The sequence below is a fragment of the Sphingobium algorifonticola genome (assembly GCF_004005485.1).
GTDB lineage: Bacteria > Pseudomonadota > Alphaproteobacteria > Sphingomonadales > Sphingomonadaceae > Sphingobium > Sphingobium algorifonticola.
In genome coordinates, this window is record NZ_RZUL01000007.1 from 57,672 (window position 1) to 115,342 (window position 57,671).

Sequence of the window (57,671 nt, forward strand, 5' to 3'; positions counted from 1 at the left end):
AAGTGCATGACGCCGCGCTTTGCCGTCCATGCGGCAAGGCTGTGCCATTGGGACAGGTCCCGTCCACTGAACAGAATGATCGCGTCGGCCGGGGCGTCGGCGGGTGTGGCCCCCGGCGTCACTGCCAAAGGCCGTGGCCGGTCCCTGTCATGGACGCGCCATGACTGGCCAGGGAGTAAAGGGGTGTCGCGATAGCCCAGTTGGTCGGCGGATGCTTCTGGCGATACGAGCAGCGGCACGAGACCGGCCGCCGCGATCATGGCGGAGCGGATCACGGATGGTCGCCGCCGATCTGGATACAGATGCCTCATCGGTCCAGCTTTGCTTTTAGGGCCTTGAGCTGTTCGAACTGACCCGGCGCGATGCTTCCGTCCCGATAGATCGCGATGTCGAATGTCACCGCGCCGCCTCCGGCATTGGCGCGCGCGACATAGTCGGCCAGATAGTCGTCCCGATATTTGACGTCGTCATCCCCCCAATAGCTGCCTAGATAGGACAGCACATGCCAGCGCGATTGCTTGACGAACGGAGGCATCGGCATGGGACGCAGGCGGATTGCCGGTTTGGACCGATTCATAACCGTGATCTCGCCTGACGTGTAATCCTCCGCATGAGTCGGCGTTTCCGGCCCCCAGGTAACGATGCCCGCGGTATTGAAGGCGACGACGGCATCGGGATTGCCGGTTTGCAGCGCGCGGGCCAGCGTATTGTAATTATGGGGCCGGGACATGTCGGAATAGCATGCGCGACAATACATGCCGTCGATCCACCACCCCGACACCTTGTCGCCATAGCGCGCGGACCATTCGGCCAGTATGGCTTCCCAATGCGCCTGGAAGGTTTGCGAGGCGGACTGGTTGTCCTTCCAGTCCAGCGCGGCCGTTGCCTTGGGATCGCGTAAAGGCGCGCCGCCGCTGGAATAAAGCATCAGCCGGATGCCTTCCTTCTCCAGCGCCGCCGACAGGTCCATCGGCAAGTCGCGCAGCGCATTGCGTTCACCGGGGGCATAGCCAGTGATCCGGTCGTAGGTCGCGTTCGGCGCAATGTAATAGCCTGAGTTCTGACCCATGGTAATCACGACGTAGCCAACGCCGGCTTCGCGCATTTGTGTTGCGAAACGCTTGACGTCGAATGCGGCGACTGTCTTGTTCCAGTCGCCTTTCAGGTCGGCGCGATCCTTCAGATAATGCAGAAAAACGCCATATCGTGCCTTGGGCATCCAGGCGGTCCGCAACGGGCGGGCATCGGGACGCGATGAAGCTATCTCCACCTCTTTTATTGCTACCATGCCGTCTGCGACGACGCGAACATAGCGATATGCCGCACCCTGCGGCGGAGCGAATGACAGCCAGCCGTCTTTTCCCGCTGCCGGTGCTGCCTTGACCGGCCGGGTGAAGGCCAGATCGTCGGCGACCATCACCTGCAGGCCTTTGGCACCGCTGCCGACACTGACGCGAACGGCATCCAGTGGATATGCCTCCATCAGGTCAATGGTCAGTGTCGGCCGGGCGTCCGATGCCGACGGCATCCAGGCCGTGTCGGGATTTCCGTCATTGGCGAACTCCGCTTCGGTCTTGTCTTCGTCCTGAGAGGAAACATAAACCGGCTTGCGCGTGCCGACGACAAACGGCCCCTTGATCGATGCTGTTGACTGAATGCGCAGGTCGTTGATGGCAAGTGGCTGCATTTCGACCAGCTTGCGGACGGTCACATAGCGATAGCGTCCCTCGACCGGCCAGTCGCATTGGAGCAGGGCGCCAAGGGCCAGAGCCGTTCCTCCCTGCATACAGACGACCACGCCATCCTCAAAGTCCGACCGGTTGGACAGGATGACCTCAAAATTGGCGCGTGACAGGGGATTGTCCGCAACGGCGCTACCCAGGAACAGGTCGATTCTTCCGACAGTCTGCGCTGTTTTCATGTCAATCTGAAGGGTCGGCCGATTGTCGCCTGGCGCGCTGTGCCATCCGGTTGCGGTGCCCGCTCCGTCGAGCACCTTGCCGGCCATCTCGGCAGGCGACCGTTCAGACGACGCCGTAATCGAAGCCGACGCACGCAGATCTGCGCCAGGCTGCGCGATGGCCGGCAAAGCGCAGGCGAGAGACGAAAGGGTGGCGGTCGTCAGCCAATAACACGCAGCATTGCGTATTCTGCCGATACGGTCGTCGATCTGCAACATAGTCACACTCTTACCTTTCTGAAGCCTGGCCTGTTCGCTCGGATGCGAATCAGATGGGCCAATCGCTCAATGCAAAACGTTCGGCTGCCGCTGCCCGGCACTTATCGCTATGGCCTGGCAACGTCCTTGCTCTCACCCGGACGCAGAGCCACGGTGACGGTGCCACCGCCACGCCAGGCGACTTTGGCCTGTGCGGGAAACGGTGTCGGATTGCCGATCAATGCGCGACCATTGGACGTGAGGCGCGCATCCAGGTGATCGAGCGTCCAACAGCGTTCGGCGTCGATGTAGACGCTCGGTAACTCAACCTGGCACAGCAGCATGGCATTGACGGGCCAATGTGCGCCGGTTCCGATATAGGGTTCGCCAAATTCGGTAGGCACGTCGTTGAACGAGGCGCATTCCGTCATCTGGCCGGGCTTGAGTTCGCCCCATTCCTTGTCGCGCAGAACCACCATCTGCATCGCGACACGGCTGATGTCGGACAGCAGATCCATCAACCGCGGTTCCCCGGTCGCTTCGTACAGTTCGAGAAGGAAATTGCCGCTGTTCGTGCAAAGGCCCGGCGTCCCCCAGCAATTCTGCGTAGAGGCATTCAGTGCACCGACCAGATGGAGATTCTTTTTCCCCATCAGGGTATCGGGCGGGAAAACGACATGTTCGTTCAAAGCCCAGGTCGCCAGCAGGTCGGCAGCGTGGAGCGCCGCTTGACGATAGGCCGGTGCCTTCGTCACGCGGTGCAGAAGCACGAGGCCTTCGGTAAAGGCGGTCAGACTTTCCTGATCGGTGGTCCCTTGCAAAACATCGCTCGGTCCGCCCCAGGTTTCTCCTCTGGACAGACCGGCCGCGATATAGCGATCGGCAATTTCGCGGGCGACCGCCAGATAGACCGGGTTGCGCCAGCGGTCCGCGGCCCGCGCCAGGCAGCCGATCGCCCGTGCCCCGCCGAACCCACCGCGCCAGAGCGCCTTTTCGCTTTTCGGTTCGAGCAGGAACGGGATTTCCCCTTCCTTGCGCCACACCCGGACCAGCGCATCGCACGCCTTGCGAAGGGCCGCATCCAAGCGATCCGCCAGAGCCTTTTCGTCACGGCTTCCGCCGGCGCGCAGCGTATCGGCCAAGTCCAACCCGCCAAACACGGTATCGGTGGTGCGGCGTGGAGTGAGCGCGTTGACCGCCCATATATAGTCGAAATTCTCGTCCGCGCCGGTCCATCGGCCAGACATTCTGGCGCCGTAGAACAGGCCACCGGGCGCCTGCCCCTCGTCAAGGATCAGCGCCATCGTCCGGCGAACCCGTTCGCGCGTCTTGGCGGAGCCGAGCCGGTACATCGCCATCAATTCCATCGTACCCGAGGCCCACCCCAGGATAAGTTCGCGCGGATCGGTCGACTGCCTGTCCACGGTGCGATAAAAGCCCCGCTCGTCCCACAGCGCCTCGCTGTTATAGGCCAGGGTGATCGCGCTGGCATGGCTGCGTGGAACGACAAGTGGCATAGGCGGAATCGGACCTGTCTGGCCGGGCGCGCGACCGGCGCGCCGCAGGTCCCGCATGGCCGTCCAGCTCGTCACGAAAGATGGCACATCGGGTGTGCGGACGACGCTCACCATGAGTTCGACCGTCGCCTGGTCTCCATGGGCGAACAGCCGTGGCTTGTCTTCCGAAGCGGTCCACTTGCAGAGGCGATACCGTCTTTCACGGACACAGGGATTTTCGATCGTCGCGGAATAGCGCCCCTCTGCTGGATCACCGGTCAGGATCACGCCGATAACAGCATCGCCCTGGGTACGCGGATAGGCCAGATGCGCGCCGGCCTTGCGGACGGGATCGAAGATGGAGATTTCGGCCGAAGCGGCCTGATGGCCCCACAGATGCACCGTCCAGTCGGTCGATGCGTCCATCCGGGGGATGTCGGCCGTCACCCGATCCTTCTGAAAGGACGCTGGCCTCGCCTTGAACTCGCCATAGGTCGGCATCGGCATATAAGGACGCGGGAAAATGCGGTCCGCCTTGTTGCCGTTGTAAACCGAACCGGGCAACATGGTGAAAGCGCCGGCCGGATCGATCGCGAAGTCGACATGCATCCGCACCGATGCGGCACGGGGATCGCCTTGGCGTGTGAAGCGCGTGACCAGCCGAAAGCCTTCCGCTTCGGAACGAACCGTCGTTCTGGCCAGCCAGCTGCCCTGTCGGGCATCTGCGATCACCGCCTCCAATTCGAAAAGGTCGCCGCTGCTGCCAATGCTGCGGGCGCTGGTCCAGGCCTGGCGGCGTTCGCCATCCGGCAACTGTCCATCCTTGCGATACCAGCGCACGCCAACGGCCTTTTCAAGGACGCAGACCGGTTCATTGCCCGAACCGAATTGCAGCGCATATCCACCATCGGCCATACGGGCGAGGCGAACCCATCGATTGCCGGACGACACCCGGTCGATCTCTTCTCCCGTCAGTGAAGATAGAATGCCAGGCGCAGAATTTGTCGCGACTGCGCCGGTCGTGGCCATACCGCCTGCGACACCTGCCAGTACGCCCCTGCGTGAAACCCGCATCTTAGTCTCCCCTGTGCCGCTAAGTGCCCGTGCGCCATATCAAAGGTCGAACAGGGCCTGCAATATGTTGAAATCTCTATTATCAGATTTGATATCTCATGCTTCTAATCGTTACAAGGGGAGACGTTGGTCGCGTCCTTTTAGAAACAGCCGTCCGTCGATCGCGTCGATTGTATTCACGCCGGCCAGCGCCATGTCGCGCCTCAATTCGCTGGCCAATATTGTGCCTGCCCGGCGAACCCCGGCCGTGCCGCCTGCGGCGAGGCCGAAGAGATAGGGACGGGCGAAGCTGACGGCTTTGGCACCCAAGGCAATTGCCTTCATCATATGCGTGCCTCGCCGGATACCGCCATCTACAACGACATCGGCGTCCCCGCTTGTTGCATCCAGAATGGCTGGTAGGGCGGAAATGGGCGAATGCACACCGTCGAGCTGTCGCCCACCATGGTTGGATACCATGATGCCGCGGAAGCCCAAATCGATCGCCCGCCGTGCGTCATCGGGATGCACCACGCCTTTCAGGATGGCCGTTCCATTCCATTCGCCCAACAGCCATTCGGCATCGCGCCAGGTGAAATCCGGGCTGAGCTGTTTGGCCACGAATTCGCTGAGCGACGTGGCGCTGACCGTCGCGTCCAGATTGGCATAGCTGATGGCTGCGCTGGTCAGATAATCCCATGTCCAGGCCGGATGCATGATCGCGCCCAATGCCTGACGCGGCCCGGTTCTGGGCGGAATGGTAAAGCCGGTGCGGATATCGCGTTCGCGATTGCCCGTGATCGGGAAATCGGCGGTCAGGATGAGGGCGGAATAGCCGGATGCGCGCGCCCGCGCGATCATCTCGCGCACAAGACCCCGGTCCTTCCACACATAGAGCTGAAACCAGCGAGGCGACGGACCGATTTTTGCCACATCTTCGATGGACACAGTCGAAAGCGTGGACAGGCAATAGGCAATGCCCAGTTCCCGTGCCACCTGAGCGACCGCGGCTTCCCCTTCGGTATGAAACAGCCGGTTGCCGGCGGACGGGGAGAAGAAGAAAGGCAACGCCATCTCCTCACCGAATACGGTCGTGCGCGTGTCGATCGACGATACGTCCTCCAGCACACGGTGGGTAAGCGTTATAGCGTCGAAATCGCTGCTGTTGCGGCCGAGCGTCACCTCATCGTCCGCGCCGCCGTCTATATATCCGAATACCATCGGATGCGCTCTTCTCGCAGCGAGACGGCGGACATCGGCAATGTTGTTGCAACGATCAATTGCGGCCATCGGCCTGTTCCTTGTGCCAGAGATTACCAAGCAAGCGTCTGTAGCGGTGCGCCGACCGAGGGCATCGATACGGCGATCAGTGTTCCGGCAGGCGCACTCTGGTCGCCGCGCGAAAAGCTGGTCACCGCCACTTCGGTCATATCGGGTCCCGCAAAGGCCAGTTTGCTGGGCTGGGAAACGGGCAGAGCGATATGATGCGCAATCCGGCCGTCGCGGTCGAAGCCGATCAGGGCAGAGCCGCCTAGCGCCGCGATCCAGTAGCCGCCGTCCACGTCCATCGCCGCCCCATCGGGGGCCCCGGCTATGCCCAGTCGTTTGAAGTCCGCGAACAGGGTACGATCGCAGACAGTTGGGCCAGCGCAATCATAGCGGTAGCGCCAGACGCAGTTGTGGTCGGGATGCGAATCCGAGATGTAAAGCCATAGCCCGTCTGGCGAAATGGCGAGACCGTTGACGATACCGATGCCGTCGATCAGCGCCACTGGGGGCTGGCCGCGTTCAATCGCGAACAATTGCCCTTCGAGCGCGCCATTCATTGCCATCGTACCGATCAGCAATCGCCCCGCCGGATCAATCGTCCCATCATTGAGGCGGAGGTGATCGGCGAACCAGGCCGGAACAAGCATTTCAATGCAGCGGCCTGTGGTACGCGACAGGCCTATAATGCCATGGCGGGTTGCAACGGCCAACGTGCCATCGGTCAGCGGCGCGATGAACGCTGGCAAACCCTCCACCGGGAAGATCCGCGCATTGCCATCATCCCAATTCGTTTCCAGGATGCGTTCCCCGCGAATATCGACCGACAGAACGGCGCGTCGGACCGGATCCCAGAAGGGGGATTCCCCGGTCAGAGCTACGGCGTCGCCGAGTTCCCGCCATGTCTGCTTTTTTGCTTTCAGCATCTCCGTCACCGCGCTATAGAAATGTCTAAATCACATTTTGATATGTCAATTTAGGGGATAGCATGAAAATCACGGCAGTAAAGGTTTTCGTCGTTGACGGGTTTCGTGCCAATTTCGTGTTCGCGAAAATCGAGACGGATGCCGGCATACATGGGGTCGGGGAGGGGACCGTCGAATTCAACGAACTCGCGGTGGCTGCTGCGATTGAGCAGATGACGCCGGATCTTCTGGGCAAGGACCCTTTCGCCGTGCTGGGTCTGACTGGATTCATTCACCGGCAAAGCTATTTCCGAACCGGCGTCGTCCTGCGCAGCGCGCTCAGTGCCGTCGAAGCCGCGCTGATGGACATCAAGGGAAAAGCTCTGGGCGTCCCGGTATACGAGTTGCTGGGCGGCAAGGTCCGCGACCGGGTCCGTTGCTATGCCAACGCCTGGTTCACTGGCGCGAAAAGCGCCGGGGATTTTGCCGAAAAGGCTGGCCCGGTCGTCGATGCTGGGTTTGGCGCGTTGAAATGGGACCCGTTCGGGTCGGCCTATATGGAACTCGACCGTGCCGAATTGCGGGCGGCCGAACGCTGCATCGCCGCTGTGCGAAAAGCTGTTGGCGACGATGTCGATCTGCTCATCGAAGGGCATGGGCGGTTCAATGTGGCGACGGCGATCCGCGCCGCCGGGATGATGGCGCAATTCCAGCCGATGTGGTTCGAGGAACCCCTGCCACCAGAATCGGTCAGCGCGGTGGCGGACGTACGTGCGCACAGCCCGGTGCCGATCGCCACGGGCGAGCGATATTACGAACCGGCCCGTTTCCTCGATCTGATCGCGGCGGACGCGGTGGACTATCTGCAACCCGATTCCTGCCATGTCGGCGGGCTTGAGGCGACCAAGGCGATCACGACCATGGCCGAAGCCCGTTTCATTCCGGTCGCACCGCATAATCCGATGGGACCGGTGGCCAATGCCATGAACCTGCATCTGTGCGCTGCACTGGATAATGTCGTCATTCTGGAAACCATGATGTTCGACGTGCCTTGGCGCAACGAAATCTGCCGCGAGACAATCCGCTTCGCCGATGGCTTCATGACGATCGACGACACGCCAGGGCTTGGCGTCGACATCGACGAAGAGGCCTGCCTGCGCCATCCGTTCAAGCGCCAGTCTCTGCGCCATTTCGATGGTCGGTTGACCGATATCCGCCCTGTCGGAGCGGAAAAGACAATCTTCTCGTGAACCTGGGATTCGATCTTGCGGGGCGCACCGCGCTGGTCACCGGGGCCGGGCAGGGTTTGGGACGCGCCATCGCTCTTCGCCTTGCATCTGCCGGCGCCAATGTCGCGGTGAACGATATCGATGCCGCGGCCGCGCAGAACGCGGTGGATGAAATAGTGTCAAAAGCTGGGGCTGGCATCGCAGCGCCCGGCGATGTGTCGGCGGCCCAGGATGTTGCGGCGATGTTCGCTGTGGCGACGCAGGCTATGGGCGGTGTAGATATCCTCGTCATCAATGCCGGCATCGTCCGCGGCCAGACGGTAGACGAAACCAGTCTGGATGACTGGAACCATGTGCTGGCCGTTAATCTGGGCGGTGCATTTCTATGTACAAAGGCGATGCTGGCGCAGTCGGTCCGCCCGGGCTCTGGCGGACGCATCGTGATGATAGGGTCCGTCGTCGCCCATCAGGGCACGATCCACGGATGGGCGCATTATGGTGCATCGAAGAGCGGCCTGCACGGCCTGGCGAAATCCATCGCCCGACCGGCTGCACGCACGGGCATGACCGTCAATGTCGTCGCGCCCGGCGTCATTCGAACGGATATGCTGGCCGATAATCACGGCGAGGACGGGGTCGCGGCGCTCGCGGAAAATGTTCCGCTTGGGCGGCTGGGGGAGCCGGAGGATATCGCCGCTGCCGTCCATTTTCTGGCGAGCGATGCGGCCCGGTACATCACTGGCGCGGTGCTGGATGTGAATGGCGGCTTCTACATCCGCGCCTGAAGAGCCAGTTCTCAAGTCGGCTGGGTCGGTTGAACTGAACGGGGAGGAGAAGAGGATGGCAGGGCGCGCTCCAGCTGTGTTGAACGGCGAAAGACCGGCGGACAATCTGGCACGCTTTGCCTATCGGCAAGTGCTGGGGGCGCTTTTCGACCGTCGCCTCCCGCTCGGCGCGTTCGTTTCGCAGCGCGACTTGGTGCGGCTGCTCAACGTACCGGTACAGCCGCTGCGCGATGCGCTCAAGGTGCTTGAAGCCGAAGGGGTTGTCGAGATCATGCCCCGCGCCGGCATTCAGTTCGTCAAGCCAGACTATGAGATGGTCCACAATATCTATCAATTCCGGGCCATCATCGAACGCACCGCCGCGCGCCGCTTCGCTGAAACGGCGGACGGCGACAGCATAGCGGCGCTGATCGATGACCATCGACGCGTTCAGTCGACGATCGAACAGGCGGGGTTCGATGATACTGCCCTGTCCGACATGTTGCGGCTTGAACGGACGCTACACGACGGGATGACCGCAAGCCTGCGCAATCCATTGGTTGAAAAGGCGGCCCAGCGCCTGAAGAACCACGTCATCCTGATTAGGCTCGACGTCGTCATGACCAGGCCGTTCGCGCTCCGCACGATCGCTGAACATCTGGCCATATTGTCGGCTTGCGCGGAGCGGGACGGCGACCGGGCGGAAGCCGCGCTGGCCGATCATTTCCAGCAGTCGCTGGGGCGCATGGTCGGCACAATCTGAATGCCCGCTTCGCCCGGAGCGGGGCGAAGCGGAGATTTTATGGCTTAGGAGAAACCATGGGTAGACTGACAGGGAAAACCGCCATCGTCACGGCCGCAGGGCAGGGCATCGGCCGGGCGACGGCAGAGCGGTTCATCGCGGAAGGCGCGCGCGTTGTGGCCGTTGACCTCAACGAGGATGCTTTGAGCACATTGGAAGGGTGCGAGACGCAAGTGCTCGACGTCTTGGACAAGGAGGCGATAGAGCGGCTGGTTGAGCGGTTTGGTTCCGTGGACATCCTGTTCAACTGCGTGGGGATAGTCGATGCCGGTACTATTCTGACTACGACCGAGGAGGTGTTCGATCGCGCCTATGCTATCAATGTCAAATCCGCCTATGCCATGATTCGCGCCTTTCTGCCCGGCATGATTGCGAAGGGGCGCGGCTCGATCGTCAATGTCGCGTCCGTGGCGGGATCGATCATCGCCGTTGCTGATCGTTTTGCCTATGGCACGACAAAGGCGGCGCTGATCGGCCTGACGAAATCGGTAGCGTTGGATTTCGTGCAGCAGGGCATCCGCTGCAACGCGATCTGCCCTGGCACGGTGCAGTCGCCGTCACTCGATCAGAGACTTGAAGCGACAGGGGATGCCGAAGCGGCGCGGCGGCAATTCATGGCGCGTCAGCCGATGGGTCGGATCGGGCAACCTGAAGAGATCGCCGAACTTGCAGTGTATCTGGCGAGCGATGCAGCGTCCTTCACGACCGGCACGGTGAATATCATCGACGGTGGCTGGGCCAACGCGTGAGCATCCAACTGTGCCTGGTGATCCCTTGTCCTGCGTCTGCGGACGCGCTGCGTGCCTACCTTGCAGCGCATCAACCAGGTGGTGTGCCTTCGGCTGTATTAGAGGGGATGAAAGCGGCTGGCATCGAAGGATGCCATATCTATCATGCGCAGGACCGGCTGGTGATGGTGATCGATGCGAGCGACGGCTTCAGCATGGCGTCGGCGGCCGCAATCAATCGCGGCAATGCCGTCGTCCAGCAGTGGAATCGGCGAATGGCAGCGTTGCTGTCTGGAGACGATCGGAACGCTCCGCCTTGGAACGAGGCGCACTGCATCTTTGATCTTGAACGGCATCTGAGACCCTGATCATGTCGCCGCGCGCCGTTCTCCTTGCCCGGTTTGCCGCCGCAATTGTCGTATTCTCGGCGCATTCCGCCAGTGCGGCTCCGGGCGGGACGCCCGAGCTTCTTTCCAGCCTGTTTGCCAATCATATGGTACTGCAACGCGATACGCCCATAAGACTCTGGGGCCGCGCCGCGCCGGGCGCCAAGGTCAGGGTTACATTGTCGCGCAGCGCGGCTTCAACCAGAGCGGACAGTCATGGCAACTGGACCACAGCATTGGCACCGCTGTCAGCCGGCGGACCGTACCGACTGGAGGTTGAAAGCGGCGGCATCCATCAAACCGTTGAGGATGTACTGATCGGAGATCTATGGCTGTGCTCAGGTCAATCGAACATGGCAATGCCGGTTTCCGAGACGCTTGGCGGCGCTTCGGCGATCACGGCCTCTCGTGATTCCGGGCTGAGATTGCTGAAAATTGAGCGGCGGGTTGCCGCCATGCCGGAAACACGTCTTGCCCAGCCGGTGCGCTGGCAGGAGGCCGCGCCAGAAACCTCCAGCGATTTCGCCGCCGCATGTTATTTCTTTGGTCGCAAGCTGCGGCAGGCGCGGGATGTTCCGGTCGGTCTGGTGTCGGCAGCATGGGGCGGCACCACCGTCGATGCTTGGCGACCGCAGGATGCCTTGCGCGCGACGCAAGACCGGCTGGACGAGCTGCCGCTGCTCGAACACTATAGCCGCGATCCCGCATCGGCGCAAAAAATGTGGGCAGAGCGATGGCAGAACTGGTGGCGGATTGCTCAGAATGGAACGGGGCCGTCCGATCCATGGGCACCCGGGTCACCGCCCGAGATGCGATGGCAGCGGGCGGACATAGCCATGGACTGGTCGCAATGGCATCCCGGTGTCGATGGAGCCAACCGACTGGTTTTCTTCCGGTCCACTTTTGATCTTCCGCCAGCTGACGCAAAACAGGTGCGAAAACTGACATTTGGGCCTGTCAGATTCGTCGATCTGGCCTGGATCAATGGCCAATTCATAGCATCGACATCGGATGAAACGCGCATCCGGTCGTACAGAGTGCCCGATCAAGCGGTGACTGCGGGTCGCAACAGCGTCGTCATCGCTGTTCGCAGCCTAACCGAGGGCGGCGGTTTCGCATCAAATGCGGTCTTGCCGACGCTGACATTGGCCGACGGACGTTCGCTCCCACTTGGACGATCATGGGAAGTGTTGGCTGCGCCCGCTACGTTGGCGCGCAGTCCGCTACCCCCATGGGATGCCCGTGGCGGCATATCCGGCCCCTATAATGCCATGATCGCGCCTTTGGGCAAAATGAGCATGGCCGGTGTCGTGTGGTATCAGGGTGAAGCCGAAACCCTGCCCGATCGCGCGCCACGTTATCAGGACCGGCTGGCCAGCCTGATCGCGGCATGGCGAAAGCAGTTTGACGATACGGAACTGCCGTTTCTGATCGTCCAGCTCCCCGAATATCGCTTGCCAAGCGCCGTGCCCGGACCAAGCCACTGGGCGACCGTGCGCGAAGCCCAGCGCCGAATCGCCGGATCAATGCGCAACGTGCTGATCGTCCCCGCCATGGGGCTGGGCGAAGCAAACGACATTCATCCGGCAAACAAGGCGGATCTGGGCGTTCGTCTGGCCGCTGCGGTTAACTTGCTTGCGACGCGGAAAGGGGCAGGGCCGATCCATATGCCCATGTCCATCGGGCCGAGCCTGACGCGCATCTGGCACACGCAAGAGGGCGTCAGGATGCGGTTTTCGTCCGACGGTCCCTTGCGCGCACTGTCCGCTGACATGCTGACCGGCTTCGAGACGTGCGACGTTGGCGGTACGCACTGCAGATTTGTCGTTGGCGCGGTGGACGCTGGGGATGTCATACTCAAAGGGGTGCACAGCCCTCGGATACGATATGGCTGGGCTGATCATCCGATCATCAATCTGACCGACGATACGGCCATCCCCGCTATCGGATTTGACGAAGTGATAGCGCAATAGCGTCAGTCAGCCCTCAGGACCGGACCCGTCAATACGCCGCCGCCACGGTCCTTTGGCGCTGTTCGCCAAGCCCCTCAATGCCGAGGCGTATCTCCTGGCCAGGACGCAGGAAAACAGGTGGCTTCTGACCAAGCCCAACCCCGGGCGGCGTACCGGTGCTGATGATGTCCCCCGGCTGCAACGACATGAACTGGCTGATATAACTCACGAGATGGGCGACGCCAAAGATCATCGTGCGGCTGTTGCCGTTCTGATAGCGGTGGCCGTCGACGTCCAGCCACATATCCAACTGTTGCGGATCGGGAATTTCGTCGGCGGTGACCAGCCACGGCCCGACAGGTCCGAAGCTGTCATATCCCTTACCCTTGTCCCAAGTGCCGCCGCGCTCCAGCTGATAGGCGCGCTCGGATACGTCGTTGATGACGCAATAGCCTGCAACATGGTTCATGGCATCTTCGATCGCCACATGGATAGCCGCACGGCCGATAACAACGCCCAATTCGACTTCCCAATCGGTCTTTTCCGATCCGGGCGGAATGATGATGGGATCATTGGGGCCACCTATTGCGCTGGTCGCCTTCATGAACAGAATCGGTTCCTCCGGAATCTCCGCGCCGGTCTCAGCGGCATGGTCCGCATAGTTGAGGCCCACGCAAATGAATTTGCCGGACCGCCCGATACAGGCGCCAATGCGTTCGGCGGGGTCGACGATCGGCAGCGACGCTAGATCGACTGCGCGCACTCTGCCCAGTTCTGCAATCGTCGATGGGTCGATATCGGCTATGACCGAGGAAAGGTCGCGCAATGTGCCGTCTTCTGCGACTGCCGCGGGTCGTTCTTGGCCTCGCGGGCCATAGCGCAATAATTTCACTGGATGATCCTTCGCAGCAGGGGGGTGGCGCACTCGATAGCGACATGCCCGGAATAGCGCCTGAGCCTTAAGTTTCACTCATTGATATGTCAATTCTAACGCCGCAGGTAGTTGCGCAGATCCTCATATCTGTTTTCGTTTAGGGCGAATTTCCGCGGATTCCGAGGATCCTATTACGAAATGCCCCTAAGGCGTGCGCGCACGGCATGTTGAAAGCAACATTTTTTCAATTTTTCTGCACAGGCTGATTGACCGGAAAAACATTCTGATATATCAGTGAAACCCGCTAGATATGTTCATCTTCGCCAAAGCGGCAAGGCTGGGCGCAAGTCACGATAAAGTGACGCACACAAAATTGTAAGGGGAGACACCGTTTTGACACGCCACCGGAACGACGCCACTGGAAAAATCCTCCGACTGCTTGGCGCATGCAGCGTTTTTGCGATCGCCGCGAATGCAGGGCCTGCGTTTGCACAGGCCGCAAGCCCGCAGGTCAATGCCGCTGTTGAGGACAATGCCTCGACTGACCAGGACATTGTCGTCACCGGCATTCGTCAGTCCGTGCAGGCATCCATAGCAGTCAAGCGTCAGTCGAACGCGATTGTCGATGCCATCACGGCTGAAGATATCGGCAAGTTGCCCGATCAGAACATCGCCGAAACGCTGCAGCGCATCAGCGGCGTGCAGGTGGATCGCGGTGGTCTGGGCCAGCAGCAGTTCGTGGGTGAAGGCAGCGGCGTCACCATTCGGGGCATCGGCCAGAACCGTATCGAGTTCAACGGCACCAATATCGTCGGTTCCAGCACCGGCGGCGGTGTCGCGCTGCAAGATTTCAACCCGGAAATCCTGGCCAGCCTGACCGTGACCAAATCGCCGTCGGCGAAGGATATCGAGGGTGCTCTGGGCGGTGTGGTCAACCTGATCTCGCGCAAGCCGCTCGATCTCGATTCCCTTTTCGTGGCGGGCCGGGCCGAGGGCATCTATTATGATCAGGCCGAGAAAATGGGCTATCGGGCATCCGGTGTCGTTTCAACAAAGTTTGCGAACGACACTATCGGCATTTTGATCGGGGCAAGCCGCTATCAATATGATCGCCTGACTGAAGAAGTCGATAATGGCGGCTACACCACGGCGTTTGATTTGGACGGCAATGGTTTGGCCACGAACAATCCGGCAACACCGACGCGCTATGTGAACAACGTTGTCGCCGGCCAAGTCACTCGAATGGGAATTGACGGATCGATCCAGTGGCGTCCGTCGCCCGATTTTGAACTCAACTTCGATGCCCTGTACTCGAAAGCCAATCTCGATCAGGCTGCAAGTCGATATCAGATCCTGCTCGGCAACAGTGTTTCCAATGCAAAGATCGATGCGAACAATACGGTCGTTTCCGGCACGTTCAATAATGCCATTGTCCGCGTAACGGCGTATGACGAACCGATCGAGTCCGAACAGGCGATCTTTGCGCTCTACGGCAAATGGACGCCGGGGCGGTTCACAGTCGAGGGGCGGGCTTCGCGCTCCGACAGCTCCCGCTATACCCGGCTGTTCGTTCCGCTGCTGGTTCCCAAGACCGGAAACACGGCATCTCTTTACTATGATACGACAAGTGGCTCCAATTTGCCGACGGGTGCGCTGACCACCAATTTTAATACGCTTAACCCGAACAACTATCGCCTCGACACGACAGTCGACAATAGTGATATCAATGAAAACACAGGCGACGATTATCGTCTCGACATTGGCTATGATACCGGGTGGAACTGGATCAAGACCTTGAGAGTCGGTGGCCGGTTCGAGGCGCTGTCGCTCAAGACCGATCGTTATGCCCTCAATACGGCGGTCGGAACGCTGCGTACGGCAACGCCTTCGCTGGATCGAAACGGCGACGGCCAGATCGGCTATGAAGAGTTCACCGGTCTCAACATCACCACGATTTCAAATTACTTCAACGGTCGTTCTGGCAACTTGCCGCGCGAGTTTCTGGGCGGATCGGTCGATCCCGACGTCTACGCGGACAGCGTGAACCTGCCTGTTGCGCCGCAGGATGCTTCGGGCGTCCGTGGCGTCGATGAAGACACGAAGGCCATTTATGTCCAGGCTGATCTCGACGGTACTCTGTTCGGTATCGACATGCGCGGCAATGTAGGTGTGCGCTATGTCGATACCAAGCGGGTGTCGACCGGCAACGCTATTGTGGGCACACAGGTATTCCCGCAGAGGTTGAAATCGAACTTTACCAACTGGTTGCCGTCCATCAACCTGACCGCCAATCTGCAAAGCAACCTGCTTTTGCGCTTTGCCGCGGCAAAGGTGGTTGCGCGTCCCTCTCTGAGCGACGTGGCTCCCGGTACACGGCCCAATCTCGTCAACCTTACGGCAACCAGAGGTAATCCCAACCTGCGCCCCTTCACGGCGACACAATATGATGTTTCGCTCGAATGGTATTTCGACAATGCGAGCCTGATTTCGATTTCCGGCTTCTACAAGGATGTCGGATCGTTCACCTCCAATACCTCGTACGAAGAATTTATCGATCTGGGGCCTTTGTCGGGCATATTCCTGATTACTGTGCCGGAAAATGGCGAAAACGGCACGATCAAGGGCTTCGATGCCAATTTCCAGCATGTATTCTCCGGTCTACCTGAGGCATTTGAAGGCCTAGGTGTCGGCGCGACCTACACGTTCGTCGACAGCAAGACGCCACTCAATGATCCGGTTACAGGCAAAAGCGATCCGCTTCAGGGTCTGTCCCGGCATAGCGTCAACCTGACGGCCTTCATCGAACAGAAATGGGGCAATGTCAGGCTGACCTACAACTGGCGCGACAAGTTTCTGGAACTGCGTCAGCCTGACACTGTTGGTGGCAATCGTTATCAGGCTGCCTATGGCCAGTTCGATCTTTCCAGCCAGATCAACCTGACTGAAAAGACCCGGCTGACCTTCTCCGCAGTCAATATCACGAAAAGTGCCGAGAAGTTCTTCCACACCTATGAAGATCGTTTTCGGGCCTATCGCGTGAACGATCGTCGCTTTTACTTCGGGATTGCATCCTCCTTCTGAATACAGGCGTCTGCACACCAGCCTGTTTAGCTGATGCTGCCTCCCTCGGCGTCAGCACGTACTACCGGGGCTTGATCCTTACGGATCAGGCCCCGTTTTTCCATCAGCACGGTAGCGGCAATGTTTTCAGCACGAATGTCGATCCACTCGCAGGCCCGGTCCTCCCGCGCTTGTCAATAGCATCTGAAATATCAAAACGATATTTTGACATTCTATTGGGACAGGCTATGCTGTGGCTATGCTCATGCCTTTGGCAAGGCATCGTGATAATTGCGCAGGGAGGAATGGATGATGCACCGGTGGTCGGTAGCTTTATGTGGGGCTGTATTGCTGGCCTCTCCTGCGCAGGGCGCGGGCAGCGAAATACATGTTTCTCCATCCGGAGATGATCGCGCTACCGGTACAGCGCAACGTCCCTTCCGCACGCTCGAACGTGCGCAGCGCGAAGTGCGTGCCCGCAATCAGGGCGCGGATGTTACGGTACTTCTGCATGACGGCACATATCCTTTGCCCAAGCCGCTCCGCTTTGATCCGAAGGATGGCGGGCAGGGGCGGGCGCATGTGACGTGGCGTGCAGCGGCTGACGCACGTCCGGTAATCTCAGGCGGCCAAGTCGTCACGGGCTGGCGGTTAACCGACAAGGCAGAAAACATCTGGTCGGCCGACATCCCCAAGGACGTCGATACCCGACAGCTCTTCATGGACGGCGTGATGTTGCAAAGGGCAACAGTGAGCATCCATCGGGATGAAATCGCCTTCGACCAGGACGGGTTCACGCTCAAGGGCAAAATTGCCGAAATATTGACCGGGGTGTCCGCCGATCGACTGGAATTGCACGTGATGGCCCTTTGGTCCAGCCGCAACATACCGGCGCGGGAAATCCGTGGGGGCAGGGTGCTGCTGCAACAGCCGGGATGGTACAACAGCTACACAAATAACGACACGGTGAATAAGGGGCATGCCCCCGGCGACGACCGGATCAATCTGGTAGGGCCATGTGCGTTTCTCAAGGTGCGCAGTTGGCTGGGTTCGTCCGACCAGTGGTGCATCGAACCAAAGCAGGGCCGCATCTACATCAAGGCGGGGTACAAGACGGACCCGTCCAAGTCTCAAATCGTGATGCCACGGCTGGGGACGCTGCTGTCCATCAGCGGCGATGCCAGCGGCCCGATCCGCAATCTTTCGTTCACTGGTATAAGGTTTTCGCATACGAGCTGGATGGGGCCATCCTCCGCCGATGGCTATGCGAATATCCAGACCGGTGTTTTCATCAGCGGCGCTCCCGTCGGTGCGCTGGCACCTTACGGCAGCTGCTTCTCCGGCTGCCGTTCGTTCGAAGCCAAGCGTGAGCTTTGGAATAGCATACCGGCGGCCGTCCAGATATCGCGTGCCGAAAACATCTCTCTGAAGAACAATATTTTTTCGCAACTGGGCCAGGTCGCGCTCGGCATAGGCAATGACGGTGACGCCAATCTGAGCGGATTTGACCTGGGAGCAAAGAACATCGCGGTCGAAGGCAACCATTTCGCAATGCTGGCAGGCGGTGCCATCATTGGCGGCGGGTTGCGGGCCGACGCGCACCACCCCTCAAACGACGCATTGCGCAACAGCAATCTGGTCATCCGCAACAACGTCATTACTGATATTGGCCGCGATTATCGCGACAACGCTGGCATATTCATATCCTACTTCGATGGCGTGACGATCCAGCATAACGACATCAGCGACACCCCGTACAGCCCGATTGCCGTCGGCTGGGGCTGGGGCCATAATGACGTGGGCGGCACGCATGGGTTGGCGGAAGAGCGCGGGCGCTACGAATATCAGCCGCGCTATACAGAGCCGACAATCATGCGGAACGTTATCATCGCCAATAATCGGCTGACGGATGTGACCCGTGATTTTCTGGATGGAGGCGGCATTTATACATTGTCGTCCATACCGGGTACGGTCATCCGCGAAAACTACCTTCAGGGTGTTGGCGGCAACGCGCTGTACGTCGATCAGGGCAGCCGCCATATCCGTTTCGAGCGCAATGTTGTCGATACGCAAGGATATTGGCTGCATGGCAATAACGGATCGCCAGTGACTGAAACGACGCCGGGTGCGATTTGGGATCCCAGGGGATCAGGGGAATGGACGTCCCCACGCACCACCGATAATGTCGCCATCGGGAACTGGCACAATGCGATCAGGGTCAGAGGTGATTGGATTCCGGAACTGCGCAATATCGTCAGAGACAATGTTCTGGTCGCCGACAAGATTTGGCCAGCCGAGGCGCAACGGATAATCGCCAAAGCCGGCGCGACGATGTCCACTGACGGCTCGGCCGCACGCTGAGTTTTCGTGTTCCTGTCCCGCCCGATATAGTCAACCGGCAGTCAATTCATACCAGCGGCGCGCATTGCCATTGAACAGGCGCGCCGCCTCCGTCTCGCTACAGCCGGAAATGGCGAAGCGGGTGGCCGACATCCATCGTTTCATGCTGCCGTGCAGATTGCACACGGGCCAGTCGCTGCCCCAGATCACCCGGTCCCATCCGAATATGTCGATCGTGGTTGTAATAAACGGCGCAACCCCGCTTTCGGTCCAATCAGGCCCGGCAATGCTGGTCAGCCCGGAAATCTTCACCGCCACGTTCGGCCGCCGCGCGAGGTCCGTCATTCCTGTCCGCCAGGATGCATCGACACTGGCGGCGATGTCCGGATTGCCGCAATGATCGAGCACGAAGCGGACGGTATCGGGCAGGCTGTCGACCAATTGTATCGCGGCCCCTATCTGATGATGCCTGATGCACAGGTCGAAGCAGCCGCCCGCGCGGAACGCGCCGCGCATGACGGGGTTTCCGGCCATTTCGACTATCGCTGCATCGTCCAGCGGCACGAAAACGCGACGGCAGCCCACTATCAGGGGATGATCCCAGACGGCCTCGTCCGCCGAGGATCGGTAGCCCGCGATAATGCCCAGCAGTTTGGGGAACGAGGGATGGGACCGTGCGCCTGAAACGACCGCCTCCATTTCGGCAACCGCCTGCCCCGCAACGGCGTCTCCTTCCACATGAATGGCGCCCGCAATCGCCAGATCGCGCGCCGACCGTGCATATTCGGCCATGTCTATCGCAACGGGAAACCGCGCCAGCCACGGATAATCGATATGTGCGGGGTCAAGGAAATGGAGATGCGCATCGACAATGGCGGGATACATGTAAGCCTCTCCAAACCTTATTCGCTGCATGCGAATTGACATGGCATCAGCAATATTTGATATATCAATTCATGAAAAAATTGAAAGCGCCTCCTGTCCTTTGCCATCTCCCTGGTCTCGGATGCCTCTACGTTGGACATGCATGGGGATTATGCATTTTCGTAAGGCGACAGTCATGACGGCAAACGGTGCAGGGCGTGTCGAACCAGCCGACGGGCACAGGCAGCAACGCGGCGCCACCGCTGGGTCAACCGACCCTCTCATTTTGAACGGTCCGCGCAAATGGGTGCTGATGGGGTCCATCAGTTTCACGTTGTTCATCCTGTACGTGCTGTATGCGGGCATCATAAAGGTATTTCTGCCGAACCAGGTGGCCGATATCGACCCGGCCAACAAGATCAACAATCTGGCCGGCATATTGGCGCTCATGTCGATCGCCACGACGATCGCCACACCGCTGTCGGGGGCGCTGTCGGATCGGCTCCGTACTCGCTGGGGCCGCCGTGCACCGTTCATCGCAATCGGCTCTCTGGCGGCCGCGCTGCTGACGTTCGGATTGTCATTCGCAACGACGCTGATGGCGATCACTATCCTCTGGGTGATGGCGGCGTTCTGCTACAATATGATGCAGGTTCCCATGACTACATTGATCGCCGATCGCTTTGCACCGGATGATCGCGGTAAAGCGTCAGGCCTGCTGGGCGCCGGACAGAATATCGGTACGTCGGTCGGCGTGATCGTCGCCGGGTATCTGGTTGTCAACTTGCAACTGGGATACGTCCTATATGGCGCCGCTGTACTGAGTTGCTGCATCGCCTTCATCCTGGTGAACAGAGAGCCGTCGTCGCTTCATATGGAGCGGGAGCCTTTGCGGCTTGGCCATTTCATCCGTGGGTTCTGGATCAGTCCACGGGAGCATCCCGATTTTGCCTGGGCTTTCATCTCGCGCTTCGCGCTGTACATGGGGTTCACGCTCATCACGACATATATGCTCTATATCCTCCAGGATTATATCGGGCTCAGCCGTTCAGAGGCCAATGCCGCCATCGGCCGCATCTTTGCGATTCAGTTGGTAGGGCTACTGTTATCCGGCGTTTTCTCCGGCTTCCTCTCGGATCGCTGGGGCCGGCGTAAGCCCTTCGTGATACAGGCGACCATTCTCATCGCGGCGGCCTATGCGATGCCTTTGCTGATGCCAACCATGACGGGCATGTATCTCTATGCGGGCATCGTCGGAATCGGCTATGGTGCCTACACGGCCGTGGACATGGCGCTGATGACGCAGGTGTTGCCGAAAGGTGGCAAATCCGCCGGCAAGGATCTCGGTATCCTCATCATCGCTCTCAACATTCCGCTCATTCTCGGTCCGGTTCTCGCGGCTCTTATCCTGAATATTTCAGGAAACAGCTATGCGACCCTGTTCACCGTTGCCGCGACGCTCGTGGCGTTTTCCGCCCTGTTGGTACTGCCGATACGATCGGTTCGCTGATCCCGGATTATGCCGACCTGAATGCAAGGAGAAACATCATGTTATCGAGGCGCGAAATGTTCGGCATCGGTGCGGCGGCTGCGATCTCGGCTGTCGGCACGCGAGGGCAAGCAGCCCCGGCTCAGGATGGCCCCGAATTTCCGAACCAGGTCGCCAGCCAGGCGAGGTCTGCCAAGCGAAGCGGCAAGGCCCCCTTGCGATCAGGCTTCGACATGCGCGATGGCCTTTCGCCGCGTCGGCTGACGATGGCGATGTGGGATCAGAGCTTCGTCCTGCGTCATGGCCCCGGCGGCAGCTTCGCGGATTTCGACCGGGTGCTGAAGGAAACGGAGGACCGGCGGTACAATGTGGTGCGGATCGATCCGATGCCGCAATATGTCGATCTGAAAAACACCGCGCAGGTGCATGATTGGCCCGATCGCGGATTGCCTTTCGTGCCATGGTCGCCGCCGCCGGGGGCACAAAAGACGCCAACTGCGCGCTGGATAATTGACTTCATGGAGAAGTTGCTGGGTCGTTCGACCTTGCACTATACACTCAGCGCCTGGTGGTTCGGCTGGCGCGGCACGCATCTCAAGGCGACAAGAACCCCTGAAAACACCATGCAGGCTGCGGAAATGTGGGCAGTCATGCTGCGTGACTGGCAGAGGCTGTTCGGGTTCGACCGCTTGCTCTATGTCGATGTCGTCAATGAATTCCCTTTCTTTGCACCCTATGTGCAAAGCCGGTTCGAAAAGGAAACAGGCGGCGGATGGGGCAATGGTGCGTTCACGCCGACACAGGTCGAATGGCTGATACGTGAAATCAATCCTGCGCTGGCGGCGTTGCGCGGCGAATTTCCGCAACTGCGCTTCAACCTGTCGATACATGGCGATGAACGGTGGCTCGACGTCCCGGTGGAGCATGATTGTCTCGACGTGCACTTCTATGCCGATGCCGATCCGCGCTGGGATGCGCGGACTCGCTTCGGGGCCCGCAGCGCCGATTTCTTCAAGTCCGATCGGGCATATAAGGACTTTTCCACGCGGGCGATCCAGGCGTCCAAGGTAATGGCGCCGATGTTTCGCGCACGGCAGCGCGCCAAGCTCTCCAACTTCGCTGCCATGGCCGAACAGCGCGGTATGCCGCTCACCACCACCGAAAGCTGGGCATCCTGGTTCTATATCGATCACCCCGACCTGGACTGGGGCTGGTTGCTGGAATGGGCGTCATGGACCGTCGATGACGCGATCGATTTCGGCATGTGGGGATGGACGCCCCACAATTATGTCCAGCCGCAATTCCCCAATTGGCGCGATGTTCGCTGGCACAGGGCGCTGAATGAACGATTTTTAGCGAGCTAATGGCGTTCGAAATCACTTTTTTGGCTATCTAAAATATTAGATAAATAATAAGAGATATTAATGCGGTTCCGTGGACGGAGCTGTGGAGAGGACGCGTTTGCACACCCATGTTTCGACCTGGACGATCTGAAGCCATCGCAAGACCATCGGCGCTTACCGCTCTTGGTTTTGGCGCGGCTCCGCTCGGCAATCTCTACCGCCAGATCAGCGACAGTGATGCCGATCAAGCGGTCGCGGCGGCCGTGGCCGGCGGAGTCGGCTATTTCGATGTGGCGCCGCAATATGGGCGTGGTCTGGCCGAACAGCGTCTGGGCGACGCTCTTGCGAAACATGATCCGGAACAGCGCGCCATCCTGTCGACCAAGGTCGGAATCCTGTTGCGCCCCGACGTCGATGGCGGCGCATCCTCCGAGAGCATTTTCAAATCCTCGACAGGCCTGATCCCGCATTATGACTACAGCTATGACGCGGTGATGGCTTCGATCGAGGCCAGCAAAAAGCGGCTGGGGGGACGGGCGATCAACATCGTCTACGCCCATGATCTGGGCCGCCGCGCCCATGGCGAGCGACACGAGGAGCGCATGGCCGCCTTTCTGGAGGGCGGCTATCGGGCCCTGGCAGAGTTGCGTTCCGCCGGGCAGATCGACGCGATCGGACTCGGCGTCAACGAATGGGAGGTCTGCGAGGAAGTTCTGGCGCAAGCCGATTTTGACATCATGCTGCTGGCCGGGCGTTATACGTTGCTGGAGCAGAGCGCAGCCGCAACCTTCCTGCCCCTGTGCGAACAGCGCGGCGTCGATGTTGTAATCGGTGGCCCCTATAACTCCGGCATATTGGCCATGGGAACGCGATCGGGCGGCGTCCCTTATTATGATTATCGCCCGGCGGATGAAGCGGTGATCGCCAAGGTCGCGGCGATCGAGGCGATATGCGATCGACATGATGTACCTCTGGCGGCGGCGGCGCTTCAGTTCCCGCTCGCGGCGAAGCCTGTCGTATCAGTGATCCCCGGATTTGCGTCTGCCGCCGAGCTCGAACAGGCGATCGCGCTTGTCGCATGGCGGATACCATACAGTTTCTGGCATGATTTGCAGGACGCCGGACTAATCGCGCCCGGGGTGAGCATCCCGCACGCGCCGTTCGGCGATCCTGCGGCCAAAGATAGTCTGAAGCAGTAATGACGGGGGATGTGATGCGACAAGGGGCGGTCGAAGTCGGCGTGCGCCGGACACCTCCGGAATGGGCGGTGCTGCAACGCAGATTGATCGACATGATGAGCGAAGCCGCACTGGACTTCGCAGACCGCTATACTCGTCCAGATGGTACGTTGATCTGGCGCGACGATTGGCCAGGTATGGATGGCTCTGACGATCCCTATGAGGGCTTCCGCAATATGCCGCTGCTCTATGCGATTGGCGGTGCCGATGCTCTGCTGCCGCGCGCGCGTTTGATTTGGGACGGGATCACCTGGCAATGGACGCAATATGGCCAGATCAGGGACGAGTTTGATCGCTCCTATGACTGGATGCATCATGGCGAGGCCTATCTGTTCAGCTATTTCATGGGACTGGCCGACCCTGAATCGCTCAAGGAACGTCAGCGCGCTGTTCGTTTCGCAGATATCTATGTGCGCAACGCCACGACCGATCCCGTTTTCGATAGGGCAACCGGGCATATGCGGGCACCCATCACGGGCAGCGACGGGCCGCATTTCGTGCATACCGCCGAGGACTGGAGCACCCATGTGCCGATCCTGGCGGAATACCTGCCGCCTTTTGAGGATCTGCCCGGCATCGACGCGCACCAGAAAACCTGTCCGTGGGACGATCCCGATGTGCTCGCTGCGATCCTGGAACGTATCAACGTCCGCCAAGCGCGTGGCGACGTTCCGATCAATCTGCTGGTAACGAGCATGGCGGTGCACGCAGCCAGTTTCACGCAGGACGACGCCTACCGTGATTGGGCGTTGGCCTATCTGGAAAACTGGGAGCGCAGATGTGCCGAGAATGGCGGCATCATCCCTGACAATGTCGGTCCAAGCGGCACGATCGGCGAATTGAACGATGGCAAGTGGTGGGGCGGCTTTTATGGCTGGCGCTGGCCGCACGGCGCCTTTGCCATTTTGGAAGCCCTGTGTGTGTCGGGAGCGAACGCCGCATTGCTGACAGGTGACATGTCAAAGCTCGACCTTGCCCGTTCTCAGATTGACATGCTCTGGCATGCCGGGCGGGATGAGAACGGCCAGTGGGTAACGCCCGTGCGGCGTTATGATGACGGCTGGCGTGATTTCCGGCCGTTCGATCCGATGTACGGTGTGCATTTGTGGAATGTGTCGATGGACCCTGCCGACGCCAAGCGCGCCGAACGCGCCTGGAGCGGGCATTATGACGAAGTGGATACCAGCTACGGGACCTATCGCCGGACCAACGGCGGCCATGTGGGTTTCAATGGCAACAGCGCACAATGGTTCAGATTTATCCGTGGCGGAAATCCCGATTATCCCGAACGGATATTGCGGGCGAACCTTGCCATGATGCAGGATCAGATAGAGCGGTATCGATCAGATGCCTTCGATCCCCACACCATGGACCATCGCACTGATCCGATGGCGATCCATTGCTGGCAGTTCCTGATGCCGGTCATTGTGGAAGGTCTTGCCCAACTGACGATGGGCGGGCCGATGCATATCTATCATGGCGGCCTTCAGCATGTCCGCCTGCGCTATTTCGATCCGGTGCGTCGGCGTCCCGGACTTCCGCCGACCTTGTCGGCCCTTGTGCATGACGCCTCGCCGACATCCGTCACGGTCACGCTTGTCAATCTCGACGACCAGCACGTCAGCGAGGTCGTGATCCAGGGGGGAGGCTTTGGTGAGCATCATATCGTCCGCATGGATGCCGACACGGAAAGTGGAACGATCACGCGCGACGTGGGCGCAAGCCACGCCACATTGACGATAGCGGCGGGTGCCACGGTAACGGTAAAGCTGACTGTGGAGCGTTATGCCGCCCCACCCAGTTACATGGCACCTTGGCAAAGGGAATGGCCGCCGCTGCTTAAAGGACGATCACTCTGAACAGCCCGCAAGTGACGGATGTCATGATGACAACGAACCTGGAAACGCAACACGTTCAGGGGTGGTCCAGGCGCACGCTACTGGCGTCGTTGTTCATGATCTTTTTCGTGTTTGCCGCGAAATATGCGGCCATTGCGCGCGTTTTCCTGCCCAATCAGGTGGCATTGCTCAATCCTGCCGACAAGGTTGCCAACCTGGCGTTGATAACCAGCGTCACCGCTGTCGCGATCGCGATCGTCACGCCGCTCTCGGGGGCATTGTCCGATCGCACCCGGTCACGCTTCGGCAAACGGACGCCCTATATCCTGGGGGGTGCGACGATCGGTTGTGCGCTAGTCGTCATGATGCCGCAAGCGTCCAGCCTGGCGATGCTGCTGGTCCTGTGGGCAACTGGTGCCTTCTTTCTCAACGGCATGAAGGCACCGCTCACGACCATCATTGCCGACCGCTTTCCCATCACCAATCGCGGCCTGGCGTCTGGATGCATGGGCGCGGGCCTCACATCCGGTCTCACCGCCGGCACCATCGCGGCCGCGATACTGGTCGGCAATCTCGCCTTAGGATATACTGCATTTACCGCCGTCCTCCTGGGCGCAACGATCCTGTTCGTGTCACTCAATCGTGAGCCATCGTCCATCGGTGAGCCTCTCGATCCGTTTTCCTGGCGCCGATTTCTGAGCGACTTCTGGGTCAGTCCCCGTCGCCATCCCGATTTCGCATGGGCGTTTTTCGGGCGCTTTTTCATGTTCATGGGCTACACGGGCGTAGTTGGATATACGTTGTATACGTTGCGGGACTATATCCATATGGATGCGGCGGAGTCGAACAGGCAAGTTGCGATCATCTTTACGATCGAACTTGTTACCGCGATTATTGCCGGTCTCGGATCGGGCTGGCTTTCCGACCGGTTGCAAAGACGCAAGCCATTCGTCTTTTTGGCCAGTTTTGCGATAGGGCTATCGTTCATGGTGCCGGTCGTGATGCCCTCGCTGACGGGCATGTATGTGTACGCCGTCATATTGGGTATCGGCTATGGCGCGTTTACCGCTGTGGACATGGCCCTCATGACCCAGGTTCTGCCGAAGACCGCATATGAATCATCGGGCAAAAATCTCGGCATTCTGTCGATTGCCGTCACGCTTCCCCAGATATTTGGACTGAGCATGGCTGCGGCAATCCTTATCGGTTCCGGCAACGACTATCGCATCCTGTTCGGTTCCGGCGCATTTCTCGTCATATTGTCATCTTTTATGGTGCTGCCGATACGTTCTGTCCGGTAGATGGGGAGAATGTGCAGTTGACGTCTGCATTGTTTTGCGAGACGAAAACGATCCATGGTCACGAAAACACAAAAAGCGCCAACACGCTCACGCAACCGACAGAAGGGCCCGCAAGACGAGCCGCCGGTATCCACGCTGGCGACCTTGAGTGATCAGGCCTATCGCAAAGTGCTTGCAGGCCTTTTCGACCGGACCGTTCCGGCAGGCGCCTTCGTATCGCAGAAGACATTGATCGATCTGCTTGATGTGCCCTTACAGCCATTGCGCGACGCGCTTCGCGTGCTGGAAGCCGAAGGGATCGTCACTATTCACCCCCGGTCGGGCATACAATTTCTGCAACCGGACATGCAGTTCGTTCACAATACCTATCAATTCCGATCTCTGATCGAGCGAGCGGCGGCACGGCGCTTTGCGGAAACAGCTGACGATGCCGTGATTGCACAACTGATCGACGCGCATAACGATCTGCTATCGCGGTTGGGCGAAGGTAATGCGAACGACCCCGATATGCTGGCCGAGGTGGGACTGCTCGACCAGGATTTCCATGCCAAGCTGAACGCCAATTTGAACAATCCGCTGTTGCAGACCGCTTCCCGCCGCCTGCAGAATTATGTCCGTCTCATTCAACTGGATCGGCGCATAACTCGCCCATATGCGATGCGCACGCTGCGCGAGCACCTCGATATTCTCGAAGCCTGCGCTGAAAGGAACGCCGATGCTGCCGAACAGGCTCTGGTCGGTCATTTTCAGGCTGCGCTCGGCCGGATGATGGGCGGCTTTTAGGGCGCGTTCCGCCGATGGCGTTGTGTCTTACGCAGACAAGGGGCGCACCGCTATGCGCATCGCCAATCTGCGCTCTTCGCCAGATGCGAGAACTGGCATGCCGCCGGTTCTGTTTATGGCATCGGGCATGTGGCTCACCGGTTCAAGACAGACAAAATGTGCGTCCGGCGGCCGATAGAGATGAAGCCACGTGGCACCTTCTGCGGTAAGAGATACCGATTGCTCGTTGTCGTCATCCAGGGTCGCAATGCCAGACCATCCGGAATAGCAGTTGTCGATCAGCGTCGTGCCTGTCGCTGGCGCGCCATCCGACCAGTTGCCGAGCGCGTCCGCACGGTCGTGGTCGAGCGGAAGCCAATCGGGCGCTGCGGATTGCCAAAGACCGGCAGCCGTAAAGCGGAGTCGCATGGCCTTGCTTGCTGTAAAATAGGGATGAAATCCCAAACCGGCTGGAGCGGGCGTCCCGGCGCAATTCCGGACAGACAGGGTCATAGCCAGACTGTCGGCATAGATGCGGATTATCTGGACTGCGCGATAGGCCCAGGGCCAGTCCGCTGTGCCTGCATGATCGTGCACAAGTGTAGCGCAATTTGCCGTCGCAGCCTCGACCGACCAGTGCGATGTCCAGCCGACACCATGCAGGCTGTGCGGATGCGCGCCGAAATTCCGCGGCAGTCGATAGTTTTGCCCATCAAAACGGAACTGCCCATGCGCGATCCGGTTCGCGTAAGGGACGAGGGGAAAGCACGCCATCTCCAGGGGATCGGTAGCGTGGCATGGCGCGGGGCGCAAAACATCCCGTCCGTCAATTTGCAACCGGAGTAGTGCGCCACCCCTGCCAGGTGCAATCACGGCTTCCGCGCCGCTCGACGCGATGCGGACCAGATTCACCCGGCCATTTCCTCAAGTTCGCGCCCCCGCGTTTCGTGCACCATGCGCCGCACGAAGAAAAAAGATAGAAAAGCAGACAAGGCGTAAAAACCATATGTCACAGGCAATCCTATCCACGCAGCCAGCGCCGGGAAGCTGACCACGATCAGGAAATTGGCGGCCCATTGGGCAAATCCGGCGACAGCAAGACCCGAACCGCGGATCTGGTTGGGATACATTTCGCCAAGCATCACCCACATCACCGGGCCCCACGTCATGTTGAAAGCGATCACGTAAAGGTTGGCGGCCACCAGGGCGATCGTGCCGGCCTGATCGGAAAGCTGAAGGCTGCCCCCTTCGAAAGTACCGGATGAGAAGGCGGCTGCTACAACGCCAAGAGTTGCCGCCATGCCGACCGAGCCGCCAAGAAGGAGAGGCTTCCTGCCGATCCGGTCAATCAGGAATATGGTCGCGATGCAGGCCAATATCGAAAGGGAGCCTGACAGGATGTTGATGAGCAGTGCATCATTTTCACTAAAGCCAACGGACTGCCAAAGCACCGCGCCGTAATAAAACACGATGTTGATGCCAACGAACTGCTGGAACACGGCCAGTCCGATGCCGGACCACACAATAGGGCGCAGCCTGCCGGTTGATGGGTCAACGAGGTCGGAAAAACGGGGACGATGATGATCGAGGGAGAGGCTCGCACTGATTTCCGCGATCTTCCGGTCGGCTTCCGTTGCGCCGAACAGGCGGGCAAGCACGCGATGTGCATCTCTTTCACGCCCCCGGGCCATCAAATAGCGCGGGCTTTCCGGAATGAGCAGCAAAGCCAGGAAATAAATGCCGGCCGGCAGCACCTGCATCCAGAACATCCAGCGCCATGCAGGCAACCCAAACCAGAATGATGCCGTCGACCCGCCCGCGCTGTGCGCCACAGCATAATTGACGACAAAGGCACCCGTCAGACCGGTAATGATCATGATTTGCTGGAGCGTAGACATGCGGCCGCGAATCGATGCGGGCGTGACCTCGCTGATGTAAACAGGCGCCAGAACACTTGCGGCGCCAACACCCAGGCCGCCGATTAGGCGAGCGAAAATGAAGATTGCCGACGATGTCGCTGCGCCAGACGCAAGCGCGCTGACGACGAACATCAGGGCAGCTATCATCATCACCCCCCGTCGACCGATCAGATCTGAAAGGCGACCGGCCAGAAATGCACCGGTGGCACAGCCGATCAGGAGGGCACCGACATTGAGACCGGTCCCAAGCTCTGACAGTCCAAAGGCCTGTTCCAACCCTTCCTGTGTCCCGTTGATGACGCCCGAATCATAGCCGAACATGAAACCGCCGATGGTCGCAACGGCAACAATCGCAGCAATGAAGGTCATGTTGACCTTTTCGCTATCCCCTTGCATCCTCAATTCCTTGTTATGGCTGTATCATGGAAGGACGGCTTCGGCTGTCGGCAATCCACAGACAGCCGCGTCAAACGCAAACACGTCACCCGCGAGGGATTGAGCCTGTAACTCCGCCTCGCTCAGGCCCTTCCGCGCTGTCGTGGCAAAGGCCGTAGAAAGATCGCTTCCGCCAAAGGCAATCTTGGTAATATTGGCTACAGGAAATGCGATCTGGCCGATCATCGCGCCATCAGGGTCATAGCGTCTGACCCCCCAGCCGCCGAATAATCCGACCCACAAGCATCCTTCGGCATCGACGACAGGGCCGTCTGGGAAGCCCGCACCCGTTTCAATTTCCGCAAAGACACGCGTTTCGGAAAGGCAGCCGTTCTGGCCAATACGGCTTCGCCAGATAAGGCCTTTCCAGGTATCGACATGGTAAAGAAGCGTCCCATCAGGAGAGATGGCCGGGCCATTCAGAACGCAGACAGGCGACACACCCATATCGACGGCATGGCCAAGTTCCATCCGGTAGATGCGTCCGCTATCCTGGTTTTCGGCGTCATCCATCGAGCCGAACCATATCCGGCCGTCGCGATCGACTGTCGCATCGTTCAACCGGTTGCCGGGAAGGTGAGGCTCTGGATCGTGCACAAGTTCGAAGGTGGATGTGGCAGGATCGAAACGGTGGATACCGCTTTGCAGGCCGACGGCAAACGCCCCATCCTTGGCGGGAAGTATCCACCCGATCTGCTCAGGCGTTGGCCAACTTCGCACGGCAGACGTCGCCGGATCGAAGCAGTATATGCGCCACGCCTTTATATCTACGAACCACAAAGACTGATCCCGCTTTACCCATACCGGACCTTCGCCCAAAATTGCGCCGAGTGAGAGCACCGGTTCCGGCTGTATGACCATCGTTCAGCGCCACCCGGCATCGACGAAATAGTCATGCCCCGTGCACATCCGAGCATCATCCGATGCCAAAAACAGCGTAAGTGCAGCAACGTCGGCGGGCTGTATGCGCCCATCAAGGCATTGCGCCGCGACAATCTCCGCCTCGCCTTCGGGCGTATACCATCGCAATTGCCGGGGGGTTTGCACATTGCCCGGCACGATTGTGTTCACGCGGATATTGTGTCGGCCGAGATCACGGGCGAGGCCGCGCGTCAGGCCTTCAATCCCGGCCTTGGCCGTCTGGTAGACGCCCAGATTATGCAGGCCTAAATGCCAGCTTATCGAACCGAAGTTCAGTATGACACCGCCACCCGCCTTGCGCATCGCGGGCACCACCGCCTGCGCGGCAAAGAACATGTGGCGCAGGTTGACTGCCATTCTGTCATCCCAATAGTCCGGCGTCACATCCTCGATCGCATGGCGATCGTCATTGCCAGCATTGTTGACGAGGATGTCGATCCCACCCATATCCCGTTCCACCTCGGCCAGCATTTCCTGGACAGCCGAGACATCGCGAAGGTCGCAGACGCGGAACAGGGGGGCGTTCCCGGTTTCGGTCAGTCGTTCGACCAGCGCCATACCGGCCTCATCCAGAATATCGCAAAAGGCGACGCGCGATTTCTGTGCGACAAAGGCCTCCACCAGGCTTTCTCCGATTCCGCTGCCGCCACCGGTGATGAAGACCCGTTTGCCGACGAGGCTTGGATATATTGCGCCGCCGCTCATGCGAGTACTGTCCCGGCAGTACCCGTCAGAAGGCCCCGGCTGGCGAGGTTGTGCATGAAAGCACCCAATCCGCTGGTCCATGGCGCGGCGTCTCGCGATGTCACGACATGGTTGACCAGCCGCCCTAGCCGCCGTGTGGATATCGAAACGCGATCGCCCACCTTGTGCGTAAAGCCGCGCCCCGGCTCGTCACGATCCTGGATGGGCGCGAACAACGTTCCCAAGAAGAGCGCGAAGCCGTCAGGATATTGGTGTTCGCTCAAGGTCTGCGAGACAAGTTCGAGGGGATCCCGGCTGATTTGCGCCATGCTACTGGTGCCTTCCAGGCGGTAACCGTCAAGCCCTTCGACAACTAGCTCGACTTTAGCAGATCGCACATCATCCATCGTAAATCTGGCATCGAACAGGCGGATTACGGGGCCTATCGCGCAGGACGCATTATTGTCCTTCGCTTTGCCAAGCAGCAGCGCAGATCGGCCTTCGAAATCGCGCAGATTTACGTCGTTGCCGAGCGTGGCACCGACGGGACTGCCCCTTGAATTGACGATCAGGACGATTTCGGGTTCAGGATTGTTCCAGGTGGAATCCGAACGGATACCGATGTCCGCGCCGGAACCGACTGTCGCCAGGACCGGGGCTTTTGTGAACACCTCGGCATCCGGACCTATCGCGACTTCCAGATACTGCGACCACAGGCCATCATCAATCAGCGCCGCCTTGAGTGCGGCAGCCTCCGGCGAACCGGGCACGACCGCGCGGATCGATGCACCGACCTTGTCTTCCAACCGCCCCCTTATGCTCGCTGCGATCCCTGCATCGCCCCGCGCACTTTCCTCGATCACCCGCTCTATGGCGGAGAGGGCGAACGTAACCCCGCAAGCCTTGATGCATTGCAGATCAACGGGCGAAAGCAGAAGCAGGTCTATTGCATCGAGAGGCCCAAGGCGACGGCCTTGGCCGACATCGACAGGCAATCGATCGAGCATCATCGAGACAGTCGGGACAACGGGCGACATGTCATAAACAACGCCGTCCGCGATGATGATAGGGCTTGGTCCCGCGTCGCTCTGAATACGGCCTGCGAACTGCCCTTCGGCCCAGTCCGACGGCAGATCGTTCTTGCAGATAAACGCGCCCTGCATCGTCAACTCCTGTTTGTTCTGTGCCTTTAATATTTCTATGAGATGATATGAAATGTCAAACGAGGTTGTCGGCTTTGTATAGCATTTTGTGTCGCGGGTCCCGTAACATGCGCTGACGCCTTGATCGTGAACGTCGCGCGTGCGTCGCGTCGCAATGACCGTTACCGTCACGCTGCCATCTGGAGAATCTGTTTTTCGGGGTCATAGCCCGCTCAAGAGTTCCGACCCCATTATCAATCTCACGCACTAACCCCGATGGCTGCCCAAACAAAAAAGGGCGGCCCGAACAGGACCGCCCCCTTGTTGTGCGCTCTTTGGCAAAAGAGCAGCCGTAGCCTGAATTACTTCAGCTCGACGGTCGCGCCAGCTTCTTCAAGCTGCTTCTTGACCTTCTCGGCTTCTTCCTTGTTCACGCCTTCCTTGATCGCCTTCGGCGCGGATTCCACGAGGGTCTTCGCTTCGGTCAGGCCAAGGCCGGTCAGGGCGCGTACTTCCTTGATGACGTTGATCTTCTTGCCGCCGTCGTTGACAAGGATCACGTCGAACTCGGTCTGCTCTTCGGCAGCCGGAGCGGCTGCGGCAGCGGCCGGGCCGGCAACGGCGACGGCAGCGGCAGCGGAAACGCCCCACTTTTCTTCCAGAGCCTTCGAAAGCTCAGCGGCTTCGATGACGGTCAGGGCCGAAAGCTGATCGACCAGTGCATTGATGTCTGCCATGTTACTTCACATTACCTTTCTGGGCGGAGGCTTGAGGCCCCCTTAAACTAGAGTGTTTGAAACGAACGATTGGAGAGCGAAGCCGCTTAGGCGGCGTCCTTCTCCGCATAGGCGTTAAAGACGCGCGCCAACTGCGAAGCCGGTGTCTGGATGACGGTGGCGAGCTTGGTTGCCGGGGCCTGGATAAGGCCGACAATCTTCGCGCGCAGTTCGTCCAGCGACGGCATCGATGCCAGGGTCTTGATCCCTTCCGCATCGAGCAATGTATCGCCCATCGCGCCGCCAACGATCTCAAGCTTGTCGTTGGTCTTGGCGAAATCGATCGCGACCTTGGCGGCAGCGACCGGATCGGAAGAAGTGGCCAGCGCAACCGGACCGGTCAGCATGTCGCTGAGCTGTTCGTACTGCGTGTCCTTCAACGCGATCTTGGCGAGGCGGTTCTTCGTAACCTTGAAGGTCGCGCCAGCGTCCCGCATCTTCTGCCGCAGATCCGTCGACTGGGCGACGGTCATACCGAGGTTGCGTGTGACCACGACAACTCCGATTTCGGCAAAAGTGGCGTGCAGCGTGGTGACGACCTCTGACTTCTGGGTACGATCCATGCCATTCTCCACTTCATGCGCATCGGACCATCCGATACGCAACAAACCCGCACGATGGCGCGAAGGCCGACGCACGGGGCACTAGGTCCGAAGGGGAGAGATCGTCCACCCAGAGCGTTCGCATCGACGAACAGGGCAGACCCGGCAGGCGCAAAGCCATGCCGACAAAGAACTTTTCCCCGTCTAGGCTGGACATTAAGAAGGGCATATTCCCTTCACCAACTGTCTCGGACGGACACATCCCGAAAGATGCGTTGCCGCGCCCATAGCCGATCGGTCCGGCCATGTCACGCCCTTTTGCGGTTCTTTCGGCGCGGCGTAACTCAAGCTGCAACAATTGGGTTCTACGCGGCAGCTTTTGCAGGTGCAGCGACAGGCAAATGGCAGTTCATATTTTCGATCCTGTATATGCCACGCCTGCCGACTGGCCGGAAGGAGACGAGATCACCCAGCGCTACATCGCGACGATGGGCGAGGTCGGCGTCACCGCCCTGATCGGCAATGTGCGGGCGCAGTGGATGGCCGTGCGCAGCGGCAACCGGCTGTTTCCCGTCACGATCAATAATGGAGAAACGGGGGACAGCTATGTCAGCCTGCCCCATAGCGCCTATATTCTCTATGGTCGCGAAGAGCTTGGCTTGGCGGGGTCACCGCTCCTGACCCGCCTGCTTTCGCCCGTTATGGCTTTCGCGGGCGTGGCCTTGCGCGGCGCGGGGATCAATCGGGTCGTTCAACTGGATAACTGGCTGCTGTCGACGTGCCTGCACGGAGATTGGCAGGGAACGGATTTGCCCACAATCCGGACCGCTCTATGCCAACGTTATCCGCGCCATGTGATTGGCCTTCGGTCGCTCGATTCCTGGTCGTGCCCCGGCCTGCTGGCGGCGGTGCGGGGCGATGGATGGACATTGCTGCCCAGCCGCCAGATATGGGTCACCGACGATCCGGCCGCACAACTGGCGCAGCGCCACAATCTGAAGGAAGATGCGCGCATACTCCGCCGGTCCGGGTTGACGGTGGAGACGGGCGCGTCGCTAGACGACCGTGACGCCCGTCGAATCGCGTCGCTGTACGAACAATTGTATCTGGCAAAGCACTCGCGGCTGAACCCGTGGTTCACTGCCGCCTTCGTGCAGATGAGCCACCATTCGGGCCTAATCGCCTATCATCTCGCGCGCGATGCCGACGGCTGTATCCAGGCGTTTGCGGGCACGATGGCGCGTGGTGATATGTTGACCTGTCCGATATTGGGCTACGCGACGGATCGCCCCCGGCGTGAGGGACTTTATCGCATCGCTGCGCTGCTCATCACGCAGGCGGCGGCGCGACAGGACGTCAGGCTGCATGGGTCGGCCGGGGCAGGCACATTCAAGCGCGGTCGCGGCGCAACCGGCATCATAGAATATTGTGCCTTGTATACGCGGCATCTGGGGGCCGTTCAGCACGCCGCCATCGCAACATTCGCGCGCGGTCTCGACCGCTGGCTGGTGCCCCAGCTTACCGCCAGAGGCCTTTAGGAGCAGGCCAAACGATGACGGTGCGGGCTACCAGGCGGCCTGCCCGTGCGGCAAAGCGGGACCAGTCAGCCAGTTGCCGGTGATGCCGATTTTCACTGCCTGACCCTTTTCCAGTTCGGTGCCGACCTCCGGGTTGGTGAACATGATGCGGTCGGGCGCCCAGACCGAGCCCATGATTTCCTCGACATCCGGGTCGAGCATCAGCCCGACGGATGCCAGCATCGCCTCCGCCCGACTACGGGTCTGACCGCGGATTTCGGGCACATAGGCACGGGCAGAATCGGTATGGACGGGCAGAACACGGGCCTGTTCCTTGCGCGCCTCCTCTTGCGCCGCCGCCGGATCGAAGGCGGGGCCGCAATAGTCGATTTCCCAGTCGAACGAGATCATGTTCTCCAGAATATCGGGTAGAAAAGGCGTCATGCGCAAATGCGCCCAATGCGACATATAGCGGTCCATCGCCTCGTAGCTGTCGATGTCGCAGCAATTGGCGAAATCGAAATCGCCGCTGTGATAGCGAGTCCTGACGCAAAGGCCGTGGCTGTAGTCGCGGATTTCCTTGTTGAGATGCGGCAGTTTTTTCACTTCTTCCAGGAAAATGTCGATCTTGTCCTGTGGCGCATCGGCCTTGAACTTTATCATCACGACATGCCGGATCATGCAGCTTCCTCCCCCTGATCTTTCATGGGACAGGGGGCTATCATGCGACAGCGAGCGGCCATACTGCCGCTTTTGGCAGGGAACGGTTATTGCCCGACGCGCTCTGCCGACCATTGCGCGATGCCCTTGCGTGCATCCTGCACGAAGCGGGACCGGCGGACCCCTTCGAGGAACAGTCCGCCCACGATCTTGCCGATGATCCCGACCGGTCGCTTGAACTGGATGAGCAGGACGATCCGTGTCTCGTCGGTTTCGTTCAGCACTTCGTGATTGTAGCAGTCGTCGAAGATCAGCGCCTTGCCTTCGGTCCAGTGGACCCATTGGTCGACCACGCGCATCCGGCATTTTTCCCGCTCGCGCGGCACCTGGATGCCCAGGTGGCAGGTCAGGAATGCCTTGGTCACACCGGTGTGTGGCGGAATATGGGTGCCCGGCACGAGGATGGAGAAGAAGGCCGAGTTGATACCCGGCACGATCCGTTCGACCAGTTCGGTCGTCTTCGGGCATTTGGCGCAATTGGCTTCGTCGCGATAGCGATAGCCGATCAGGAAGAAGGAGCGCCAGCGTCCCGCCGGGGCGATGCGACGGTGATCGGGCGATATGGTCGCCAGCGGCGGCACTTTCTCCAGATCCTGAAGCGCCGCGGCTGCCTCTGCGCGGATCGTCTCCCAATGCGCTTCGAGTTCCTTGACCCAGGGGAAAACGGCGGTGTCATAGACCGGCGGATCACCCAGCTTGGCCGAATTGGCGATCCAGCGGTTTGTCTTGGGCTGCATGTATTTGCCAAAACGCATGATCAGCGGCTTTTTCGGCACCAGCTTTGAACTGGGGGGCAGGGTTGCGTCGATCGCGTCGGGTATCCGGTCGGGCACGTCCGATGTCGTGGGTGGGGAAGAAGCCTTGTCGATCACAACGGGTCCATGCGTGATATTGTGCCGCCGATGGGCATCGGGTTTGCGGCGCCATATCGCCCTGCGCCGGTCTCGGCAATTCAATCCTTTACTGATGGCCGCAGAGCAAGCACCGACCGGCCAATAAGCTGTAATAAAGTGTAACAATGCAACCAAAGGTGGAATTATGCGCTATGGCGCTTGATGCAGATCATTCGTTGATCGCATCCTTGCCTCCAGACTGAGCAGACCGCTGCCTTGAACCATCCAACCGATCGGCATCCTTTTGCCCCGCTCTCCACCCTTGTCCTGACGATTGCCGTGGCCCTGTCGGCATGCAGTGGCGGGGCCGACGAACAATCGCGCAGGCCGCCACCGGTGCCGCAGGTTGGCTTCGTTGTCGTAGAGCAGAAGAATGTACCGCTGGTCGTGGAATTGACGGCGCGTGTCGCAGCCTATCAGATGGCCGAAGTGCGCCCGCAGGTCAGCGGCATCATCAAGCGGCGGTTCTTCACCGAAGGTGCGCTGGTGCGCGAAGGCCAGACGCTGTATGAAATCGATCCGCGCCTCTACCGCGCTGCCGCCAATGAGGCGCGCGCCAACCTTCAGAGCGCCCGCGCCAATGCCGAAGCGCTGCGGATCAAGGCCGAGCGTTTCCGGCCGCTGGCCGAGGCGGAGGCCGTCAGCCGGCAGGAATATACCGACGCAGCGGCCCAGGCACGGCAGGCCGCCGCCGCCGTAGCGCAGGGGCAGGCGCAACTCGATACCGCCCAGATCAACTTGCGCTTCACGGCGGTTCCCGCCCCGATCACCGGGCGTATCGGGCGTTCGCTGTTCACGCAGGGCGCACTTGTCACCAGCAATCAGGTGGATCCGCTCGCCGTGATCCAGCGCCTCGATCCCATCTTCGTCGATATCCAGCAGTCGAGCGCCGACCTGCTGGCGTTGCGCCGCTCACTCGCGAATGGCGGCGCGGCCCCGGCAAGTGCATCCGTCCGTCTGATACTGGAGGATGGCAGCACATATCCCCAGACGGGTACGGTGCAGTTTTCCGAAGTGATGGTGAATGCCAGTACCGGCACTGTCACCTTGCGCGCCAGCTTCGCCAATCCCGATGGGCTGCTGCTGCCGGGGATGTTCGTGCGCGCCCGTTTTGCCCAGGCGATCGACACCAGCGCCATATTGGTGCCGCAGGCGGCGCTCAGCCGCACCGCGCGCGGCGTCGCTACGGTGTTCGTCGTCGGACCGGGAAACAAGGCCGTGCAGCGCACGGTGACTGCGGAGCGGACCCAAGGCGCGTTCTGGGTCGTTACCAAAGGGTTGAAAGCTGGTGAAAAGGTGATCGTGCAGGGCCTTGCCAACGTCAAGCCCGATGCCGCGATCAGGCCGGTTCCCGCCAACAGCCCACAAAAAGTCGCGCCGCCCACCGATGGCGCCCGATCCACGACACGGGGCAATTGACCGCTCATGTCGCGCATCTTCATCGAGCGGCCGATCTTCGCATGGGTTATCGCGATCATCGTCATGCTGCTGGGCACGGGCGCGATCTTCGCACTGCCGATCGCGCAATATCCCGATGTCGCGCCACCGCAAGTGAACATTCGCGCCACCTATCCGGGCGCCAACGCCGAAACGATCCAGAACAGCGTAACCCAGATCATCGAGCAGCAGCTTACCGGCATCGACGGGCTGCTTTACTTCAATTCGTCGTCCAGTTCGCGCGGATCGGTGACGATCAGCGCGACGTTCGAGAAAGGCACCGATCCCGATATCGCGCAGGTGCAGGTGCAAAATCAGGTGCAACAGGCGCTGGCCCGGCTGCCGCAGCAAGTTCAGCAACAGGGCCTGCGCGTCACGAAATCCAATCCCGACTTTCTGATGATCGTGGGGGTGTATGACGAAACCGACCGCAGCACCAATCAGGACGTGTCGGACTATCTGGTTTCCAACCTTCAGGATACGATCGCGCGGACGGCGGGCGTCGGCGAAACCAACGTGTTCGGATCGCAATATGCCATGCGCATATGGCTCGATCCCGACAAGTTGGCGAGTTACGCGCTGATCCCGGGCGATGTCGTGAACGCCATTCAGAATCAGAATACCGAAGTGGCGGCAGGCGAAATCGGCGGCCAGCCCCAGCCGACCACGCAGATGCTGAACGCCACCGTAACCGCGCAAGCGCGGCTGCAAACCGCCGATCAGTTCAAGGCGATCATCCTCAAGACCGATCCGTCCGGCGCGATAGTCCGCCTTTCGGATGTCGCGCGTGTTGAGCTTGGCGCGGAAAGCTATGCCGCGATCAGCCGTGTGAACGGCCACCCGGGAGCGGGCATGTCGATCTCTGTCGCCCCCGGTGCCGACGCTCTCAAGACGGCGGAACTCGTCAAGGCGGAAGTCGAGCGCGCGGCGCGCAACTTCCCGCCGGGTTACAAATTTGCCTACGCCAACGACACCACGGCGTTCATCAAGCTTTCGATCGAGGAAGTCGTCAAGACGTTGATCGAAGCCATCATACTCGTCGTCATCGTGATGTTCGTATTCCTCCAGAGCTGGCGCGCGACGCTGATCCCGACGATCGCCGTACCGGTCGTCCTGCTCGGCACATTCGGAATCTTCTATCTGGCGGGCTTCTCGATCAACACAATGACCTTGTTCGGTCTGGTGCTGGCTATTGGTCTGCTGGTCGACGATGCCATTGTCGTGGTCGAAAATGTCGAGCGTCTGATGGAGGAAAATCCGGAGATGACGCCGAAGGAAGCGACGATCCAGTCGATGGGCGAAATCCAGGTGGCGTTGATCGCCATTGCCGTCGTTCTGTCCGCCGTGTTCTTGCCGATGGCGTTTTTCGGCGGGTCGACGGGTGTCATCTATCGCCAGTTCTCGCTGACGATCGTGTCGGCCATGGTGCTGTCCGCGCTGGTGGCATTGATCCTCAGCCCGGCGCTTACCGCGACACTGCTGAAGCAGAAGTCGAAGGAAGCGCCCGCCGGAGACGGCTGGGTTGCAAGGCGCTTTCCCCGGGCGACCGCGCTCGTCCTGCTTGCGCAGGGCAAGTTCAATCGTGGCTTTGAAAAGGGCACTGATCGCTATGTGGCGGCAACGGCCAGGATCGTCGATCGCAAATGGCTGTTTCTGCTGATCTATGCGCTGGTCGTTGCGTTGCTGATCGCCTTGTTCCTGCGATTGCCCACCAGCTTCCTGCCAACCGAGGATCAGGGTGCGGCTATCGTCCAGTTCCAGTTGCCCGCCGGCGCCACCCAGGGTCGCACCATAGAGGTCCAGCGGCAGGTGGAAAACTATCTGTTGGAAAACGAAGGTCGCAATGTCCGCACCCTGTTCACGGTCGCGGGCGGCGGCGGAGGCGGGGCGAGCGGCCAGAATACCGGGCAGGGTTTCATGAACTTCAAGGACTGGTCGGAAAGGACAGATGCGGAAAACAGTGCCGACGCGATTGTCGGCCGTGCATCGGCCGCATTCGCCAACATCCGCGACGCGCGTGTGTTCGCACTGGTGCCGCCTGCCATTCGGGGCCTTGGCCAATCCAACGGCTTTACCATGCAACTCCAGAATGCCGGTGGCATGTCGCGTGAGGCGTTTCTCGCGGCACGCGACAAGTTGCTGGAGGCGGCAAGCAAGGACCCTGCGTTGCGGGCCGTGCGCCTGACCGAGTTGCCCGATGTCGCGACGCTCAGAGTCGAGCTCGACCAGCAGAAGCTCGCGACGCTCGGCCTCAGCCAGGGAGACGTGAACGGCACGCTGTCGACTGCCTGGGGCGGGCGCTATGTCAATGACTTCGTCGATCGCGGTCGGGTGAAGCGCGTGTTCGTTCAGGGCGACGCGCCCTACCGGGCGGCCCCGGCCGATCTCAGCCGCTGGTTCGTGCGTACGTCGGACGGGCAGATGGCGCCATTCTCCTCCTTCGCCCGCATATCCTGGTCCACCGCGCCGACGACATTATCCCGCTTTCAGGGCATATCCTCGTTCGAGTTTCAGGGGCAGGCCGCGCCGGGGACAAGTTCCGGCGCAGCGATGGACCGGATAGCCGAACTTGCCGGTCAGATACCCGGTACGTCGATCGCCTGGTCGGGCCTCTCTTTTCAGGAACGCCTCTCGTCGGGTCAGGCACCTTTGCTCTACGGGCTGTCGCTGCTGGTCGTCTTCCTGTGTCTCGCGGCGCTTTACGAAAGCTGGACTATTCCCGTCGCCGTGCTGCTGGTGATACCGTTGGGGCTGGTCGGCGCAGTCTTCGCGGTGACGTTGCGCGGGCTTGAGAATGACGTCTACCTTCAGATTGGCCTTTTGACGACGATGGGGCTTGCGGCGAAAAATGCCATTCTCGTCATTGAGTTTGCGGAGAGGGCGGAAAAGGAAGGCAAACGCGTGATCGATGCCGCGCTGGAAGCGGCCCGTCTTCGCCTCCGCCCGATATTGATGACAAGCCTTGCCTTCATTTTCGGCGTGTTGCCGCTTGCGTTGTCGACCGGGGCAGGGGCGAACAGCCGCATTGCGATCGGAACGGCCGTGATCGGTGGCATGCTGACGGCGACGATCCTCGCGATCTTCTATATCCCGCTGTTTTTCGTGCTGGTCCGCCGCACCACGCGCGATGCGTTCCAAAAAATGCGCAGGGGCAGTGGCAAGGCACCTGCGCCAGAGCCAGCGGCATGAAGCGCATGGCCCTGACCCTCGTGATGCTCGCGGCCGGGTGCAGCATGGCACCCAAATATGTGCAGCCGGTTGCGCCGGTGCCCGCGTCATGGCCCGTTGGTGACGCCTATCTCGCGCAATCGGAGGCCGCACTGCCGCGCCTGTCCTATCGCGACATCTTTACCGACGGGCGGTTGCAGCAAATCGTCGAGCAGGCGCTGGTCAACAATCGCGACATTCGCATTGCCGCCGCCAACATCGCGACCGCCCGCGCGCAATATCGCATCAACCGGGCCAATATCCTGCCCGAAATCGCGGCCAGCGCAGGCTACACCTATTCCGAAAGCAATAACGCAGGTGGCTCCACGGGGGGCACCGGCTTTTCGTCTTCAGGAAGCCGCTACACCGCCGATCTTGGTACGACGGCGTTCGAGCTTGACCTGTTCGGACGGCTACGCTCTTTGTCCGATGCGGCTTTGCAACGCTATTTCGCGACGGAAGCGGCCGCGCGCGCAACCCGGCTGACGCTGGTGGGCGACATTGCCGATGCCTGGCTGACCTATGCCGCCGATCAGAGCCTGCTTGCGATCGCGCGCGATACCGTCATCAGCGCCGAACGCAGCGTTCGCCTGACGCGCATGCGGCTGGAAGGGGGCATTGCCCCACGCACCGATTTGCGCCAGGCCGAGCAGATACTGGCGACGGCGCGTGCCGATGTCGCGTTGCAGACCACGGCGCTGGCGCAGGATGTCAACGCCTTGCAGCTTCTCGTCGGCGCGCCCGTCGATCCGGCTTTGCTGCCGCAGTCGATGGAAGACGCCGCAGCCGGTGTGCGCGCGCTGCCTGCGGGCCTCGATTCCGGCATCCTCCTGCGGCGGCCCGACGTCGTGCAGGCGGAATATGAACTGCGCGCTGCCAATGCGGAAATCGGCGCGGCGCGGGCGGCGCTTTTTCCGCGGATTTCGCTGACCGGCCTTGCCAGCCTGGCCAGCACCGCGCTGTCGTCGCTCTTTACGGGCGGCGCATTCTCATGGTCGGCCGGTGCCGATGCCAGCTATTCCATTTTCAGCGCAGGGGGCCTGCGCGCCGGTCTGGCGCAAAGCAAGGCGCAGCGTGATGCGGCGCTCGCGACCTATGAAAAGGCGATCCAGTCGGCATTTCGGGACGTGGCAGATGGCCTGGCGCGTCGGGGCACGATCGCCGACCAGCTTGCGGCGAACCGCGCACAGGCAGAGGCGGCGGCCGACAGCTACAGGCTGACCGATGCGCGCTATCGCGGCGGCATCGACAGCTTTCTCGCCAGTCTGGATGCACAGCGTTCGCTATACAGCGCGCAGCGCGGCTATGTGGGAACGCAGCTTGTCGGCGCAAGCAATCTCGTTTCGCTTTATCGCGCCTTGGGCGGTGACATGCTGCTATCGGCGGACGGCGCTTCATCGGCGGATGCTGTCAGGCCATAAGGGGCCACCAGCGCCCAGATATGCGCCGGTATCATCGACTTCATCCGGCGCGGCTTTTCCCGCCGCAGATGCACCACGGTTTCTGCTGCCTTCATCTCCACGCGGGTACGCGCGAACTCCAGCCCCCGCGGTCCGATTCGCGGCATCAGCCAGCCGACGATCGGGCGCACCCATTGCGGCATGCGGCGCAACGGCAGGCCGCCAGCGGCGCGTTCCACGTTGGCGATGAACCCCCGGACGGCACCCGCGCGCTTGCCCGCGGTGCCCAGCGGCCGCACGACGAGGGCATCACCAAGCAGGTCGAGCAATTCCGTGCCGCGATCGTTGCGCACGATCAGCCATTGGTCGCCTTCGCCCGCCATATAGCCGACGGTGATGTCGGCAAGGACATTGGTGTAGTCCACGCAGGTGCGGCAGGTGAGCGGAAAGAAATCGGGCGGCAGTTGCGAAATCGGCAGTTGCAGGAAGGGTATGGCCTTCACTCGCCCATCGGCGAAACGCAGCTCAACATGATAGTCCGCGCGAAACTCCAGATAGGTGATGCTGTCGGGATCGTCGGACAACAGGGCCAGAAACTCATGGAACCGCGCCGTGGTCGTATTGTCGGAACAGGGCGTGCCGATCACGTAGATGCGCTCGAAATCCAGGCTTTGCTCGATACCGCGCAAGGCATGTACCTGGCACGGAATGCCGATCATCGCGATGCGACGATAGCCTGCCGCCCGCGCCGGTTCCAGCAGCGCGAGCAGCGGCGCATAGCCCATCCGCATGCCGCGCACCTGGGCCATGCCCTCCGCCCGGGTGACAAGGACGGGTACGGGACGCCATTTATCCTGGGGGTCCGGTGCCATGGTAAGGACAGTATCGACGGCCCCCGTCGCGAGCAGTCGCTCGGCGATCTGCGTGGTAATGCCGGTCCATTGCGCACCGGCGCCGGGCGGCGTCAGGCGCGCGCGCAGCATCTGACGAAACGGCCCGAAATAGAGCTCATCGGGCCGCGCCGGATCGCGCGCGCGCCCATGGACCCGTGCTTCCAGGCTGTTATAATCGGGTCTGATGAACTGGCATGCGGTGCCGCAACGCTTCGCCTCCGCCATGCGCGACAAGCCGCAATCCGTGCAGAGGTCGCGATGCGCCGCCGCACCCAGCGCGGGTGCCCAAAGCGGCGAATCGCTATCGGGCCGATCGGGATAGAGGGAAGGGACGGGTGTCTCCGGCGCAGTCATGGCGCGATCGTCATGTCGATGCACCGACGCCCGGTGCCTGCTGCGTTTCGATCCCCAGGCGTTCGACAATGCCGGGGCCGGTCAGCGCCATTCTGGCGTGGCCACGCATAATCTGTTCCGCCTGATCGCCGTCGCCGGCCAGGATCGCGGCTACCACCGCCCGGTGCTGGTGGTGGGCAGCCAGCAAATGCGCCCGTTCGCCTGGAACATCGCTGCCGCCGATGGCGAAGGCCGTGGCTGATGCGAATGGCAGATGGTTGTTGCGGGAAAGCGCCACACCGATGGCCCCATTGCCTGACGCCGCGATCAGCAGGTCGTGAAAGCGCCTGTTATAGTCGTAGAAACGCTCCATTGCGCCTTCAGAAGGCATGTCGTCGGCAAATATGGCATCCCCTTCAGCGAGGCATGCATCCAGATTCTTGCGGGTGCCGCCGTCCATGCTGCGTTCCGCCAGCCGTCGTGCCGCCAGCCCTTCCAGTACGCCACGAACTTCGATCGCATCGCATATCTGGGCTGGAGACGGGGCGCGGGCGGCATAGCCCCGCGCGCCCAGCTTGACGACCAGCCCTTCCTGTTCCAGCGCGCGCAGCGCGGTACGAACCGGCATTCGCGAGACATTCAGGGCGGCGGCCGTGGCGATTTCCGCGATGCGCGCGCCATCGGCAATATCTCCTGATGCAATCTGCATACGCAACGCCGCCAAAACGCGCTGTCCCGGTTTCATCGCCTTGGCCATGTCCTCTGCCTAGTCGGATGCGTGCGGATTTCCAAGCATGTTGGATGTTGGCATGCCAAGGCCCATCAAGATCAGATCCAGTCCATGGGATAACGCAGGGCATAGCACGGCAGGTGAGAGGACAGCCGGGCGGGGCGGCACTGACGCCCTATCGCCGCTGAATGCCGCAGAGACATGACATGATCCGGCAATGAAGACTGCCTATCCCGGCCTTTCGCGCTATAGATGGCGGCCAGCGCCTCAGTTGGGACAGGAAGCACGATGGAAAGCATTGCTTACGACCTACGCCAGATGCAGCGGACGCCGTTGGCCGACGAGCATGTCGCCGCGCTGCGGGCGGCGGGTACCGAGCGCGTTTATCCCAAAGGCGCCATCGTCGTGCGGCAAGGCGAGCCGATCACCTGCTTCACATTTGTCGAAGAGGGAGAGATCGAAGTCGTCGATGCCTATACCGACGAACGTGCCGTCCCCAGTACGCTCGGGCCGGGTCAGTATGTGGGCGAGATTTCCTTCCTGAGCGGCGGCGTTTCGACGTTGCGGATGCGCGCGGCCTGCGACACGCGCGTGATCGAGGTGGAACGCCAGAAGATGCTGACTTTGATGGCCCAGATCCCGGAGATGTCGGACATCATCATCGGCGTGTTCGCGGCACGGCGTCGGCGGCAACTCGACCAGGGCGACAGCAGCCTGCGCCTGATCGGCGAGGAAGCGAGTGCCGACATCCGGCGAATCGCGATGTTCGCCAGCCGCAACCGCGTACCTTATCAAAGCCTGCCGCTGGGCAGCGCGGAGGCGCGGGCGACCGCCGGTTCCTGCGGGATCGACACTGATCGGCCGGCTGTCATTTTCGGCAAGGATCATGTCGTTACCGATCCGACGCCGCATCGCATCGCGCGCCTCCTGGGTCTCAATCTCGATTTTTCGGTGGACGAGCGTGTCGATGTGCTGATCGTCGGGGGCGGGCCTGCGGGCGTCGCGGCGGCTGTCTATGCAGGGGCGGAAGGCTTGCGCGCGCTGGTCGTGGAGGACATTGCCGTCGGCGGTCAGGCGGGCACGTCCAGCCGCATCGAAAACTACATGGGTTTCCCGACGGGCATATCGGGCGCCGATCTGGTCTGGCGGGGCGAGGTGCAAGCGATGAAGTTCGGCACCCGCTTTTCGATGCCGCACCGCGTGACCGGGCTGGAAGTAATGGAGGACGGCTGCTTCTGCGCCACGTTCGACAACGGGCAGTCCATCCGCTGTGCCGCCGTCGTGGTGGCGACCGGCGTCCAGTACCGGCGTCTGCCGATCGACCGGCTGGAAGCGCTGGAAGGCAAGGGTGTTTATTATGCCGCGACCGAGATCGAGGCGCGCTACTGCCGCGATACCGAAGTGGTCATCATCGGCGGGGGCAACAGTGCCGGTCAGGCGGCCATGTATCTCAGCCGTGTGGCGAAATGCGTCCATGTCGTTGTGCGCGGGCCATCGCTTGCCGCGTCCATGTCGGATTATCTGCTCAGTCGGCTGGATGCAGACCCCCGCATCGCAATCCATCTCAACAGTGCCGTGACACGCCTGATCGGTGAGGATCGGTTGGAGGGACTGGAAATGACCAACAGGGAAACCGGCGCGGTGCGTCACATTCCCTCGTCTGCCTTGTTCATCATGGTCGGCGCGGCCCCTAACACCGAATGGCTTTCCGGCCTGGTTGAGCTGGACAGCAACGGGTTCGTCCGCACCGGCTCGACCTGTGGTGACGCCGATTCACCCTATGCCACGTCGCAGCCCGGTATTTTCGCTGTGGGGGACGTGCGTGCGGGATCGGTGAAGCGCGTGGCATCGGCCGTTGGCGAAGGCTCGGTCGTCATATCGAAAGTATGGGAGCATGTCCGCAGCACGGGATGATAGGGGCTTATGTGACAACCCCGCGTTGTTAACGCCGCTCTAAGCATTTGCAGGTTAAGCGGTTGACGGGGCACAAGGCAGGTCATGGCAACGTCACTCAATGGTTTTTCGGTCCGATCGCTGATTCCCCGCGCCTCGCGAGAGGCGGCCCACTGTCACGCCTATTTCTCGGGCCCGACAGTGCCGGAGTTCAGAAGCCGCATTCGCAATATTTCCGCATCGGGCATGCTGATCGACTGCCATGCGCCACTGCATCGCGGCGATGTGCTGATCGCGCTTCTTCCGGGCATCGGTGAAACATTGTGCAGCGTTGCCCGGCTCCGCAACGGGGTTGCAGGGGTGCGGTTCGAAACACCCATCAGCCTGACGCAGTTTCGCGCTGCCGTGGCAGAGGGCCGACAGGCGATAACACAGGGCTGATCGCCAAACCCGATCGCCAAACCCGATCGGCAGTGATGCCGGGCGGGGAGAGCCTGCTGTACTGCCCTGGTCTGCGCTGGCGTCGCAAGCCAAGCATTGTCTACACTTAGCTGGGTTCAGGCAGACGAGCGTTCGGGCGAGCTGGCCGCTGGTGCCGCGCGCGTTGCTCGTTTATGACCGTAATCAATTGAAACGAAGCCATGCGGAACATCAGGAAATCATCGCCGTGCCCGACGCGCGACACGAATTGGCCAGTGCCGTCATCACCGGCCATATCCGCCGCGCCGCGCATGTCTATCGGGCTTGACGCGATGGAAGTTGATGGGGGTCGTGGCCTATGACCGGGGCGGTGGCGGTGGTTGTCGGCGCGTCGGGTGCGATTGGTCGGGCAGTTGTTGCGCAGCTCGCACAGGATGCGCGCTTCGACGCGATCGTGGCACTCAGTCGGAAGCAGCAAGATTGGGAGCCGTCGCATGTTCAGGCCATGCCGATCGACCTCTTGGACGAGGCCACTATTGCCGCTGCTGTTCAGCCGGTAGCGGCGCTGGGCGCATTGCGGCTGGTGTTCGTCGCTACCGGCATGCTGCACGATGACGGGCATCAGCCGGAGAAAAGCTGGCGTGCGCTCGATCCGGCGGCGCTCGCCCGCAGCTTCGCGGTCAATGCTATTGGCCCCGCCCTGGTCGCCAAGCATTTGCTCCCCCTGTTCCCGCGCGAAGGCAAGGCAGTGTTTGCGGCATTGTCCGCGCGCGTCGGCAGCATCGCGGACAATCGTCTGGGCGGTTGGTATGGCTATCGCGCTTCGAAGGCTGCGCTGAACCAGATGATCCGCACGCTGGCGATCGAACTGGCACGGTCGCGGCCGGAGGCGCTGTGCGTCGGGCTGCATCCCGGTACGGTGGTCAGCGACTTGTCCCAACCTTTCGCTCGCAACCGCGCGCAGGACGATTTGTTTACGCCGGAGGTGAGCGCCCGTCACCTGCTATCGGTCATCGACGGCCTGTCGGCGTCGGACAGCGGCGGCCTGTTCGCGTGGGACGGATCGGCCATTCCATTCTGAAACGGCACGGGGGCACCATTGGCCACCCCGCTGCTAACCCAAAAAAAGGGCAGCCCGCACCTGCGGACTGCCCTTTTTATCTCTGGCAAAAAGCCGAGGATTACATCGCGTTGTCGGCGGCGTTTTCCATGGCGTTCGCAGCGTTCATGGTGTTGTCGGCAGCGTTTTCCATCGCATTAGCAGCGTTTTCAACGACGTTTTCGACAACAGCGTTCGAAGCGTTCGCGGTTTCGTTCTTCGGGGTTTCACCGCAAGCGGCGAGCGCCATCAGGCTGGCCGAAGCGAAAACAGCAGCGATCTTCTTCATCTTGTATGGCTCCCATAGCATTAGCACGCGGGGGTTTTCAGGCCCGTACGCGAGCGACCCGCATTAGCGTGTGCGGTCCACAAATCAACGATTTTTTGGCGCCGGTGAACCGATCGAATCACGCGACGACCCGTTCTCTACTACAGAAGTTTGCATTCAGCGCAATTGCTCATCTGCATTGGCGGCCAGCGCCAGAACCGTGGCCCACGCCGCCACATTCTGCCGCAACTGCGCCGGGTCGATCTTGTCGAGAGTGTCGTCGGCAGTGTGATGCAGGTCAAAATAGCGTGTGCCATCCTGCTGCAGATCGATCACCGGAACACCTGCGGCGACCAGGGGGGCGATATCCGCACCGCCGCCCGCGGGCTGTGATCCCTTGCCGATGCCGAGTGGCGCGAGCGCGTCAGCGATGCGCGCGGCCAGTGGCGCGCCTGCGGCGGGAAACTTGAAATCAACCCGCCAGACGCGGTCCGCGCCGAAATCCGATTCGAGCGCAAGCACATGCCGCTCCTCCTTGTGCGCCGCAAAATAGGCGCGTGCGCCAAAGCCACCCACTTCTTCCGATCCGGCCAGCAGCAGCCTGATGGTGCGACGTGGCCGTTCGTTCTTCATGACGAGCCGCGCGGCCGCAGAGGCGATGGCGCAGCCCGCACCGTCGTCGATGGCGCCGGTACCCAGATCCCAGCTATCGAGATGACAGGCTGCAACGATGATCCCTGCCGCCGGATCGGTTCCCGGCACTTCGGCAATGACGTTGCCCGACGCCTGGTCGCCAATGAAGCGGGGCGTCAGCGTCAGTGCGACGCGCACGGGTTTCCCGCCTTTCATCTGCGCCTTGCGCAGCATCCGTTCCAGATTTTCGGCATCTGGAACGGAGAGCGCCGCGGCGGGGATCGGCGTCACGCCCTCGGCCCACATCTGCACACCGGTATGCGGCGTGCGGTGGTTGTCTGTGCCGATGGATCGGATCAAAATCGCTGCTGCGCCTTTTTTCGCGGCGATGCTCGGTCCCTGACGGCGGACAATGCCGAAATAGCCATAGCTTGAGCCATCCTGCGTCGCCTTCATCGCATGGCTGACGAAGGCAATCTTCCCTTTGAGGCGATCGGGCGCCGCTGCCTCCAGATCGGCGATCGTGGGGAAATAGACGACTTCGGCTTCCAGGCCATTGGCAGGCGTTGCACCGCTGTTGCCCAGCGCCGTGACGATCAGCGTCTGCGGGAAAGGCGCGACGACTTTCGCGGTCTCGGCGCCACGTACCCATGTCGGCATGATATAAGGTTCGGCGCGCACGTTGGCAAAACCCAGCGCCTTGAGCCGCGCGACGGCCCAGTCGCGTCCGCGCGCCTCGTCGGCGGTCCCGGCCGGGCGCGGCCCCACTTCCGTCGTCAGGTCCGAGACAAAATCCCAGGCGATCTCGTCCGCCATCGCCTTTTCCTGCAAGCCTGCGACATCGGGCGGCGCGGCCATTGCAGGCGTGGAAAGGGACATCGCCGAAAGGGCGAGTGCGAGCGGGGCCGATCGGATTTTCTGCATGGATGACGGCGTAGCGCGCATCTGCCCATTTGCCAATATCGGCGCGCTCGGCTAACCGGGCGCGATCCAACTGCTATCCTGTCCCAGAGCGGAGAGACTTCTCAACATGGCCGTCCAATACAGCTTCGTCATGAAGGGCCTGACCAAGACCTTCCCCGGCGCGAACAAGCCGCTGTTCAACAACATTCATCTGCAATTCCTGCCCGGCACGAAGATCGCGATCATCGGCGTGAACGGCGCGGGCAAGTCCACGCTGATGAAGGTGATGGCCGGATATGACAAGGATTTCACGGGGGAGGCCTGGGCCGCAGAAGGCCTTCGTGTCGGATATCTGGCGCAGGAACCGCAACTCGACAACAGCAAGACGGTGAAGGAAAATGTCATGGACGGGGTGCGCCCCGTCGCCGACATGATGGAGCGGTTCAACAAGATCAGCGAGATCATGGGCGATCCGCCCGAAGACGCCGATTTCGATGCGCTCATGACCGAAATGGGCGAGTTACAGGAAAAGATCGACGCTGTTGACGGCTGGACGCTCGACAACCAGCTTGAGATTGCGATGGAGGCGCTGCGCTGTCCGCCCGGTGACTGGTCGGTCGAAAATCTGTCCGGCGGGGAAAAGCGCCGCATCGCGCTGTGCCGCCTGCTCCTCGAAAAGCCCGATATCCTGCTGCTCGACGAACCGACCAACCATCTGGACGCCGAAAGCGTATCCTGGCTCGAACAGCATCTCATCAACTACGCCGGCAACGTCATCCTCGTCACCCACGACCGCTACTTCCTCGACAATGTAGTGGGCTGGGTGCTGGAACTCGATCGCGGGCGCGGCATCCCCTATGAAGGCAATTACTCCGCCTGGCTGGAGGCGAAGGCCAAGCGGATGGAGCTGGAAGAGCGCGAGGACGCGGGACGTCAGAAAGCGATCAAGGAAGAGCTGGAGTGGATCCGGCAATCGCCCAAGGCGCGCCAGACCAAGAGCAAGGCCCGTATCCGGGCGTTCGACGAACTGGTCGAAAAGCAGGAAAATCGTGCGCCGGGCAAGGCGCAGATCGTGATCCAGACGCCCAAGCGGCTCGGCGGGAAGGTGATCGAGGCGCATGGCCTTTCAAAATCCTATGGCGACAAGCTGCTGTTTGAAAATCTGAACTTCCTGCTGCCGCCCGGCGGCATTGTCGGTGTGATCGGACCGAACGGCGCCGGCAAATCGACTTTGTTCCGGCTTATTACGGGGCAGGAGACGCCGGATGAAGGCAAGATCGAGGTCGGCGAAACGGTGCAGCTTGGCTATGTCGATCAGAGCCGCGACTCCCTTGACCCCAATCACAACGTCTGGGAGGAAATCTCCGGCGGGCACGACATGATGACCATCGGCAAGCATGAAATCCAGACGCGTGCCTATGTGGGCGCGTTCAATTTCAAGGGGCCGGACCAGCAGAAGAAGGTCGGGCAGCTATCGGGCGGGGAGCGCAATCGCGTCCATCTGGCCAAGATGCTCAAGGAGGGCGGCAATGTCCTCCTGCTCGACGAACCGACCAACGATCTCGACGTGGAAACGCTGCGCGCGCTGGAAGACGCGCTGGAGAACTTTGCTGGTTGCGCCGTGGTCATCAGCCATGACCGCTTCTTTCTCGATCGTCTTGCCACGCATATTCTGGCGTTCGAGGGGAACAGCCATGTCGAATGGTTCGAAGGCAATTTCGAAGCCTATGAGGAAGACAAGCGTCGCCGCCTGGGCGATGCCGCCGATCGCCCCACTCGCGTCGCGTACAAGAAACTGACGCGGTGAGTGAGGCATAAACTGTTCCCCGGTGAAAGCCGGGGTCCAGAGTCGCGCAGTACAGCCCTCGTCTCGCTGGACCCCGGCTTTCGCCGGGGAACAGATGTCGGATTTCTACCGCCGCGGTGCCATGCCGCCGAAGGTGACAAGGCTTTCCGCGCCGGTCGCGCTCAGCGCCGCCACGCCGATGAACGTGTCGTCCACGATCACATCCTTCAGCAGCGTTTCGGTCGCCCCGGTGACGATGCGACTGTCGGTCCACTCCTGCGCATCCGCGCGGCGCCAGCGGACGCGATAGGCCGTGGCACCCGGCACGGCATCCCATGTCACTCTGGTGTCGGAAGACACTGCGCCGTCCAGGCTGACCGTGGCAGGGGCGGATGGTGCCGAGGCGATTTCCCGCAGCGCCGCGACGTTGAGTGCCGTCACTTTCGCGAGATAGCCAAAGTCCATGGCATCGACCGTATCGCCATAGACGCGGCCACCCTCTGTGCGCAGATCCTGATGCTGGCGATCGTAATTTTCGATCCCGACGGAGAAGCGCACGGCCGGATAGCCTGCCTCCAGCAGCGGGGTGTGATCGCCGCCACGCCCGAAGCGGTCAGGCCGACGTACCGCGAACACATCGAGGCCGATGGAAGGCGTGTTTTCTGCGATGCCGTCGATCTTCTTGGCCAGCGCGCGGGACGGGCTGTCATCCTCGCCACCGATACCACGCCGCGCGAGCGCGCCCTTGATGTCGGCTGAGGACTGAATACCCTCGGAAAAGACGCGGATGCGCTGATCGACAATCTGGCCATTGGTGCCCAGCGTGTTGCCAACGATATCGTTGTTGAGCATCGCGCGCACATTCCAGCCCCGCGCCTTGGCTGTCGCCGCGAGCAGCTTGCCGCCCCACAAGCCCTGTTCCTCACCCGAAAGCAGCGCGTATACGATCGTACCGTCGAACCTTTCGCCTGCGAGCACCCGTGCGGCCTCTATGACCAGCGCGGTGCCGGACCCGTCGTCATTCGCGCCGGGCGCATCGCTGGTGAAATCCATCACGTCGCTCACCCGGCTGTCGATATGCCCCGCGACGATCACCACGTCGTTCGGGTTGCCCGTGCCGCGCTGAATTGCCAGCACGTCGACGACCTCGACGCCGTCAGGGGCGCGCGGTCCGCTGAACCGGTCGGCGACGGTCTCGACTGTCAGGCATCCGCCGCAACTCTTTGCGATCCGGGCAAATTCGTCTGCACTCCATTTGCGCGCGGCGCCGATACCGCGCTTGGGATCGGTCGCCGACGACAATGTATGCCGCGTTCCGAAACTGACCAGCCTTTCGACGGTCGTTTTCAGCCGGGCGGGATCGGGTGCCTTGCTTTGCGCAACGGCCGGACCGGCAACAGACAGGGCGGCGGCGGTGCCAAAGGCAATCAGAATGTGCGCTTTCATGCCCGAGTTGTGCAATGCCCGGCATCGCTTGGCAATGGGCGAGGCCAACTAATCGGCGGTCGATAGGAACCAGCGATCCGTGCCCTGAAGGCCGATCGCCGTCAGTCGTTCGCTCATATAAGCGCCGGTATCTATGCCGATGCGGTTGGGGTGCACGTCCACTGCTTCGGTAATGGTATGTCCATGTACGATGACCTTGCCGAAATTGGCCCGACTGACCAGAAACTCGTTGCGTATCCAGCGCAGGTCGCCTGGGTCCTGCTTGTCCAGAGGAATACCGGGGCGCACGCCGGCGTGCACGAACAGATAATCGCCGATCTCGATCATGTTTTCGAACGCGTCGATGAAATCGACATGGTCGCGGGGCACATTGGCGAGCATCCACGCAGCAAGCTGCTCGCCGTCCATCGTGTCGAACGCCGCCGGATCAAGGCCGTAGCTCAGCAGAGTTTCGCGGCCGCCGATCCGGCAGAAGAACCTGGCGACGCCGACATCGCCACGGGCGGCGCCGACGAACAGTTCCTCATGATTGCCTTTCAGGAACCGGATGCGCTTGCTGTTCTGCGCAAGGTGCATGGCATAGTTCACCACGTCGCGCGACGCTGGACCGCGATCGACAAGATCGCCGAGCAGGATCAATTGGGTGGGTAAAGGTTCGCGGTCCGCGCTGTCCCTTGCAATGCGGTTCAGCAGATCGGCGAACAGGTCCGCACGGCCGTGGATGTCCCCGATCGCATAGATGCGCTGCGCCTCTCCGACACTGGCGGGCCGCGTTTCGGCATCAAACTGATCCGGTCCACCGCGATAACCGCCGCGGACCTTGCGGAAAAAATGCAGCATCCCTGTTTGCCATGCCGGTATTCTGTGCGGCATCGTGCTGTCGGTTGTCAGCATGATGCGTCCGCCGATTGCCCGGTGCTTATCGACGTCTGACCACCGGCATAGCAAATGCGTTCACCTGTTGAAAGGCGCAGCTTTTCGTCAAAGGCGCGGCAGGGTTACGCCGCGTTGCCTCATATATTTGCCCGCGCGATCGGCATAGCTCGTCTCGCACGGCTCGTTCCCCTGAAGAAACAGGAACTGGCAGGCCCCTTCGTTGGCGTAGATCCGTGCAGGCAGGGGGGTGGTGTTTGAAAACTCCAGCGTCACATGCCCTTCCCAGCCCGGCTCCAGCGGCGTGACGTTCACGATGATCCCGCAGCGCGCATAAGTGGATTTGCCGAGGCAAATGACGAGCACATCGCGCGGCACACGGAAATATTCGACCGTGCGGGCCAGCGCGAAACTGTTCGGCGGGATGATGCACACGTCAGTCTTTCGATCGACAAAACTGTTGGCGGCAAAATCCTTCGGATCGACGATCGCGCTGTCGACATTGGTGAATATCTTGAACTCGTCAGCCACGCGCGCGTCATAACCATAGGATGACAGGCCGTAGCTGATGCAGCCATCGCGCCGCTGGCTTTCCACAAAAGGCTCGATCATGCCCATTTCCTGCGTCTTGGCTCTGATCCATTTGTCGGAAAGTATCGCCATTTCAGTCGTCCTTCACGGGCGCTATGCCCAGATTGGCGGGGCCGAACGCGTGGGGCAGCAGATCGGCGACGCGGTGATGCTCAATCGCCGCGCCAACGGGTGCCGCGCAATAGATGGCAAGGGTGCGACCCGCCATCTGTTCGGCTTCGTTCATCACCTGCCGGCAGCGGCCGCAGGGCGTTACGATCCCGGTGCCATCCGGCGCATCCATCGCTCCGCCGCATAGCGCGATTGCCGCCACGTCGCGCAGACGCCCCAGCGCATTGACGCTCGCCAATGCCACGGTTTCGGCACAAAGCGACAGGCCGTAGCTGGCATTTTCAAAGTTGCTGCCGGTTACGACCGTGCCGTCGGTCAGGCGCACTGCCGCCCCTACGGCAAAGCGGCTGTAGGGTGCATGGGCATGGGTCATCGCTCCCCGCGCGGCGGCGACAAGCTCGTCGACATCGCTGTCGGCCAAGGCGGGGCCGTCGGCCAGGGCGGGGCCGTCGGCCAGGGCGGGGCAGTCGGGAAGGGCGGGCGTAACGGTCATGGCTTTACCACGTTCCATTCCACCGGGGCGTCGATCCCGTCAAGCTGCCGCATCGTCGATGCGGTCCACATTACCCAGGGACGGCTGGCATAATCGGGCGCAAGGAAATCACCCTCCAGCCACAGCGTACGATAGATGCCCTTGCCGACATCATAACGATCGTCAAAGGCGCGCGATACCCGTACCACGGCCTGCTTGCCTTCATGTGCCTCGATGAGGTTGAGGAAAGTGTTGAGCGCGGACAGGACAGTGTCGCGCGAAGGCCGGGCGGCGCAGTCGGCCCTGAAATCGAGCCGCACGACCGGCGGCAAGGCAGCATTGTCGCGCGGGACGGTGGCGATGAACAGGGTCGCCTGATCCACCGCACGATCGCACAGGCTGAAATTATGGACGGCCCCGTATCGCAGGCCCGCCGCGCGCGCATCTGCCCAGTTGACGGCGAAGCGGCTGTCGCGGATGTCCGCGCCCGACGACGCCGTCAGATAGGCGAAATCGGCATGGCGCGCGCGCACCGTGCGCCAGTCGATCGCGCCATGCGCCTCGCCGACCGACAGGCCCTGCATCGGATAGTCATCCCGCGATGGCGCCCATTGGCGGGCATAGACCCAGCCCGCCGCCACCAGACCCGCAATCAGCGCCACCAGCAGAGCGACGCGCAAAAGCGTGCCGCCATAGCCGCGGCTGCGGCGACGTGCTTGTGCCGTCACGATCATCCCTTGATATGCAGGACGCACAGCAGGGTGAACAGGCGGCGGGCTGTGTCGAAATCCACGTCGATCTTGCCATCCAGCCGTTCCTTGAGGATTTCGGCCGCTTCGTTGTGGATGCCGCGCCGGGCCATGTCGATCGTTTCGATCTGCTGCGGCGTCGCGGCGCGGATCGCCTGATAATAGCTGTCGCAGATCGCGAAATAATCCTTGATGGCGCGGCGGAAGCGGGCAAGCCCGAGGATGATGGTTTCCAGCGGCGTCCCGTCTTCCCTGCCGATGTCGATCACCAGCCGCCCTTCCTCCACGCCCAGCCGCACCTTGTAGGGACCGGCGTAGCCATCGGCATGCTGGCGCTGCGGCGCGAAATGATTTTCCTCCAGAAGGTCAAAGATCGCGATCCGCCGCTCCTGCTCGACATCGGCATTGCGCCAGAGGATCGTGCGCTGGTCCAGCTCGATATCTATGATGCGGGGGTCGGACATGATGTCTGCATGTCACTGCGGCGGCGCGCCCCGAAATGCAAGGGGATGATGGATATCTGTTGCACCGGCGGTGTGGCAGGCCCTTGTCCGGCGCGGCATGCTGGATTCCGCATCGCCCAAGTTGCGGAAGTTGCGGCGTTGAAACCCGCAGAAATACTGGCTTTCCAACAAATCCAACGCAAAAATACTTTGGGCCGGACCTGACTTCATCAACGGCTGGCAAGGGGCACTTGTCCACAGTCTTGTCCACATCCTCATCAACAGTCCTTCCACAGCGGTTTGCCGCATCGCCTCTTGCCCCGAATCCCGAACAGGCCGATGATGACGCCATGGCTGAAGTGATGCAATTGATGCCCGTCGGTGAGGCGGTGGCGCAGGAACTGCCACGCAATGTGGAGGCGGAAGCGGCGCTGCTTGGCGCCTTGATGATCGACAACCGGATTGCCGAGGATGTGCAGATGAAGCTGCGCGCCGAGCATTTCTTCGATCCGCTCCACGGGCGTATCTATGATGCGGTCATGCGCCTGCTCGAAAAGAACATGGTCGCCAATCCGGTTACACTGAAA

52 protein-coding genes (2 of these 52 cut by a window edge) are annotated in these 57,671 nt (G+C 61.0%); 24 read left to right on the forward strand and 28 right to left on the reverse strand.

What is annotated here, in order from left to right:
• From ENE74_RS15350 to ENE74_RS15370, 5 genes are all read right to left on the reverse strand, one after another.
• Positions 1 to 275, reverse strand: partial view of a 3-keto-disaccharide hydrolase gene (locus ENE74_RS15350; RefSeq protein WP_241242040.1) — the beginning only. Its footprint begins 544 nt before the window's first position; the window shows 275 of its 819 coding nt (coding positions 1–275); its start codon is at positions 273 to 275; the stop codon falls past the left edge of the window.
• A gap of 32 nt (positions 276 to 307) precedes the next feature.
• A complete protein-coding gene (locus ENE74_RS15355; protein WP_127691789.1) occupies positions 308 to 2,179 on the reverse strand; it encodes a discoidin domain-containing protein in 1,872 nt (623 codons plus the stop codon).
• Positions 2,180 to 2,286: 107 nt separating this feature from the next.
• A complete protein-coding gene (locus ENE74_RS15360) occupies positions 2,287 to 4,728 on the reverse strand; it encodes a hypothetical protein (RefSeq protein ID WP_127691790.1) in 2,442 nt (813 codons plus the stop codon).
• A 111-nt stretch (positions 4,729 to 4,839) separates the two neighbouring features.
• On the reverse strand, positions 4,840 to 5,997 hold the full coding sequence (locus tag ENE74_RS15365; protein WP_127691791.1) for an alpha-hydroxy acid oxidase: 1,158 nt from the start codon (positions 5,995 to 5,997) through the stop codon (positions 4,840 to 4,842).
• 23 nt (positions 5,998 to 6,020) lie between these two features.
• A complete protein-coding gene (locus ENE74_RS15370) occupies positions 6,021 to 6,899 on the reverse strand; it encodes an SMP-30/gluconolactonase/LRE family protein (protein WP_127691792.1) in 879 nt (292 codons plus the stop codon).
• Positions 6,900 to 6,961: 62 nt separating this feature from the next.
• Between ENE74_RS15370 and ENE74_RS15375 the strand changes: the two genes are divergently transcribed.
• The 6 genes from ENE74_RS15375 to ENE74_RS15400 all read left to right on the forward strand — a co-directional run bounded on the left by ENE74_RS15375 (position 6,962) and on the right by ENE74_RS15400 (position 12,760).
• A complete protein-coding gene (locus ENE74_RS15375) occupies positions 6,962 to 8,128 on the forward strand; it encodes a mandelate racemase/muconate lactonizing enzyme family protein (protein WP_127691793.1) in 1,167 nt (388 codons plus the stop codon).
• Positions 8,125 to 8,892 carry an SDR family NAD(P)-dependent oxidoreductase gene (locus ENE74_RS15380; protein ID WP_164847508.1) on the forward strand — a complete coding sequence of 256 codons (768 nt, stop codon included), beginning with the start codon at positions 8,125 to 8,127 and terminating at the stop codon, positions 8,890 to 8,892. Before ENE74_RS15375 ends, ENE74_RS15380 begins: the two co-directional genes overlap by 4 nt.
• Positions 8,893 to 8,947: 55 nt before the next feature.
• A complete protein-coding gene (locus ENE74_RS15385; RefSeq protein ID WP_127691795.1) occupies positions 8,948 to 9,634 on the forward strand; it encodes a GntR family transcriptional regulator in 687 nt (228 codons plus the stop codon).
• 56 nt (positions 9,635 to 9,690) lie between these two features.
• Entirely contained in the window at positions 9,691 to 10,422 is a 732-nt protein-coding gene (locus tag ENE74_RS15390) for an SDR family oxidoreductase (protein ID WP_127691796.1), read from the forward strand.
• Positions 10,423 to 10,505: 83 nt separating this feature from the next.
• Entirely contained in the window at positions 10,506 to 10,769 is a 264-nt protein-coding gene (locus tag ENE74_RS18735; RefSeq protein WP_420902604.1) for an L-rhamnose mutarotase, read from the forward strand.
• A gap of 2 nt (positions 10,770 to 10,771) precedes the next feature.
• Positions 10,772 to 12,760, forward strand: a complete 1,989-nt coding sequence (locus ENE74_RS15400) for a sialate O-acetylesterase (protein ID WP_127691798.1) — start codon at positions 10,772 to 10,774, stop codon at positions 12,758 to 12,760.
• Positions 12,761 to 12,788: 28 nt separating this feature from the next.
• Here ENE74_RS15400 and ENE74_RS15405 read toward each other — a convergent pair whose 3' ends face one another.
• Entirely contained in the window at positions 12,789 to 13,631 is an 843-nt protein-coding gene (locus ENE74_RS15405) for a fumarylacetoacetate hydrolase family protein (protein WP_127691799.1), read from the reverse strand.
• Positions 13,632 to 14,006: 375 nt separating this feature from the next.
• Here ENE74_RS15405 and ENE74_RS15410 point away from each other — a divergent pair, with 375 nt between their 5' ends.
• Positions 14,007 to 16,694, forward strand: a complete 2,688-nt coding sequence (locus tag ENE74_RS15410; protein WP_164847510.1) for a TonB-dependent receptor — start codon at positions 14,007 to 14,009, stop codon at positions 16,692 to 16,694.
• Positions 16,695 to 17,006: 312 nt separating this feature from the next.
• On the opposite strand, the gene ENE74_RS18315 is transcribed toward ENE74_RS15410, so the two are convergent.
• Positions 17,007 to 17,186 carry a hypothetical protein gene (locus ENE74_RS18315; protein ID WP_164847511.1) on the reverse strand — a complete coding sequence of 60 codons (180 nt, stop codon included), beginning with the start codon at positions 17,184 to 17,186 and terminating at the stop codon, positions 17,007 to 17,009.
• 15 nt (positions 17,187 to 17,201) lie between these two features.
• Between ENE74_RS18315 and ENE74_RS15415 the strand changes: the two genes are divergently transcribed.
• The gene (locus ENE74_RS15415) at positions 17,202 to 19,034 is read left to right on the forward strand and encodes a right-handed parallel beta-helix repeat-containing protein (protein WP_164847512.1); all 1,833 of its coding nucleotides are present in this window, start codon (positions 17,202 to 17,204) and stop codon (positions 19,032 to 19,034) included.
• Positions 19,035 to 19,064: 30 nt separating this feature from the next.
• On the opposite strand, the gene ENE74_RS15420 is transcribed toward ENE74_RS15415, so the two are convergent.
• Complete coding sequence (locus tag ENE74_RS15420; RefSeq protein WP_164847513.1) at positions 19,065 to 19,898, reverse strand: amidohydrolase family protein; 834 nt, start codon at positions 19,896 to 19,898, stop codon at positions 19,065 to 19,067.
• 28 nt (positions 19,899 to 19,926) lie between these two features.
• Here ENE74_RS15420 and ENE74_RS15425 point away from each other — a divergent pair, with 28 nt between their 5' ends.
• The 6 genes from ENE74_RS15425 (at position 19,927) to ENE74_RS15450 (ending at position 27,869) form a co-directional block, all read left to right on the forward strand.
• Positions 19,927 to 21,387, forward strand: coding sequence for an MFS transporter (locus tag ENE74_RS15425; RefSeq protein WP_206517738.1), 1,461 nt, complete (start codon positions 19,927 to 19,929; stop codon positions 21,385 to 21,387).
• A gap of 38 nt (positions 21,388 to 21,425) precedes the next feature.
• Positions 21,426 to 22,730, forward strand: a complete 1,305-nt coding sequence (locus ENE74_RS15430; RefSeq protein WP_127691803.1) for a cellulase-like family protein — start codon at positions 21,426 to 21,428, stop codon at positions 22,728 to 22,730.
• Positions 22,731 to 22,837: 107 nt separating this feature from the next.
• On the forward strand, positions 22,838 to 23,908 hold the full coding sequence (locus tag ENE74_RS15435) for an aldo/keto reductase (protein WP_127691804.1): 1,071 nt from the start codon (positions 22,838 to 22,840) through the stop codon (positions 23,906 to 23,908).
• Positions 23,908 to 25,806, forward strand: a complete 1,899-nt coding sequence (locus tag ENE74_RS15440; RefSeq protein WP_127691805.1) for a DUF8034 domain-containing protein — start codon at positions 23,908 to 23,910, stop codon at positions 25,804 to 25,806. The genes ENE74_RS15435 and ENE74_RS15440 overlap by 1 nt, the downstream gene beginning before the upstream one ends.
• Positions 25,807 to 25,901: 95 nt before the next feature.
• Complete coding sequence (locus ENE74_RS15445; protein WP_206517739.1) at positions 25,902 to 27,086, forward strand: MFS transporter; 1,185 nt, start codon at positions 25,902 to 25,904, stop codon at positions 27,084 to 27,086.
• 144 nt (positions 27,087 to 27,230) lie between these two features.
• The gene (locus tag ENE74_RS15450) at positions 27,231 to 27,869 is read left to right on the forward strand and encodes a GntR family transcriptional regulator (RefSeq protein ID WP_206517740.1); all 639 of its coding nucleotides are present in this window, start codon (positions 27,231 to 27,233) and stop codon (positions 27,867 to 27,869) included.
• Positions 27,870 to 27,896: 27 nt separating this feature from the next.
• Here the strand turns inward: ENE74_RS15450 and ENE74_RS15455 are convergent, their stop codons facing one another.
• The 7 genes from ENE74_RS15455 to rplJ form a co-directional block, all read right to left on the reverse strand.
• On the reverse strand, positions 27,897 to 28,760 hold the full coding sequence (locus ENE74_RS15455; protein WP_241242042.1) for an aldose 1-epimerase: 864 nt from the start codon (positions 28,758 to 28,760) through the stop codon (positions 27,897 to 27,899).
• Entirely contained in the window at positions 28,757 to 30,163 is a 1,407-nt protein-coding gene (locus ENE74_RS15460) for a sugar porter family MFS transporter (RefSeq protein WP_127691808.1), read from the reverse strand. The genes ENE74_RS15455 and ENE74_RS15460 overlap by 4 nt, the downstream gene beginning before the upstream one ends.
• Positions 30,164 to 30,187: 24 nt before the next feature.
• Positions 30,188 to 31,063, reverse strand: coding sequence for an SMP-30/gluconolactonase/LRE family protein (locus ENE74_RS15465; RefSeq protein ID WP_127691809.1), 876 nt, complete (start codon positions 31,061 to 31,063; stop codon positions 30,188 to 30,190).
• Positions 31,064 to 31,066: 3 nt separating this feature from the next.
• Positions 31,067 to 31,828: a D-xylose 1-dehydrogenase gene (xylB, locus tag ENE74_RS15470; protein WP_127691810.1), complete on the reverse strand. Its 762-nt coding sequence runs from the start codon at positions 31,826 to 31,828 to the stop codon at positions 31,067 to 31,069.
• Positions 31,825 to 32,970 (reverse strand): fumarylacetoacetate hydrolase family protein, encoded by a 1,146-nt coding sequence (locus tag ENE74_RS15475; protein ID WP_127691811.1) that lies wholly within the window; start codon positions 32,968 to 32,970, stop codon positions 31,825 to 31,827. The genes xylB and ENE74_RS15475 overlap by 4 nt, the downstream gene beginning before the upstream one ends.
• 341 nt (positions 32,971 to 33,311) lie before the next feature.
• Positions 33,312 to 33,686, reverse strand: coding sequence for a 50S ribosomal protein L7/L12 (gene rplL / locus ENE74_RS15480; RefSeq protein ID WP_127691812.1), 375 nt, complete (start codon positions 33,684 to 33,686; stop codon positions 33,312 to 33,314).
• Between the two features lie 86 nt (positions 33,687 to 33,772).
• Positions 33,773 to 34,288 carry a 50S ribosomal protein L10 gene (gene rplJ, locus ENE74_RS15485; protein ID WP_127691813.1) on the reverse strand — a complete coding sequence of 172 codons (516 nt, stop codon included), beginning with the start codon at positions 34,286 to 34,288 and terminating at the stop codon, positions 33,773 to 33,775.
• Between the two features lie 380 nt (positions 34,289 to 34,668).
• Here rplJ and ENE74_RS15490 point away from each other — a divergent pair, with 380 nt between their 5' ends.
• On the forward strand, positions 34,669 to 35,805 hold the full coding sequence (locus ENE74_RS15490; protein WP_164847514.1) for a GNAT family N-acetyltransferase: 1,137 nt from the start codon (positions 34,669 to 34,671) through the stop codon (positions 35,803 to 35,805).
• 27 nt (positions 35,806 to 35,832) lie between these two features.
• On the opposite strand, the gene ENE74_RS15495 is transcribed toward ENE74_RS15490, so the two are convergent.
• Both ENE74_RS15495 and ENE74_RS15500 read right to left on the reverse strand, forming a co-directional pair.
• A complete protein-coding gene (locus ENE74_RS15495; RefSeq protein ID WP_127691815.1) occupies positions 35,833 to 36,465 on the reverse strand; it encodes a Dabb family protein in 633 nt (210 codons plus the stop codon).
• A gap of 86 nt (positions 36,466 to 36,551) precedes the next feature.
• Positions 36,552 to 37,241 carry an aspartyl/asparaginyl beta-hydroxylase domain-containing protein gene (locus ENE74_RS15500; RefSeq protein WP_241242043.1) on the reverse strand — a complete coding sequence of 230 codons (690 nt, stop codon included), beginning with the start codon at positions 37,239 to 37,241 and terminating at the stop codon, positions 36,552 to 36,554.
• A gap of 16 nt (positions 37,242 to 37,257) precedes the next feature.
• Between ENE74_RS15500 and ENE74_RS18320 the strand changes: the two genes are divergently transcribed.
• From ENE74_RS18320 to ENE74_RS15515, 4 genes are all read left to right on the forward strand, one after another.
• On the forward strand, positions 37,258 to 37,503 hold the full coding sequence (locus ENE74_RS18320; RefSeq protein WP_164847515.1) for a hypothetical protein: 246 nt from the start codon (positions 37,258 to 37,260) through the stop codon (positions 37,501 to 37,503).
• A 110-nt stretch (positions 37,504 to 37,613) separates the two neighbouring features.
• The gene (locus ENE74_RS15505) at positions 37,614 to 38,816 is read left to right on the forward strand and encodes an efflux RND transporter periplasmic adaptor subunit (protein WP_420902600.1); all 1,203 of its coding nucleotides are present in this window, start codon (positions 37,614 to 37,616) and stop codon (positions 38,814 to 38,816) included.
• Between the two features lie 6 nt (positions 38,817 to 38,822).
• Complete coding sequence (locus tag ENE74_RS15510) at positions 38,823 to 42,023, forward strand: efflux RND transporter permease subunit (protein WP_127691816.1); 3,201 nt, start codon at positions 38,823 to 38,825, stop codon at positions 42,021 to 42,023.
• Positions 42,020 to 43,462 carry an efflux transporter outer membrane subunit gene (locus ENE74_RS15515; protein WP_127691817.1) on the forward strand — a complete coding sequence of 481 codons (1,443 nt, stop codon included), beginning with the start codon at positions 42,020 to 42,022 and terminating at the stop codon, positions 43,460 to 43,462. Before ENE74_RS15510 ends, ENE74_RS15515 begins: the two co-directional genes overlap by 4 nt.
• Here the strand turns inward: ENE74_RS15515 and ENE74_RS15520 are convergent.
• A complete protein-coding gene (locus tag ENE74_RS15520; protein WP_127691818.1) occupies positions 43,390 to 44,688 on the reverse strand; it encodes a Coenzyme F420 hydrogenase/dehydrogenase, beta subunit C-terminal domain in 1,299 nt (432 codons plus the stop codon). The two genes, ENE74_RS15515 and ENE74_RS15520, sit on opposite strands and share 73 nt — an antisense overlap.
• A 10-nt stretch (positions 44,689 to 44,698) precedes the next feature.
• Positions 44,699 to 45,424, reverse strand: coding sequence for a GntR family transcriptional regulator (locus ENE74_RS15525; protein ID WP_127691819.1), 726 nt, complete (start codon positions 45,422 to 45,424; stop codon positions 44,699 to 44,701).
• A gap of 261 nt (positions 45,425 to 45,685) precedes the next feature.
• Here ENE74_RS15525 and ENE74_RS15530 point away from each other — a divergent pair, with 261 nt between their 5' ends.
• From ENE74_RS15530 to ENE74_RS15540, 3 genes are all read left to right on the forward strand, one after another.
• A complete protein-coding gene (locus ENE74_RS15530; RefSeq protein WP_127691820.1) occupies positions 45,686 to 47,311 on the forward strand; it encodes an FAD-dependent oxidoreductase in 1,626 nt (541 codons plus the stop codon).
• A gap of 84 nt (positions 47,312 to 47,395) precedes the next feature.
• A complete protein-coding gene (locus ENE74_RS15535; RefSeq protein ID WP_127691821.1) occupies positions 47,396 to 47,731 on the forward strand; it encodes a PilZ domain-containing protein in 336 nt (111 codons plus the stop codon).
• Between the two features lie 337 nt (positions 47,732 to 48,068).
• The gene (locus tag ENE74_RS15540; RefSeq protein ID WP_127691822.1) at positions 48,069 to 48,791 is read left to right on the forward strand and encodes an SDR family NAD(P)-dependent oxidoreductase; all 723 of its coding nucleotides are present in this window, start codon (positions 48,069 to 48,071) and stop codon (positions 48,789 to 48,791) included.
• Positions 48,792 to 48,891: 100 nt separating this feature from the next.
• Here the strand turns inward: ENE74_RS15540 and ENE74_RS15545 are convergent, their stop codons facing one another.
• Together ENE74_RS15545 and ENE74_RS15550 are read right to left on the reverse strand one after the other, a co-directional pair.
• Positions 48,892 to 49,098 (reverse strand): hypothetical protein, encoded by a 207-nt coding sequence (locus ENE74_RS15545; protein WP_127691823.1) that lies wholly within the window; start codon positions 49,096 to 49,098, stop codon positions 48,892 to 48,894.
• A 156-nt stretch (positions 49,099 to 49,254) separates the two neighbouring features.
• Positions 49,255 to 50,634: a M20/M25/M40 family metallo-hydrolase gene (locus ENE74_RS15550; RefSeq protein ID WP_127691863.1), complete on the reverse strand. Its 1,380-nt coding sequence runs from the start codon at positions 50,632 to 50,634 to the stop codon at positions 49,255 to 49,257.
• A 106-nt stretch (positions 50,635 to 50,740) separates the two neighbouring features.
• On the opposite strand from ENE74_RS15550, the gene ettA reads away from it, so the two are divergent.
• Positions 50,741 to 52,420: an energy-dependent translational throttle protein EttA gene (ettA, locus tag ENE74_RS15555; RefSeq protein WP_127691824.1), complete on the forward strand. Its 1,680-nt coding sequence runs from the start codon at positions 50,741 to 50,743 to the stop codon at positions 52,418 to 52,420.
• Positions 52,421 to 52,525: 105 nt separating this feature from the next.
• On the opposite strand, the gene ENE74_RS15560 is transcribed toward ettA, so the two are convergent.
• From ENE74_RS15560 to ENE74_RS18325, 7 genes are all read right to left on the reverse strand, one after another.
• Positions 52,526 to 53,845 (reverse strand): M28 family peptidase, encoded by a 1,320-nt coding sequence (locus ENE74_RS15560; RefSeq protein WP_127691825.1) that lies wholly within the window; start codon positions 53,843 to 53,845, stop codon positions 52,526 to 52,528.
• 48 nt (positions 53,846 to 53,893) lie between these two features.
• Positions 53,894 to 54,685: a metallophosphoesterase family protein gene (locus ENE74_RS15565; protein WP_127691826.1), complete on the reverse strand. Its 792-nt coding sequence runs from the start codon at positions 54,683 to 54,685 to the stop codon at positions 53,894 to 53,896.
• A 141-nt stretch (positions 54,686 to 54,826) separates the two neighbouring features.
• Positions 54,827 to 55,381, reverse strand: a complete 555-nt coding sequence (gene dcd / locus ENE74_RS15570; protein ID WP_127691827.1) for a dCTP deaminase — start codon at positions 55,379 to 55,381, stop codon at positions 54,827 to 54,829.
• A gap of 1 nt (position 55,382) precedes the next feature.
• A complete protein-coding gene (locus ENE74_RS15575; protein ID WP_127691828.1) occupies positions 55,383 to 55,913 on the reverse strand; it encodes a cytidine deaminase in 531 nt (176 codons plus the stop codon).
• Positions 55,910 to 56,620, reverse strand: coding sequence for a GH25 family lysozyme (locus tag ENE74_RS15580; RefSeq protein ID WP_420902601.1), 711 nt, complete (start codon positions 56,618 to 56,620; stop codon positions 55,910 to 55,912). Before ENE74_RS15580 ends, ENE74_RS15575 begins: the two co-directional genes overlap by 4 nt.
• Positions 56,621 to 56,622: 2 nt before the next feature.
• The gene (locus ENE74_RS15585; RefSeq protein ID WP_127691830.1) at positions 56,623 to 57,105 is read right to left on the reverse strand and encodes a UPF0262 family protein; all 483 of its coding nucleotides are present in this window, start codon (positions 57,103 to 57,105) and stop codon (positions 56,623 to 56,625) included.
• Positions 57,106 to 57,117: 12 nt separating this feature from the next.
• Positions 57,118 to 57,318 (reverse strand): hypothetical protein, encoded by a 201-nt coding sequence (locus ENE74_RS18325; RefSeq protein WP_164847516.1) that lies wholly within the window; start codon positions 57,316 to 57,318, stop codon positions 57,118 to 57,120.
• Between the two features lie 116 nt (positions 57,319 to 57,434).
• Between ENE74_RS18325 and ENE74_RS15590 the strand changes: the two genes are divergently transcribed.
• On the forward strand, positions 57,435 to 57,671 hold the 5' end (the start) of the coding sequence (locus tag ENE74_RS15590; protein ID WP_127691831.1) for a replicative DNA helicase. 1,251 nt of this gene lie beyond the right edge of the window; 237 of the gene's 1,488 nt are visible here — the first part of the coding sequence; it begins with the start codon at positions 57,435 to 57,437; the stop codon falls past the right edge of the window.

Excerpts from the sequence above, each read along its gene's own strand:
- rplL (WP_127691812.1), bottom strand. The coding sequence starts at position 33,686 with ATGGCAGACATCAATGCACTGGTCGATCAGCTTTCGGCCCTGACCGTC.
- ENE74_RS15490 (WP_164847514.1), top strand. The coding sequence starts at position 34,669 with ATGGCAGTTCATATTTTCGATCCTGTATATGCCACGCCTGCCGACTGG.
- ENE74_RS15510 (WP_127691816.1), top strand. The coding sequence starts at position 38,823 with ATGTCGCGCATCTTCATCGAGCGGCCGATCTTCGCATGGGTTATCGCG.
- ENE74_RS15360 (WP_127691790.1), bottom strand. The coding sequence starts at position 4,728 with ATGCGGGTTTCACGCAGGGGCGTACTGGCAGGTGTCGCAGGCGGTATG.
- dcd (WP_127691827.1), bottom strand. The coding sequence starts at position 55,381 with ATGGCGATACTTTCCGACAAATGGATCAGAGCCAAGACGCAGGAAATG.
- ENE74_RS15365 (WP_127691791.1), bottom strand. The coding sequence starts at position 5,997 with ATGGCCGCAATTGATCGTTGCAACAACATTGCCGATGTCCGCCGTCTC.
- ENE74_RS15565 (WP_127691826.1), bottom strand. The coding sequence starts at position 54,685 with ATGCTGCATTTTTTCCGCAAGGTCCGCGGCGGTTATCGCGGTGGACCG.
- ENE74_RS15545 (WP_127691823.1), bottom strand. The coding sequence starts at position 49,098 with ATGAAGAAGATCGCTGCTGTTTTCGCTTCGGCCAGCCTGATGGCGCTC.
- ENE74_RS15585 (WP_127691830.1), bottom strand. The coding sequence starts at position 57,105 with ATGTCCGACCCCCGCATCATAGATATCGAGCTGGACCAGCGCACGATC.
- ENE74_RS15370 (WP_127691792.1), bottom strand. The coding sequence starts at position 6,899 with ATGCTGAAAGCAAAAAAGCAGACATGGCGGGAACTCGGCGACGCCGTA.
- ENE74_RS15540 (WP_127691822.1), top strand. The coding sequence starts at position 48,069 with ATGACCGGGGCGGTGGCGGTGGTTGTCGGCGCGTCGGGTGCGATTGGT.
- ENE74_RS15435 (WP_127691804.1), top strand. The coding sequence starts at position 22,838 with ATGTTTCGACCTGGACGATCTGAAGCCATCGCAAGACCATCGGCGCTT.
- ENE74_RS15465 (WP_127691809.1), bottom strand. The coding sequence starts at position 31,063 with ATGGTCATACAGCCGGAACCGGTGCTCTCACTCGGCGCAATTTTGGGC.
- ENE74_RS15460 (WP_127691808.1), bottom strand. The coding sequence starts at position 30,163 with ATGCAAGGGGATAGCGAAAAGGTCAACATGACCTTCATTGCTGCGATT.
- ENE74_RS15515 (WP_127691817.1), top strand. The coding sequence starts at position 42,020 with ATGAAGCGCATGGCCCTGACCCTCGTGATGCTCGCGGCCGGGTGCAGC.
- ENE74_RS15425 (WP_206517738.1), top strand. The coding sequence starts at position 19,927 with ATGCGAATTGACATGGCATCAGCAATATTTGATATATCAATTCATGAA.
- ENE74_RS15375 (WP_127691793.1), top strand. The coding sequence starts at position 6,962 with ATGAAAATCACGGCAGTAAAGGTTTTCGTCGTTGACGGGTTTCGTGCC.
- ENE74_RS15430 (WP_127691803.1), top strand. The coding sequence starts at position 21,426 with ATGTTATCGAGGCGCGAAATGTTCGGCATCGGTGCGGCGGCTGCGATC.
- ENE74_RS15440 (WP_127691805.1), top strand. The coding sequence starts at position 23,908 with ATGACGGGGGATGTGATGCGACAAGGGGCGGTCGAAGTCGGCGTGCGC.
- ENE74_RS15550 (WP_127691863.1), bottom strand. The coding sequence starts at position 50,634 with ATGCAGAAAATCCGATCGGCCCCGCTCGCACTCGCCCTTTCGGCGATG.
- ENE74_RS15445 (WP_206517739.1), top strand. The coding sequence starts at position 25,902 with ATGATCTTTTTCGTGTTTGCCGCGAAATATGCGGCCATTGCGCGCGTT.
- ENE74_RS15475 (WP_127691811.1), bottom strand. The coding sequence starts at position 32,970 with ATGCAGGGCGCGTTTATCTGCAAGAACGATCTGCCGTCGGACTGGGCC.
- ENE74_RS15500 (WP_241242043.1), bottom strand. The coding sequence starts at position 37,241 with ATGCAGCCCAAGACAAACCGCTGGATCGCCAATTCGGCCAAGCTGGGT.
- ENE74_RS15560 (WP_127691825.1), bottom strand. The coding sequence starts at position 53,845 with ATGAAAGCGCACATTCTGATTGCCTTTGGCACCGCCGCCGCCCTGTCT.
- ENE74_RS18315 (WP_164847511.1), bottom strand. The coding sequence starts at position 17,186 with ATGCAGAAGTACCGTAACATCCGCGCCCTGATTGCGGGCACGCACTTC.
- ENE74_RS15495 (WP_127691815.1), bottom strand. The coding sequence starts at position 36,465 with ATGATCCGGCATGTCGTGATGATAAAGTTCAAGGCCGATGCGCCACAG.
- ENE74_RS18320 (WP_164847515.1), top strand. The coding sequence starts at position 37,258 with ATGATCAGCGGCTTTTTCGGCACCAGCTTTGAACTGGGGGGCAGGGTT.
- ENE74_RS15535 (WP_127691821.1), top strand. The coding sequence starts at position 47,396 with ATGGCAACGTCACTCAATGGTTTTTCGGTCCGATCGCTGATTCCCCGC.
- ENE74_RS15390 (WP_127691796.1), top strand. The coding sequence starts at position 9,691 with ATGGGTAGACTGACAGGGAAAACCGCCATCGTCACGGCCGCAGGGCAG.
- ENE74_RS15385 (WP_127691795.1), top strand. The coding sequence starts at position 8,948 with ATGGCAGGGCGCGCTCCAGCTGTGTTGAACGGCGAAAGACCGGCGGAC.
- ettA (WP_127691824.1), top strand. The coding sequence starts at position 50,741 with ATGGCCGTCCAATACAGCTTCGTCATGAAGGGCCTGACCAAGACCTTC.
- xylB (WP_127691810.1), bottom strand. The coding sequence starts at position 31,828 with ATGAGCGGCGGCGCAATATATCCAAGCCTCGTCGGCAAACGGGTCTTC.
- ENE74_RS15530 (WP_127691820.1), top strand. The coding sequence starts at position 45,686 with ATGGAAAGCATTGCTTACGACCTACGCCAGATGCAGCGGACGCCGTTG.
- ENE74_RS15525 (WP_127691819.1), bottom strand. The coding sequence starts at position 45,424 with ATGGCCAAGGCGATGAAACCGGGACAGCGCGTTTTGGCGGCGTTGCGT.
- ENE74_RS15520 (WP_127691818.1), bottom strand. The coding sequence starts at position 44,688 with ATGACTGCGCCGGAGACACCCGTCCCTTCCCTCTATCCCGATCGGCCC.
- ENE74_RS15420 (WP_164847513.1), bottom strand. The coding sequence starts at position 19,898 with ATGTATCCCGCCATTGTCGATGCGCATCTCCATTTCCTTGACCCCGCA.
- ENE74_RS15355 (WP_127691789.1), bottom strand. The coding sequence starts at position 2,179 with ATGTTGCAGATCGACGACCGTATCGGCAGAATACGCAATGCTGCGTGT.
- ENE74_RS15575 (WP_127691828.1), bottom strand. The coding sequence starts at position 55,913 with ATGACCGTTACGCCCGCCCTTCCCGACTGCCCCGCCCTGGCCGACGGC.
- ENE74_RS15400 (WP_127691798.1), top strand. The coding sequence starts at position 10,772 with ATGTCGCCGCGCGCCGTTCTCCTTGCCCGGTTTGCCGCCGCAATTGTC.
- rplJ (WP_127691813.1), bottom strand. The coding sequence starts at position 34,288 with ATGGATCGTACCCAGAAGTCAGAGGTCGTCACCACGCTGCACGCCACT.